General features: G+C 71.5%; 43 protein-coding genes, 5 tRNA genes and 4 pseudogenes (1 of these 52 running past the window's edge). 28 read left to right on the forward strand and 24 right to left on the reverse strand.

Translation table 11 applies throughout. The features are described 5' to 3' along the window. Positions 1–385: 385 nt before the first annotated feature. From ACGFH9_RS18825 to ACGFH9_RS18835, 3 genes are all read right to left on the reverse strand, one after another. The gene (locus ACGFH9_RS18825; protein ID WP_393220754.1) at positions 386–1,015 is read right to left on the reverse strand and encodes a polysaccharide deacetylase family protein; all 630 of its coding nucleotides are present in this window, start codon (positions 1,013–1,015) and stop codon (positions 386–388) included. Positions 1,016–1,275: 260 nt separating this feature from the next. After that, a complete protein-coding gene (locus tag ACGFH9_RS18830) occupies positions 1,276–2,454 on the reverse strand; it encodes a cytochrome P450 (RefSeq protein ID WP_393220757.1) in 1,179 nt (392 codons plus the stop codon). Positions 2,455–2,463: 9 nt separating this feature from the next. After that, the gene (locus tag ACGFH9_RS18835; protein ID WP_393220760.1) at positions 2,464–3,132 is read right to left on the reverse strand and encodes a class I SAM-dependent methyltransferase; all 669 of its coding nucleotides are present in this window, start codon (positions 3,130–3,132) and stop codon (positions 2,464–2,466) included. A 186-nt stretch (positions 3,133–3,318) separates the two neighbouring features. Between ACGFH9_RS18835 and ACGFH9_RS18840 the strand changes: the two genes are divergently transcribed. Then, positions 3,319–4,167 (forward strand): hypothetical protein, encoded by an 849-nt coding sequence (locus tag ACGFH9_RS18840; RefSeq protein WP_393221023.1) that lies wholly within the window; start codon positions 3,319–3,321, stop codon positions 4,165–4,167. Between the two features lie 46 nt (positions 4,168–4,213). Here the strand turns inward: ACGFH9_RS18840 and ACGFH9_RS18845 are convergent, their stop codons facing one another. Next, positions 4,214–7,135 (reverse strand): M36 family metallopeptidase, encoded by a 2,922-nt coding sequence (locus tag ACGFH9_RS18845; protein WP_393220762.1) that lies wholly within the window; start codon positions 7,133–7,135, stop codon positions 4,214–4,216. 342 nt (positions 7,136–7,477) lie between these two features. Here ACGFH9_RS18845 and ACGFH9_RS18850 point away from each other — a divergent pair, with 342 nt between their 5' ends. Beyond that, positions 7,478–8,146 carry a fatty acid desaturase gene (locus ACGFH9_RS18850; RefSeq protein WP_393220765.1) on the forward strand — a complete coding sequence of 223 codons (669 nt, stop codon included), beginning with the start codon at positions 7,478–7,480 and terminating at the stop codon, positions 8,144–8,146. 72 nt (positions 8,147–8,218) lie between these two features. Here ACGFH9_RS18850 and ACGFH9_RS18855 read toward each other — a convergent pair whose 3' ends face one another. Beyond that, entirely contained in the window at positions 8,219–8,800 is a 582-nt protein-coding gene (locus ACGFH9_RS18855) for a TIGR03086 family metal-binding protein (protein WP_393220768.1), read from the reverse strand. A gap of 82 nt (positions 8,801–8,882) precedes the next feature. After that, positions 8,883–9,485 (reverse strand): TetR/AcrR family transcriptional regulator, encoded by a 603-nt coding sequence (locus tag ACGFH9_RS18860; protein ID WP_393220771.1) that lies wholly within the window; start codon positions 9,483–9,485, stop codon positions 8,883–8,885. 431 nt (positions 9,486–9,916) lie between these two features. On the opposite strand from ACGFH9_RS18860, the gene ACGFH9_RS18865 reads away from it, so the two are divergent. The 3 genes from ACGFH9_RS18865 to ACGFH9_RS18875 all read left to right on the forward strand — a co-directional run bounded on the left by ACGFH9_RS18865 (position 9,917) and on the right by ACGFH9_RS18875 (position 10,185). Continuing rightward, a tRNA-Gly gene (locus ACGFH9_RS18865) sits at positions 9,917–9,989 on the forward strand. Positions 9,990–10,023: 34 nt separating this feature from the next. After that, positions 10,024–10,094 (forward strand) — tRNA-Cys (locus ACGFH9_RS18870). A gap of 16 nt (positions 10,095–10,110) precedes the next feature. After that, a tRNA-Val gene (locus tag ACGFH9_RS18875) sits at positions 10,111–10,185 on the forward strand. 68 nt (positions 10,186–10,253) lie between these two features. On the opposite strand, the gene ACGFH9_RS18880 is transcribed toward ACGFH9_RS18875, so the two are convergent. The 5 genes from ACGFH9_RS18880 to ACGFH9_RS18900 all read right to left on the reverse strand — a co-directional run bounded on the left by ACGFH9_RS18880 (position 10,254) and on the right by ACGFH9_RS18900 (position 18,283). Then, complete coding sequence (locus ACGFH9_RS18880) at positions 10,254–13,010, reverse strand: FtsX-like permease family protein (RefSeq protein ID WP_393220774.1); 2,757 nt, start codon at positions 13,008–13,010, stop codon at positions 10,254–10,256. Beyond that, a complete protein-coding gene (locus ACGFH9_RS18885; RefSeq protein WP_393220776.1) occupies positions 13,007–16,174 on the reverse strand; it encodes an FtsX-like permease family protein in 3,168 nt (1,055 codons plus the stop codon). Before ACGFH9_RS18885 ends, ACGFH9_RS18880 begins: the two co-directional genes overlap by 4 nt. A 7-nt stretch (positions 16,175–16,181) precedes the next feature. After that, positions 16,182–16,904: an ABC transporter ATP-binding protein gene (locus ACGFH9_RS18890; RefSeq protein ID WP_393220778.1), complete on the reverse strand. Its 723-nt coding sequence runs from the start codon at positions 16,902–16,904 to the stop codon at positions 16,182–16,184. Continuing rightward, positions 16,901–17,833 carry an ABC transporter ATP-binding protein gene (locus tag ACGFH9_RS18895; RefSeq protein WP_393220781.1) on the reverse strand — a complete coding sequence of 311 codons (933 nt, stop codon included), beginning with the start codon at positions 17,831–17,833 and terminating at the stop codon, positions 16,901–16,903. The genes ACGFH9_RS18890 and ACGFH9_RS18895 overlap by 4 nt, the downstream gene beginning before the upstream one ends. Positions 17,834–18,037: 204 nt before the next feature. Beyond that, complete coding sequence (locus tag ACGFH9_RS18900) at positions 18,038–18,283, reverse strand: DUF6458 family protein (protein ID WP_393220784.1); 246 nt, start codon at positions 18,281–18,283, stop codon at positions 18,038–18,040. Positions 18,284–18,433: 150 nt separating this feature from the next. On the opposite strand from ACGFH9_RS18900, the gene ACGFH9_RS18905 reads away from it, so the two are divergent. After that, positions 18,434–18,506 (forward strand) — tRNA-Gly (locus tag ACGFH9_RS18905). A 46-nt stretch (positions 18,507–18,552) separates the two neighbouring features. Next, a tRNA-Val gene (locus tag ACGFH9_RS18910) sits at positions 18,553–18,624 on the forward strand. Between the two features lie 148 nt (positions 18,625–18,772). Here the strand turns inward: ACGFH9_RS18910 and ACGFH9_RS18915 are convergent. Further along, complete coding sequence (locus tag ACGFH9_RS18915) at positions 18,773–19,474, reverse strand: IclR family transcriptional regulator (protein WP_393220786.1); 702 nt, start codon at positions 19,472–19,474, stop codon at positions 18,773–18,775. A 358-nt stretch (positions 19,475–19,832) separates the two neighbouring features. Here ACGFH9_RS18915 and ACGFH9_RS18920 point away from each other — a divergent pair, with 358 nt between their 5' ends. From ACGFH9_RS18920 to ACGFH9_RS18975, 12 genes and pseudogenes are all read left to right on the forward strand, one after another. Continuing rightward, positions 19,833–23,018: a sugar-binding protein gene (locus tag ACGFH9_RS18920; protein WP_393220789.1), complete on the forward strand. Its 3,186-nt coding sequence runs from the start codon at positions 19,833–19,835 to the stop codon at positions 23,016–23,018. Further along, complete coding sequence (locus ACGFH9_RS18925) at positions 23,015–23,911, forward strand: NAD-dependent epimerase/dehydratase family protein (RefSeq protein WP_393220792.1); 897 nt, start codon at positions 23,015–23,017, stop codon at positions 23,909–23,911. Before ACGFH9_RS18920 ends, ACGFH9_RS18925 begins: the two co-directional genes overlap by 4 nt. Then, positions 23,908–25,221: an ABC transporter substrate-binding protein gene (locus tag ACGFH9_RS18930; protein WP_393220795.1), complete on the forward strand. Its 1,314-nt coding sequence runs from the start codon at positions 23,908–23,910 to the stop codon at positions 25,219–25,221. The genes ACGFH9_RS18925 and ACGFH9_RS18930 overlap by 4 nt, the downstream gene beginning before the upstream one ends. A 6-nt stretch (positions 25,222–25,227) precedes the next feature. Continuing rightward, on the forward strand, positions 25,228–26,175 hold the full coding sequence (locus ACGFH9_RS18935; protein WP_393220797.1) for a carbohydrate ABC transporter permease: 948 nt from the start codon (positions 25,228–25,230) through the stop codon (positions 26,173–26,175). Continuing rightward, positions 26,172–27,011: a carbohydrate ABC transporter permease gene (locus ACGFH9_RS18940; RefSeq protein WP_393220800.1), complete on the forward strand. Its 840-nt coding sequence runs from the start codon at positions 26,172–26,174 to the stop codon at positions 27,009–27,011. Before ACGFH9_RS18935 ends, ACGFH9_RS18940 begins: the two co-directional genes overlap by 4 nt. Before the next feature lie 21 nt (positions 27,012–27,032). Beyond that, positions 27,033–29,255 (forward strand): FAD-dependent oxidoreductase, encoded by a 2,223-nt coding sequence (locus ACGFH9_RS18945; protein WP_393220803.1) that lies wholly within the window; start codon positions 27,033–27,035, stop codon positions 29,253–29,255. 55 nt (positions 29,256–29,310) lie between these two features. Next, positions 29,311–30,576 (forward strand): enolase C-terminal domain-like protein, encoded by a 1,266-nt coding sequence (locus ACGFH9_RS18950; RefSeq protein WP_393220806.1) that lies wholly within the window; start codon positions 29,311–29,313, stop codon positions 30,574–30,576. Next, on the forward strand, positions 30,573–31,718 hold the full coding sequence (gene dgoD, locus ACGFH9_RS18955; RefSeq protein ID WP_393220808.1) for a galactonate dehydratase: 1,146 nt from the start codon (positions 30,573–30,575) through the stop codon (positions 31,716–31,718). Before ACGFH9_RS18950 ends, dgoD begins: the two co-directional genes overlap by 4 nt. A 43-nt stretch (positions 31,719–31,761) precedes the next feature. Next, a complete protein-coding gene (locus tag ACGFH9_RS18960) occupies positions 31,762–32,733 on the forward strand; it encodes an acetylxylan esterase (RefSeq protein ID WP_393220811.1) in 972 nt (323 codons plus the stop codon). Between the two features lie 111 nt (positions 32,734–32,844). Further along, positions 32,845–33,126: pseudogene (locus tag ACGFH9_RS18965) on the forward strand (TOPRIM nucleotidyl transferase/hydrolase domain-containing protein); the annotation flags it as partial. 138 nt (positions 33,127–33,264) lie between these two features. Continuing rightward, positions 33,265–33,633: pseudogene (locus ACGFH9_RS18970) on the forward strand (hypothetical protein); the annotation flags it as partial. Then, positions 33,617–33,724, forward strand: a pseudogene (locus ACGFH9_RS18975) (DNA-binding response regulator); the annotation flags it as partial. The pseudogenes ACGFH9_RS18970 and ACGFH9_RS18975, both read left to right, overlap by 17 nt. Before the next feature lie 313 nt (positions 33,725–34,037). On the opposite strand, the gene ACGFH9_RS18980 reads toward ACGFH9_RS18975, so the two are convergent. From ACGFH9_RS18980 to ACGFH9_RS18990, 3 genes are all read right to left on the reverse strand, one after another. Further along, positions 34,038–34,883: a universal stress protein gene (locus ACGFH9_RS18980; RefSeq protein WP_393220814.1), complete on the reverse strand. Its 846-nt coding sequence runs from the start codon at positions 34,881–34,883 to the stop codon at positions 34,038–34,040. Positions 34,884–34,894: 11 nt separating this feature from the next. Then, entirely contained in the window at positions 34,895–37,288 is a 2,394-nt protein-coding gene (locus ACGFH9_RS18985; RefSeq protein WP_393220816.1) for a phosphoketolase, read from the reverse strand. 67 nt (positions 37,289–37,355) lie between these two features. Beyond that, the gene (locus tag ACGFH9_RS18990; RefSeq protein ID WP_393220819.1) at positions 37,356–38,216 is read right to left on the reverse strand and encodes a universal stress protein; all 861 of its coding nucleotides are present in this window, start codon (positions 38,214–38,216) and stop codon (positions 37,356–37,358) included. A 193-nt stretch (positions 38,217–38,409) separates the two neighbouring features. Between ACGFH9_RS18990 and ACGFH9_RS18995 the strand changes: the two genes are divergently transcribed. From ACGFH9_RS18995 to ACGFH9_RS19025, 7 genes are all read left to right on the forward strand, one after another. Continuing rightward, on the forward strand, positions 38,410–38,646 hold the full coding sequence (locus tag ACGFH9_RS18995) for an HTH domain-containing protein (protein WP_074318164.1): 237 nt from the start codon (positions 38,410–38,412) through the stop codon (positions 38,644–38,646). After that, complete coding sequence (locus ACGFH9_RS19000) at positions 38,646–39,224, forward strand: Clp protease N-terminal domain-containing protein (RefSeq protein ID WP_393220822.1); 579 nt, start codon at positions 38,646–38,648, stop codon at positions 39,222–39,224. The genes ACGFH9_RS18995 and ACGFH9_RS19000 overlap by 1 nt, the downstream gene beginning before the upstream one ends. 93 nt (positions 39,225–39,317) lie before the next feature. After that, positions 39,318–40,322, forward strand: coding sequence for a diacylglycerol/lipid kinase family protein (locus ACGFH9_RS19005; protein WP_393220824.1), 1,005 nt, complete (start codon positions 39,318–39,320; stop codon positions 40,320–40,322). Next, the gene (locus ACGFH9_RS19010) at positions 40,315–41,316 is read left to right on the forward strand and encodes a YihY/virulence factor BrkB family protein (protein ID WP_393220826.1); all 1,002 of its coding nucleotides are present in this window, start codon (positions 40,315–40,317) and stop codon (positions 41,314–41,316) included. The genes ACGFH9_RS19005 and ACGFH9_RS19010 overlap by 8 nt, the downstream gene beginning before the upstream one ends. A 70-nt stretch (positions 41,317–41,386) precedes the next feature. Next, positions 41,387–42,877 carry a phosphatase PAP2 family protein gene (locus ACGFH9_RS19015; protein WP_393220829.1) on the forward strand — a complete coding sequence of 497 codons (1,491 nt, stop codon included), beginning with the start codon at positions 41,387–41,389 and terminating at the stop codon, positions 42,875–42,877. A gap of 9 nt (positions 42,878–42,886) precedes the next feature. Further along, positions 42,887–43,687 (forward strand): endonuclease/exonuclease/phosphatase family protein, encoded by an 801-nt coding sequence (locus tag ACGFH9_RS19020; protein ID WP_393220831.1) that lies wholly within the window; start codon positions 42,887–42,889, stop codon positions 43,685–43,687. A gap of 48 nt (positions 43,688–43,735) precedes the next feature. Further along, entirely contained in the window at positions 43,736–44,443 is a 708-nt protein-coding gene (locus tag ACGFH9_RS19025; protein ID WP_393220833.1) for a hypothetical protein, read from the forward strand. A 132-nt stretch (positions 44,444–44,575) separates the two neighbouring features. Here ACGFH9_RS19025 and ACGFH9_RS19030 read toward each other — a convergent pair whose 3' ends face one another. Continuing rightward, the gene (locus ACGFH9_RS19030; protein WP_393220835.1) at positions 44,576–45,415 is read right to left on the reverse strand and encodes an alpha/beta fold hydrolase; all 840 of its coding nucleotides are present in this window, start codon (positions 45,413–45,415) and stop codon (positions 44,576–44,578) included. Next, a complete protein-coding gene (locus tag ACGFH9_RS19035; protein ID WP_393220838.1) occupies positions 45,412–46,374 on the reverse strand; it encodes a TIGR03557 family F420-dependent LLM class oxidoreductase in 963 nt (320 codons plus the stop codon). The genes ACGFH9_RS19030 and ACGFH9_RS19035 overlap by 4 nt, the downstream gene beginning before the upstream one ends. A gap of 377 nt (positions 46,375–46,751) precedes the next feature. Here ACGFH9_RS19035 and ACGFH9_RS19040 point away from each other — a divergent pair, with 377 nt between their 5' ends. Continuing rightward, positions 46,752–48,113, forward strand: coding sequence for a cellulase family glycosylhydrolase (locus tag ACGFH9_RS19040; RefSeq protein ID WP_393220841.1), 1,362 nt, complete (start codon positions 46,752–46,754; stop codon positions 48,111–48,113). A gap of 61 nt (positions 48,114–48,174) precedes the next feature. Here the strand turns inward: ACGFH9_RS19040 and ACGFH9_RS19045 are convergent, their stop codons facing one another. The 7 genes and pseudogenes from ACGFH9_RS19045 to ACGFH9_RS19075 all read right to left on the reverse strand — a co-directional run bounded on the left by ACGFH9_RS19045 (position 48,175) and on the right by ACGFH9_RS19075 (position 55,492). Further along, a complete protein-coding gene (locus tag ACGFH9_RS19045) occupies positions 48,175–48,498 on the reverse strand; it encodes a DMT family transporter (RefSeq protein ID WP_393220844.1) in 324 nt (107 codons plus the stop codon). A gap of 71 nt (positions 48,499–48,569) precedes the next feature. Further along, positions 48,570–49,674, reverse strand: a pseudogene (locus ACGFH9_RS19050) (RNA polymerase sigma factor). A gap of 3 nt (positions 49,675–49,677) precedes the next feature. After that, complete coding sequence (locus ACGFH9_RS19055) at positions 49,678–50,079, reverse strand: YciI family protein (RefSeq protein WP_355233779.1); 402 nt, start codon at positions 50,077–50,079, stop codon at positions 49,678–49,680. Between the two features lie 96 nt (positions 50,080–50,175). After that, the gene (locus tag ACGFH9_RS19060) at positions 50,176–52,311 is read right to left on the reverse strand and encodes an alpha-galactosidase (RefSeq protein ID WP_393220847.1); all 2,136 of its coding nucleotides are present in this window, start codon (positions 52,309–52,311) and stop codon (positions 50,176–50,178) included. Further along, positions 52,308–53,189, reverse strand: a complete 882-nt coding sequence (locus tag ACGFH9_RS19065) for a carbohydrate ABC transporter permease (RefSeq protein ID WP_393220850.1) — start codon at positions 53,187–53,189, stop codon at positions 52,308–52,310. Before ACGFH9_RS19065 ends, ACGFH9_RS19060 begins: the two co-directional genes overlap by 4 nt. After that, positions 53,186–54,142, reverse strand: coding sequence for a carbohydrate ABC transporter permease (locus ACGFH9_RS19070; protein ID WP_393220853.1), 957 nt, complete (start codon positions 54,140–54,142; stop codon positions 53,186–53,188). Before ACGFH9_RS19070 ends, ACGFH9_RS19065 begins: the two co-directional genes overlap by 4 nt. Positions 54,143–54,163: 21 nt before the next feature. Beyond that, positions 54,164–55,492: an ABC transporter substrate-binding protein gene (locus tag ACGFH9_RS19075; protein ID WP_393220856.1), complete on the reverse strand. Its 1,329-nt coding sequence runs from the start codon at positions 55,490–55,492 to the stop codon at positions 54,164–54,166. 284 nt (positions 55,493–55,776) lie between these two features. On the opposite strand from ACGFH9_RS19075, the gene ACGFH9_RS19080 reads away from it, so the two are divergent. Then, positions 55,777–57,671 carry the 5' portion of a beta-galactosidase gene (locus ACGFH9_RS19080; protein WP_393220859.1) on the forward strand. 97 nt of this gene lie beyond the right edge of the window, so 1,895 of the gene's 1,992 nt are visible here — the first part of the coding sequence; its start codon is at positions 55,777–55,779; its stop codon lies beyond the right edge, outside the window.

The raw sequence follows: 57,671 nt of genomic DNA on the forward strand, positions 1-57,671 counted from the left end.
GCTCAATGGAGCGGGCGGCTCCGATCCGGCCGGACCACGGGCCCGCGAGCGACGGTTCACCAGCGGCCGAAACGGCCGGTCCTCTCGGCCTCCGCGGGCCGGCCAGGGGCTTTGACACACGGCCTAAGCCGTATCGGCAGGTATCCCCGCGCATGGGTGGTTGCAGACAAACGACACCCGACGCACCCGCGTACCGCGCACAACCCGGGTGCTGGTCATCGACACCATGACTCGTCCACAGGTTGAACTGTCCTTCATCGTCCCGGCGCAGAACACCAGACCCGACAGCTCGTACTTCCTGGCGTTGCCGTTGCTGAACCCCCGTAGCTTGCGCTCCCCGCCCGAACGGCACCCACCGGCACTGACTTTCGTCAGGTCTCCCGGCTCAGCGGATGTAGTCCTCCAGCAGCGCTGGGGTGAGTCCGGCACGGTGGATGGCCTTCAACGCGGCGAGGAGGTCGTCCATCAGCGCCGGCCGGAAGTGCATCAGCAGCACGTCGCCGGGTCGGATCACCTTCTCCGGGGTCTGGTAGCGCACCTTGCCCTCGTTGACGGTCTCGGACCAGTGCAGGACAGCCTTCGCGCCGCAGTCCTGTGCGGCCCGCAGCGTGGTGCTGTCGCGTTCACCGTACGGGGGGCGGAACAGGGTCGCCCGCTTGCCGAACAGCGTCTCCAGCCTGTCTGCGGCGCCGCAGATCTCGTGCTTCTGGAAGGCATACGACCGTCCGGACAGCGAGGTGTGCGTGATGGTGTGGTTCTCGACTATCCCGCCGGCCGCCTCGATCCGCCGGAAGTAGTCGGGGTGCTCCCCCGCTGCCGGTGAGTTGAGGAACATCGTGACCGGGATGTGCGCTTCCCGGATGAAGTCGGGCACCGCGGGCGGTCGAGCCAGCTCGCCGTCGTCGATGGTGATGAAGGCGACCCTCTGGTCGGTCGGCAGGCTGTGCCAGAACGGGAGCGCCCCGGTCGCGGTCATTACCACCTGCGGCGGCGGCGCCTCCGGAAAGGTCGGCACCTGGGACACGTACCAGGCCAGGCTCCCGTGGGCGGGCCTGGTCGTCGTCGGCGCGGCCGACGGGGATGGCGGGGCCGACGGTGTGCGTGTCGGGACCGAGGGGCTCGATGGGGCCGCGGTGGTCTGTGGGGGGTCCGCGACGGGTTCGGCTGAGCAGGAACTCAGCGCCAGTAGGGTCAGAAGTGTTGCGAGGAAACGGCTCCGACGAACAGGGATGGCTGACACGCCCGGAACCGTACCGAGCCGATGTCAGGATCCGGTCAGCTCGGTGACACCGGTGTGAGCTGCACGACGAAGGCGTCCGGCATCCGGAAGGTGAGGTTGTCCGGGCACCAGGGCGGACGGACCACCGTCACCCCGTCGAGCAGTGACGTCGCCTCGGCCACCACGACGGCGGCCTCCATCCGGGCCAGCACGTCACCGACGCAGCGGTGCGGCCCCGCCCCGAACGCCAGGTGCCGCCGCGATCCACGCTGCCCCGGAAGGAACTCGTCCGGCGAGCCGACGACCGCCGGGTCCCGGCCGGCGCGAGCCAGCCACAGCACGATGCTGGTGCCCGCCGGCACGGCCGTGTCGCCGAGTGTGCCTGCGGCCGCCGCCACGCGCCGCCAGGTGACGATCGGCGGTTCGAGGCGGAGACCCTCCTCCACGACGTCGGTCACCGTGACGTCACCGGAGCGCAGCCCGGCGCGTACCGCGGGTTCGCCGGCCAGCCGGTGCAGCAGCAGGGTGAGGAACTGCGAGGTGGTCTCCTGGCCGGCGACCAGCAGGAAGAAGAGTGCGCCGACCACCACGTCGGGAGGGTGCCCGGCCGCGCGCAGCTCGGCGGCCAGGCCGCCGCCGGTGGTCGCGAACTCCCGGAGTACGCGGTGGAAGCGGCCCACCTCGGCGGCGAGCGCCACCTGCCGGTCGGCGTCCAGGGGCGCCCAGAACAGCTCCAGCGCCGCCCGGGCGAACTCCTTCACCGCGCCGACCGGGGCGTCCGGCAGGTCGACCAGCCGGGCCAGCACCAGCAGGGGCAGGTCGGCGGCGAGGTCCGCGTACAGGTCGACAGGTGCGCCGGCATCGAGCGCGGCGCGCAGCCGGGCCACCCGTTCCCGGACCAGCGCCGCCAGCCACGGGCGCTGCGCGGCCACCCGCGTCGGGTGCAGTGCCTCCGCGACGATGGCCCGGATCCGCGGGTGGCTGGCGGTGGAGTTGTTCGCCAGGGTCGGCGGCAGCCGGAACCGGTGCCCGGCGAGCACCCGCAGCGCGGTCACCGGCATCGGGGTCACCGCGTCCAGGGCGTTGTCCGGTCGGTAGCGCTCCGGATCGGCGAGGACCTGGCGGACCAGCGCGTGCCGGGTGACGACGAGGTGGCGTACGCCGACGTGGTCGGTCACCTCGGCGACGTCCGGCCAGGGTGCCTCGACCTCGGACGTCCAGCCGGAGAAGAGCACGCCGACACGCTAGCCGGCGGCTCCTGGCAGGCCGGGGCGCAGCTGCCAGACGGTGGTGCGCTTCACCCGGACGCTCTCCAGAGCCTCCGGCACCGGCACGTCGTAACTGGCCAGCTCGTCGAAACGCTCCCGGGGCAGGAACGCCCGGCCGGGGTCACCGACCAGCGCCGGCGCTCCGGCCCGGGTGGCGCGCAGCAGGAACCGCAGCACCCGTCGTGCCATCGCGTCGCTGTAGAAGACGTCCCCGGCGAGCACCACCTCGGCGTCGCCCGCGTCGCCGTCGAGGATGTCGCCGAACTCGGCGTCGACGCGTACCCCGTTGGCCTCGGCATTGAGCGCGACGGCCGCGACCGCCAGTTCGTCGACCTCGACCGCCCGCACGGACGCCGCGCCGGCCCGGGCGGCGGCGATGGCCACCAGGCCGGAGCCGGAGGCGAGGTCGAGCACCCGCCGGCCGGCGACCAGCTCCGGGTGGTCGGTGACGTAGCGGGCGAGCGCCTGACCGCCGGCCCAGGCGAAGGCCCAGAACGGCGGCGGCCGGTCGCTGGAGAACTGGCCCTCGGTCAGCTCCCAGAGCCCGATCGGCTCGTCCGCCTGGTGCAGGCGCACCTCGGGGACGAAGGGGACCGGGGCCAGCCGGGCGTGCAGCCGGACGAACGTGCTGGAGAGCTCGGACACCTGCCCGATTGTTCCAGCGACCCGACGCCCGGCGTGTCGCGGGGGAGTGGTCACCGGTTCACCACTGTCGGTGAAAACACGCCCTCTGCTTGCCGTTCGGTGCGAACACACCCGTCTGTCGGCGGCGGTGTCCCGCTCCTAGCGTTGCGAGGTGGAGACGACCGAACGGAGGCGGCGGTGGTGGTGATGGTGTGGCGGTACGCGCTGCGGCTCGGGGCGTTGGTCGCCGGCGTTGCCGGGGTGACGCTGAGCCTGGCGGCACCGGCGCAGGCGGCGTTCGCCACCGAGATGAGCGGCCTGCCGGACCGGTTCACGGCCGGCGAGCAGGTGCGCACGATCTCCGCGGTGGTCTCGCAGACCGACCGGCGTGGCGGGTGCGCGAAGGTGCGCTGGTCGATGGTGCTCCGGGTGCAGGGCATCCGGCTCGACCAGGTGAAGATGGACCGGGTGGAGGAGAACGGCGACTTCCCGGTGGAGGTCCGGACCGAGGGTGACGTGGCCCGGTTGACCGACCGGCAACTTGACCCCGGCACCCTCTGCCCGGGCCGTACGGTGACCGCCCGCTACCGGGTGGCCTTCGACGGGGACGTCACCGAGGGGCGGGTCACCCTCGCCGCCGAGGCGTACGACGCCAACCTGCGCCTGCTGGCCCGACAGACCGCCACCCGCTCGGTGGTGGGTTCGGCTGCCACCGCATCCCGTACGCCGACGCCGAGCCCGACTCCGACGAAGCCGAGCGATCCGCCGAGCGAACCGGCCCAGGAGGAGAGCACCCCCGCGGACGAAACGATCGCGGACCAGCCCGTCGACGCGGCGCCGCCGCCGGCTGGCCGTCCGGTCTCGCAGACCGGCGGGTTCGGCGTGGTGCAGGCGGCGTTCCTGCTCGGTGGGTTGCTGCTCTCGCTCGGGGTGGGCCTGCTGCTGCGACTGCGTCACCTGACCAGGGCCGCGAAGAACGAGGCCGAGGACCCGCCGGTGGACCGGCTGTGGGAGCGGCCCGCGTCGACCGGGCGCTGGCACCCGGCACGCCGCTGACCGGAGGGTTGCCGGGGCCGGCGGTCTCCCGCCGGCCCCGACGGTGTCACTTCGTGAACGCCTGGAACTCGGCGATCCTGACCTGCGTCCGGGCCGGGCTGGCCGTGGCGCAGTCCGTCGTCGTGGCCGGGTCGTCGTCCTGCTCGCCGGCGTACTGCGGGCCGCCGGTGCACTGGCTGGCCAGCACCTCCAGCCGCAGGTGGGTGGCGGGGGTGGCGGGCACCGCGAACGTCCGGAGGTTGATGTCGCGGCTGTACGCCCGGTACGCCCCGCCGGGGAACGCGTCGGACGCGCTGGTGTAGACGCGCCGCCAGCGCGCCGGGTCGGCGCAGTCGGTGGTGGTCGCGTCGCAGGCGGACACCGCGAACGAGCGCAGCGCGGTGAGCGCGTTCTGACTGCCGGTGTCGGCGTCGCCGACGATCGCGGGGCGCAACATCGCGCTGACGTTCACGCGCTTGACCACCTGCGGGGCGTCACCGGCCAGCGCCACCGTGAGCTGCCGGCCGGCCACCCCGTCCAGCGAGGCCCAGTTCGTCGCCTCGGTGTCGTCGGCCACCCGGTCCAGGTTGACCCCGTCGCCGCTGATCGTGGCACCGGAGGCTGTGGACGCGAGGTTGCGGCTCAACCGCAGGTCCACGAAGCCGCTCTTGCCCGCCTCGGCGACCGCGCTGAGCCGCTGGTGCCCGAAGCCGGGCGCGACGGCCAGCAGGTCGTACGTGCCGGCGACCATCTCCACCGTGTCCGGGATCGGCGTCGCCGGGTCGGTGTCCGCGATCGGTACGGCCCGTGCCTCGTACGCGCCGACGTACACCCGGATCGGCGCGTCGGCGCTGTCTCCGCGCGGGCGCAGGGTGAGCGTCGCGTTGCCGCCCCGCGGGGAGGCGAAGCTCGGTGTCGGGTCGGTGTCCGCGGCGCCGTTGGTGACGGCGTCCCGGCCCATCCCGGAGCGGGCGAACTCGGCCCAGATCAGGTCCTGGTTGGCGCCCCCGAAGCGCAGCAGGTCGGCGGTGAGCATGTTGTCCCGCATGTCCAGCATGCTGACCTGGCTGGCAGCCTGGAGCAGGAACGAGTCGAAGACCAGTTGCGACCAGCGCCGGTTGCCCGGGCACTTGTCGGCGGGCACGGTGCCCTGCGCGCACTCCCGCTGTCGCTGCAGGGTGCCCAGGCCGTACCGCTTGACCAGCGCGGCGCGTACCCGGTAGTTGGTGGCGCCCCAGATCTCGCCGTCGGCGTGCACGGCCGGCCCGGCCGTGTTGTAGCCGATGTCGGAGTAGTTCAGCGGACTGCGGCTCAGGTCGTAGTTGCGGATGCCGCTGACCAGGTTGCCGGTGACGTAGCCGCCGGTGACGAACGGCGTCTCGCCGGGGGCCCGCAGCCCGTTCTGGAAGAGGTACTCGGCGGCCATCAGGTCGCCCCACGACTCGCCCATCGACCCGCCCTGGTGGCCGCTGATCCCGGTGTCCGGGCCGGCGATCATCCGGTTGGTGATGGCGTGGGTGTATTCGTGGCCGATCACCGTCATGTCGTAGTCGCCGTCCACGCACGGCGGGTACGGCCCGCCGGCCTGCGGCTGCCACAGGTACATGTTGGTGGTCGGCGGTAGCCCGTCGCGCGGGGTGCCCTGGTTGGCGTTGTTCCGGTTGCCGGTCAGCGCGCCCTGCTGGGCGCGGCCCTGCTCGGCGTCACCGCCCAACCCGGACGGGGTGAGGTTGACCGCCTGGAGGTTCCACGCCGACTCGGTGAAGCCCAGTTGGTACGCCCAGTCGTGCATGCGGTTGTGCATGACGAAGAGGTTGGCGATCGCCGCGTCCGCGTCGTTGCGCTGCGCGGACGTGAACACCTCCGGGTTGCACCTGGCCTGGTGCCACTGGTCGGTGAACGGGTACTCGTAGCGGCGTTCCGCGCTGGGCGTGGCCGGGACGACCGGGGTGTTGTTGCCCCACGAGAGCACCGTGTTGGCCGAGTTGCCGCGTGAGGTGAAGGTGGGCGTGCCGGTGGCCGCGTCGATGTCCCACGGCTGCCCGGTGGCCGGGTCACGGAAGGCGGCCTGGCAGCCGGGTGCCGGGTCGCCGCACCAGCGGACCCGGGGGTCCTGGCCGACGGCGAGATCCCGGGGTGGGGTGGCCGGGAAGACCGCCCAGCTCGGGTTGTCCGAGTCGAAGTCGACGAGGTCCTCGCGGACCAGCACCTTGCCCGTGCTGCCGTCCACGTAGCTGGTGAACGCCGCCGGGCGCTCGGCGTCCGCGCCGATCATGGTCACCTCGTAGGCGGCCCGGGGCCCGTCCAGCGGGGTGGGTACGGCCACGGCCCGCACGGTGTGGCTGGCCACCGTCGACGGGCTCAGCCCGGCGTCGGCGAGCGCGTCCGCGTACGCCTGCTCGGCCGTACGGGTGGCCGGCGTGGGCACGCTGGTGTCGCGGGCCAGCGAGGAGTTGACGGCGAGCACCGAGCTGCCCTGGACCGCGATGGTGACCAGGCCGTCAGGCCCGGCCGGCAGGTCGCCGAAGCGCTGCCGCAGGGTCACCACCGTGCCGCTGCCGATCGGCCTGACGAGCACCCGGTCCAGGCCGGCGACCGTCGCGGCGTCCATGCCGTACAGGTCGCGGTTGGCGGTCAGGTAGGCGCGCGCGGCGGCCTCCGGGTCGGAGGGCAGACCGGTGACGAGCGGGGTACGACCGGGACCGAGCGCCTGCGGCGTGCCGAGCCGGTTCCACCGCACGTCGGGGTCGGCGGCGCGGGCCAGCCCACGCTGGCGGGCGTCGGGTGCCGCCGTACCGATGCGGTTGTCGAGGTCGGCGGGCTGGTGCCCCTCGGCGAACGGCCCGGACGAGCGCTCGGTGGACGCGGCGGGTTCGGCGTTGCTCGTGCCGGTGGGCAGCAGCGCGGCGACTGTCGCCGTCGTCGCCAGGACGGCGATGAGCCGGCGTCGACGCCGGCTCATCGGGGGTGACCACTGCGGTTGTGGCACGGAACCTCCTCGTGGGAGCGGGATGGCCGGCGGCTGCCGACCCTCGCGTGCGCGGTAACGCATGTGCATCTGTGGATATCAGCCGCTCGAAGGCACGGCAAGGTCCACGACCGCCGACGCGCCGTCCGATCGAGATAAGTCGACTTTACAAAAGCTGCTCTTTTGTAAAAGAGCATGACGGCTGTCACTGTCGATGCCAGGACGCGAGACCCGGAGGTCCGCCATGGCTGTCGATGCCGATCCGACCGAGGCCGTCGTCTGGCGGGATGCTCGCAAACCCCTCTGGCTGCTGGCGCCTGGGCGTGGTGGCTCACCCCCGTCGTCGTCTTCGGCCTGATCCCGGTGATCGACCTGCTGCTCGGCGACGACCGGCGCAACCCTCCCGAGGAGGTGGTGCCCCGACTGGCCGCCGACGGTTACTACCGCTGGCTGACCCATCTCTATCTGCCGGCGCAGTACGCGGCCCTGGTGGTGTGCTGCGCGGTGTGGACCCGTGACGGTCTCTCCGTCGCGGGCGCAGCCGGCCCGGTCGCCACCGTGGGAGTGGTCGACGGCATCGCCATCAACACCGCCCACGAGCTGGGCCACAAGCGCGAGCGGGTCGAGCGGTGGCTGTCCAAGGTGGCCCTGGCGCCGGCCGCCTACGGGCACCTCCACGTCGAGCACAACCGCGGTCACCACGTACGGGTCGCCACCCCGGAGGATCCGGCCAGTTCGCGGCTGGGGGAGAGCTTCTGGGCGTTCTGGCCGCGTACCGTCCTCGGCAGCCTGCGATCGGCCTGGCGGTTGGAGACCGGCCGGTTCCGCGTCCGGGGTTCTCCCTGCTGGAGGTCGTCAACTACCTGGAGCACTACGGGCTGGCCCGGCAGCGCACAGCGTCCGGGCGCTACGAGAAGGTCAACGCCCGGCACAGCTGGAACAGCGACCGCATCGACAGCTCACCGCAGTTGCCCGCCGGTTACGCGACGATGGTGGTGGTGGCGCTGCTCCCGCCACTGTGGCGACGGGTGATGGACCACCGGGTGCTCGCCCACTACGGCGGCGATCGGGCACTGGCCAACACGCGGCCCCGGCGGTGAAAGCTCAGTCGCCCGGTGCCCAGTCCGGGTCGCGGCCGAATGCGGCCAGCAGATGATCCTGCTCGTCGGCGTCGGCGGGCACCGGCGTGGCGTCACGAACCAGCTTGTCGCGCCGGTAGTCGTCGACCCGCCCGGAGAACCACCGGGCGCACACGTGCACCGCGTCCGGGTCCATCCGTGGGTCGGCGCCGATCGCCACCGCCAGGTCCCAGCCGTGTACCAGGTGTTCGGCGAGGAGCTGCTGGACGTACTCGGCGGCCGGAGTCGGACCGGCCGACAGGTGCACGGTGCGGTCGATCGTGCCGGGATGGGTGACGGCGATCTCGGCCTGCGCGGCGGCCTCCCGCGCCGTCGTGATCGGGTCGGCACCGAGCACGTCACCGTCGAAGCGGTCGCCGACCTCGTCGAGGGTGCGGCCGGCGAGCAGGGGAACGCTCCACCGGTCCTCGCCGACCACGTGGTTGACCAGGGTGCGCACGTCCCAGTCCGGGCAGGGTGTCTCCTCGGACCACTGGTCGGGCCCGATCTGGTCCACCCGGTCGACAAACTCGGCCAGGCTCCGGCGGTACGCGTCCAGCAGATCCATGCCGTCGATTGTTCACTTCGGCGCGCTGGTTCGAGCCGTTTTGCCCTGGCTGGGCGTCCGGTGCGTCGGCGGCGGCCGTCGCTCAGTCCAGGTCGGCCGGAGCCAAGCCCAGCTCCCGAGCCGTGACCAGGCGTACCCATTCCCCGAACTGCCGGCGGGAGATGACCCGCTCGTGCACCGCGAGCTGCACGGCGAGGCCGTCCATGACGGCGCTGATCCGCCAGGCGGCCCCGTCCGGGTCGGCGCACTGGAAGGTGCCGTCGGCGACCCCGGCGGAGATCACGGCGGCGAGGTCCTGCCGCCAGCGCAGGTCGAGCCGGCGGGACACCTTCTCCAACTCGGGGGTACGCAGCGACTCGGACCACCCGTCGATCCACATCGACCAGGAGGTCGCCCGCCCGGCCGGCGTGTAGAGCTTGAGAATCCGGCGGAGCTTCGTCAGCGGCGGGGCGGAGGAGCGGGTGACCGCGTCCAGGCGGGCCAGGTCCTGCTCGACGGCGTACGCGAAGGCCTGCGCGAGCAACCGCTCTTTCGTGGCGAAGTGGTAGAACACAAGTGCCTGGCTCACCCCGGCGGCCTGTGCCACGTCGGCCGTCCGGGTGTTGGCCAGGCCACGTTCCACGATCACGTCGCAGGCCGTGCGCAGCAGGGCATCCAGGCGGATCTCGGCCGCACGTCTCGTCACGACCGTTACCGTAGCCCATCCACCCGAACACGAACAGTTACCGCCACCGTCCGATTCGTGGGGCAAGAGTCGGAAGTTGGACAATTCCGGGGGGTGTCATGGCTCGTTTGCCTAGCGGCATTCGTCGAGGTCGGCGGCTCAATCTCCAGGCGCGTCGACCCCTGGGTGAGGGTGCCTCACATGCATCGATATCGACCGCTGGATGATGCCGGAGTGTGACGAGCGAAAGTCAATTGAGAAATCGGGCCAGCTTACTAGGAAGCCCGCGCCCGGTGCCCCCGACCTCCCGGTCGGTGGCTTCTGCGGCGTCTCGGACTGCCCGCCCGGTGCCAGGCCGGACGGAGGGGACGCGCCGACACGGACCCCGAGTTGGCAGTCGATCGCCAGCTCGGCTAAAGTTCCCATCCGTCACCCGGGAAAGCCGGGGACGTGCGGACGTAGCGCAGCTGGTAGCGCATCACCTTGCCAAGGTGAGGGTCGCGGGTTCGAATCCCGTCGTCCGCTCGGAGCTGCCGCCACGCATGACGGGGGCAACCTCGGTGGGGTGGCCGAGAGGCGAGGCAACGGCCTGCAAAGCCGTGTACGCGGGTTCAAATCCCGTCCCCACCTCGGCAATAAAGAGTACGGGCGATTGGCGCAGTGGGAGCGCGCTTCCTTGACACGGAAGAGGTCACTGGTTCAAACCCAGTATCGCCCACCAGGTGTAGAAGCGATTCGTCGAGGCCCGTTACCGGACGTCCGGTAACGGGCCTCGACGATCTTGCCTACCTACTCGCCGGCGCGGAGCACCTCGCTCAGCCGGTCGCGCCGCCGCAGCGCCGACTCGACAGGCACGATCAGGGCGGCCGCCGCCAGCAACGCCACGCTCACCAGGCCGAGCAGCCACCACGGCAGGACCGCCGCCGGGTCGGCGGCCTGACCGGTGATCAGCCGCAGGTCGAGCGGGCCGATCGTCAGGCGTGTGAGCAGGACCCCGAGGAGCGGTCCGCACACCGCGGCGACCACCGCCGGCGGCAATACTTCTCCGGCCGCCACCCAGCGGGCGTCGCGTGGTCGCAGGCCGAGGGTCCGCAGCCGGGTCAGGGTCTGCCACCGCTCCGACGCGCTCGCGGCGGCGGCGAGCGCGAGGCCGAGCAGCCCCAGCGCCAGCAGCACCGCGGCGGCCGTCCACGCCAGCCGTAGCAGCCCCGCGGTCAGCGGCGCGACCCGCTGCGCCCGGAGGGCGTCCGCGCGCAGCACGACGTCGGCGGCCACGCCGCTTGCCGACAACGCCCGCGCCGCACCGGGGCCGGTCACCCAGACGGTGTTCGGGACGGCGGGCAGCCCGGCGGCGGCGAGGGCCTCGGCGTCCACGATGACGACGTCACCGGCACCGTCGACGGACGGCGCGGTACCGACTGCGGCGAGACGGATCGCCGGGGCGTCGTCCCGGGACAGCTGCAACCGCATCCCGGTCCGCAGGTCGCCGTTGCCCGACCGGACCAGCGCCGGGACGTCCCCGCCGCCAGGACCGGGCACCGTGAGCCGGGCCAGTGCCGGCGCGTCCGGCAGCGGGGTGCTGGCCAGCAGACGCTGGAACGCGTCGGCATCCACGACGACCAGGCGTGGGGTGAACAGCGTCGACTCGGCGAAGACGTGCGCCGAGTCGGTCACCTGCGCGACGACCACCTGCTCCACCCCGGGTGCGGCGGCGACGCGTTCGGCGACGCCGGCCGTGGCGGCCTCGGCGCCGACGTCGAGGCGGGCGTCCGCGCCGACGGTGCTCCACGCGCCGTCGGCCAGGCCCCGGCTGACCGTGGACCCGAGGATGAGCGCGAACGACGCGAGCGCCGTGGTACTCACCAGCACCAGCAGCGGCAGCGCGCGACCGGCCGTGGTGGTCGCCCGAGCGGCACCGAACACGGCCAGCGGGCGGCGCGAGCGCAGGGCCCGTCGTAGCGCCAACCGTGCCCCGACGGGCAGCAGGCGAAGCAGGACGAGCGCACCGACGAGCACGCCCAGGGAGAGGGCGCTGATCGGCAGGACAAGGTCGCCCGTCAGCTCGCCGGTACCGCTGCTGTCGGAGGCGACCGGCAGGAGACCGCCCTGGTGCAGCGTGACGAAGGCGGCGACTGCGGCGATCAGGACCGCGGCCTCCACGGCGAAGCGGCGCAGCTCGCCGGTGGCCCGGACCCAGCGCCGAGCCGCCGGGTTGGCGGGTTGACGCCGGTCCCGGCTGGCGCGGGCGGCGGCGAGGATGCCGAACGCTGGCGCGGCCACGGCCCCGGCCAGGACCACGGGAACAGCCCAGGGCCAGGAGACGTCCGGTGTCGCCACACGGGCGAGCGCGAGCCCGACCGCGGCGGCGGACAGGGAGACCGCGGTGGACTCCATGGCCAGTTCCGCACCGAGGTCGGGTAACGCCGCCCCACGCTGTCGGGCGACGCTCAGCGCCGGGCCACGGCGGGCGACCAGCAGGGCGGCGGCGAGCAGCAGGAGCAGCACCGTGGCCGTCAGCACGCCGGTGAGCAGGACGGCGGCCTGTGCCCAGGCGGCGCTGATCCGCCCACGGGCGTCGCGCAGTGCGGTGTCGAGCTGGGACTCCCACTTGAGGGAGTCGTCACGGGCGCCCGACGAGCCGGAGGTCGCCTTGAGTTCGACCACCCGGCTGGCGAGCGTCGCGGTGGTGTCCCAGGTGAGCGCGTCGGGTTCGGGGGTGAACTGGACGGTGCGCCGCAGTTGGTCCTGGTCGACGGCGAGTCGGGCGTCCGGCAACGACTCGCGCGACAACAGGCCGGCGAACCGGGTGATCCCCATGCCGTCGATGCCGGGCACGGGACGCAGGAGCGCCGGGGCGAGCAGCCAGGCGGGGTCGGCGCTGTCCGCGGGTCGGTAGATTCCGCTGATCCGGACGTCCTTCCCGCGACCGCGGCCGTCCACGAGCGGGATCCGATCACCGGGGCCGAGGTCGAGCGCGGCGGCGTCCACTTCGGAGAGTCCGACCTGCACCGGCCAGGGCGGTCCGTTGTAGGGGGCTTCGACGAACTCGCCAGGGACGGCGGGGCCGGGCGCGCTCCCGGCGACCCAGGTCACGTCCGGGCCGCCGGAGTCACCGGCCAGGTAGGTGAACTGGAAGGTACGCGGCGCGTTGCCCTCGGTGACGTTGAGGATCGGACCGCTGACGACGGCGATGGGCGGCAGCAGTGCCGCGTCGAGGTCGGGCCCGAGCGCCTGTGTCGCCCGTACGCGGAAATTGTCGACGTCCTCGGCGAGGCCCGCAGTCCGGACCCGACCGCCGGTCGGGCCGTCGTCGCGTTCCCAGGCGGCGTGTGCGAGGACGTTCGAGTCCTGGCCGGCGCGGCGGACCGTGTCCCGGACGGCCTCGTCGGCGGCGGTGCGGAGCAGCACCGGCACGGCCCCGGCGAGCAGCGCGACGGCCGCGATGACGGCGGCGGTGAGCAGCAGCGGTCCGGCGTCGGCCCGGCCACGGCCACTGATGCTGGGCCAGTGCGGCGCGAGCCACCGGCGGGTCAGCCGCCGGCTCACGGCGCCACCCGCAGGTGCGCGGCGTCCGCCCGGCGGACCTGGACGGTGACCACGACCGCGACCGCCAGCAGACATCCGGCCAGCAGCACGGCGAGCAGTGCGGCCTCGGCCGACCACGGCCAGTGTGACTGGGCGACCGGGACGGGTGCGGCGCCGGTGTCGGAGCGGACGAGCAGGGGAGCGACAACGCGGGTGGCGAGCGCGCCGACGACCGTGCCCGCCGCGAGCAGGGGCAGCAGTACGCCGGCGTGCTGGCCGAGCAGCACGGTCCGGATTCCCCGCCGGGACATCCCCAGGCCGCGCAGCCGAGCCACCTCGACGGCGCGGGCCTGCAGATCGCAGGTGACGTGCAGGACGACTCCGGCGAGCAGCAGCAGAGCCGCGGCCGGGACGATGAGCCGGAGCGCGCCCGGCAGCCCGGCCCGCAGCGGGCCGCCGGTGAGGCGGGCGGTCTCCGCGTCGCGGGTCGCGACGGTGCCCAGGTGCAGGGCGGTGGTCCGCTCGGCGGCGTCGGGACCGGCGGGGTTACCGACCCACCAGGCGTCGACCGGGAACGCCAGATCGCCGACGACGACACGTGCGCGGGACAGCGTGTCCAGGTTGGCCAGGACGGCGACGGCGCCGGGAGCGGACGGCACGGTCGGCACGACCTCGGTGACGACGATCGGGACGGGCGTGATGCCGACCATGACGCTGAGCTGGCTGCCGTTGTCGGCGCCGACCTCGTCGGCGAAGCGGGCGGAGACGGCGACGGGCACCGGGCCGGGGTCCGTGAAGGCGCTGGCGACGAGGGTTCGGGCGGCGTCCTCGGCGCCCCCGAGTTCGACGGTCGCGGCCATCCGCAGCGCGGTTCCCGTGGGCGTGGTGGAGAGCGTGACTGTCGGGTTGCCCACCTTGCTCGGGGTCGGCGGCGCGGACGTGGCGGTCCAGGGCGATGCGTCGGTGGTCCTCTCCGTCGAGCCGGGTGCGGGCACGGTGAGCGTGACGGCTACGGCTGCGGGTTCGCCGACCGTGTCGGCGGTGACCGGCAGGGCGACCGCGACGAGGCGTAACCCGTCAGCCGTCGCGCAGGCGGGCAGTCGAACCTCCCGACCGTCCAGCGGTACGACGGGACCGGTGCAGGACGTGCGGAGGCCTGTCGCGTCCTGCAACAGCAGCCGGGGCGTCACGGCGAGCGGGACGTCACCGACCGTCGTACCGCTCAGGACGAGTGGCGCCCCGGCGGCAACGGCGATGCCGGTGACCCGGGTACGTGGCGCCAGCGTGGCGGCGACGTCCGCCCATCCCCGGTCGCCGTCCACCCGCCCGCGCAGCAGTGCCTCGGCGCGGGTGGTGTCGACGGCGACCAGGCGCGGCGCCTCGCCGTCGGTGCCGAGCCACTGACCGACGGTCGTGCCGCGGTCGAGCGCCGGACTCACCGCCCCCGCGGTGGCCGCGCTGACCAGCCCGCCGTCTCCGGCCGCCGGCGCGGTACCGAGGGTGAGTGCGAGATCGGTGCCGACGGAGAGCGCGGCCTGGTCGCGCTGCGACTGGTGCCACGTCGTGTCGAAGGCGAGGCCGAAGGTCGCGGCAGCGCAGGCCAGCCCGACGAGCAGCCCGGCGGCGACCGCCTGGGGCCGGCGGGCGGCCTCGGCGACCGCCAGCGGCAGCGCCAGCCCGCGGGCGCGGTACGCCAGCCGGTCGACGCCGCGCAGTGCGGGCAGTACCACCCGGAGCGCCAGGGCGGCACCTGCGGTGAGCAGCAGCGCCGGCGCGAGCACCCGGACCGCGTCGGCGCGTGGACTGGCGGCGCTGGGCTGCGCGTACAGCTGCCACCAACCGATGGCGGCGAACACCGTGAGCATCAGGTCTGCGCCGGACCGGGCCAGCAGTTCGCGGCGGGTGCCCCGGTCGCCTGCCGTCGGGACGGGCCGGATCGCCAGGACGGTGAGCACGGCGGCGAGCACCAGCGCGCCGCCGACGACCGCGAGGACCTGCACGCCGATGATGGCCGGCCGGACGGTGAGGCCGGCGTGGTCCAGCGGCGGCAGGTGGGTCAGGCCGGCGTGCAGAGCCGACGAGGCCGGTATCGCCAGCGCGGCGGCGACGGCGGCGAGGAGCCCGGCCTCGAGTGTCGCGGTGGCGGCGAGTTGACGACCGCTGGTGCCCACGGCGGACCGCAGGGCGGTCTCGTCGGCCCGTATGCCCGCCGTCAGCCGGCCGGCGAGGACGAGTGCCGTCGCGGCCAGGAAACCGCCGAGGACGGCGATGGCGAGCACGACGGCTGCGGTGACGTGCCGCTGGTCGTCGGCGGCCCGCAGGGTCAGCGGCAGGTCGGAGGCGACACGTGCGAGCGTGACCCGGTCGCCGAGGGTGCCGGCCAGCCGTCGGTCGGCCTCGCGGACGCCCCCGGCCACGGTCTCCAGGTCACGGCGGTCCGTGTGGGACAGGTCCGGATGAGCGGTGATCTCCATCCGGTCGACGGTGGCGCCGGTGGTGAGCAGGTCGGCGAGGTCCATCAGGAAGGGGCCGTAGGCGTTTACCGGCTGGAGGAAGCGGCCGTCCCGGTAGCCGGTGGCGGAGCCGGCCGCGGCGAGGGGGTCACGGTCCCAGCCGCGCCCCGGCAGCGGGCGTACGACCCCGACGACTGTCACGTCGATGGCCGGGACGGGCGGGTGGGCCAACTCGGCACCGAGGTGCACCCGGCTACCGGGGGTGAGGTCGAGCAGTCGGGCCGTGAACTCCAGCAGCACCGCGTCGCCGGGGTGCTGTGGCCAGCGTCCGGTGACCAGTTCGGCGCGGGCCGGCAGGTCGTCCACCCCCGACAGGTACGCCTGCGCTCCGACGGTGGTGCCCGGGGCGAGCGCGGGCGGCAGGGCCCGCAGCACCGTGGACGCCCGTGCGGTCGTCGTCACCGGTAACGGTGCGAGCGCGGAGGTCACCACGCTGCGGGTGTCGGCGGCCACGGCCGGTACGTCCGGGCCCTCGACGGCGCCGGTGTAGACGGTCGCGTCGACGGCGGCGGGGGCGGCGCGGGCCATGGCGACCTCCAGCGCCCGCTCGGCGGTGCGGGTGACCAGGAGGGTGCAGGTGCCGAGCAGGGTGGCGCCGATCGTGACGACTCCGAGGAGGGCTGCCAGCAGCGGCCACTGCGCGCGGGCGCGCCGGCTGACCAGCCTCAGCATCGTCGCGTCACCCGGCGGTCGGTGCGGACGTGGACGGTTGCCCGGTCGCCTGGTCGTCGAGGTGCCCGTCCTGGATGCGGATGACCCGGTCGGCCAGGGCCATCATCACCGCGTCGTGGGTCGACACCAGCACGGTGACGCCTTCGGACTCCGCGACCCCACGCAGCAGGGCCATCACCGACAGGCCTGTCTCGGCATCCAGTTGCCCGGTGGGCTCGTCGGCGAGCAGGAGCCGGGGCGAGGCGGCCAGCGCGCGGGCGATCGCCACCCGCTGCTGTTGGCCGCCGGACAGTTCGGTCGGGCGCTGCTGGGCGTGGTCGGCCAGGCCGACCAGTTCCAGCAGCAACGCGACCCGGCGCTCGCGCTCGGCCGGGGCGACGCGGGCCAGCCGCAGCGGCGCGGCGACGTTCTCGGTGGCGGACAGCACCGGGATCAGACTGAAGCTCTGGAAGACGTACGACACCTTCTCCCGTCGCAGCCGGGACAGGCCATCCTCGTCGAGCGCGGTGACGTCGGTCCCGTCGATGTGCACGGTGCCGGCGTCCGGGCGGTCCAGGCCGCCGATGACGTTGAGCAGGGTGGTCTTGCCCGAGCCGGACCGGCCGACGAGCGCCACCATGGAACCGGCAGTCACGTCGAACGACACGCCGCGCAGAGCGTGGACGACGGTCGGCCCGCTGCGGAAGCGTCGGTGCAGGTCGCGCACGCGCAGCAGCGGCTCGGTGCTCATTCGCCGCTTCGCGAGTCGGAGTGGATCGTGATGTGGTCGGGTTCCAGGGCCAGCCGGACCCGTCGGGTCAGCGCCAGCGCCTGGCGGAACTCGCGGGGCACCTGAACGCGTCCGGCCCGGTCCATCACGGCGTACTCCTCGGCGATCATGTGCGTGTCGCCCTCCGCGTCGGTGGTGGTGCGGCGTAACACCTCGCTGCTGGTGCGACCGTCCCGGATCGCGACGGTCCGTTCGACCTGGCTGCTGACCTCCGGATCGTGGGTCACCACGATGACGGTGACGCCGTACCGCCGGTTGACGTCCCGCAGCACACCGAAGACCTCCGCGGAGGTGGCCGCGTCCAACTCGCCGGTCGGTTCGTCGGCGAGCAGGACCCGCGGTTGGTTGGCCAGCGCCACGGCGATCGCGACCCGCATCTGCTGTCCTCCGGAGAGTTGTCCGGGGCGCCGCTCGGCGCAGTCGGCGACACCGAGGCTGTCCAGCAGTTCGGCCGCGCGCTCCCGGCGTTCCTTCTTCGCGGTGCGGGCCGCCGTCATCGGCAGGTCCACCATCTCCCGTGCGGTCAGGTAGGGGATCAGGTTGCTCGCCGTCTGCTGGCGCACGAAGCCGACGGTACGCCGTCGGTAGTCGACCCGGTCGGCGCGGGACATCGACAGCAGATTCCACTTTGCGACCCGGACCCGGCCGGCGGTGGGGGCGTCGATGCCGGCCAGGATGGAGAGCAGCGTCGACTTGCCCGATCCCGAGGCGCCGACGACGGCGATCAGCTCACCGCTCTCGACGGCCAGGTCCAGTCCCTGCAGGGCCTGCACCTCGATCGAACCGGTCTGGTAGATCCGGACCAGGTTCTCGCAGACGATGAGCGCGTCCCGGCCGAACTCGGGCGCCCGGGCGGACGGCTGCGGAAGGGAGAACGGGGTGCTGGACATTGCCAGCAGTTTCGCAATCGGCGGCGTCGTTGACCATGCCCCCGGGCGGCTTTTCTGCGGTGGCGGCGAGGAATCTTCGCCGAAGGGCTGCGTACCCACGAAGTGGAGGGCGAGCAGGCCGGCGAGTCTGTCGGTGGCCTCCACCTGCGAAACGGGGCGGGCCGGCATCCTCGGGGAGGTCGCCGGCCCGTACTTCGGATCGCGTCACAGCGGCGGGGCGATGTCCCGCCGCTCCTCGACCCGGCGGTACTCGACCGGCTGCTCGGTGGTGGTCACGACGGCGGTACGGCGACGCTGGAAGATCAACGCCGTCATGATCAGCCCGAGCACGCCGGCGCCTATCAGGATCCAGCCGACCACGTCGAGGTTGATGCCGCCGACGCTCGCGTCGAGCGCGAAGGTGAGAATCGCGCCGAGCGCGATCAGGAAGATGCTGGTGCCGATACCCACGACAGCCTCCTCAGGGGGGTGTGGTGTGCTGTCGAGGTTCATCAGTACCCCGCCGTCGAGCAGCGCAATCGCCGTCGTCCGAGGGTGCCGCGTCCCCCGATCTTGGCATCGGGTAGAGTTCCCTCCGTCGCCGGCGCTTGTCGGCGGCGTGCGGACGTAGCGCAGCTGGTAGCGCATCACCTTGCCAAGGTGAGGGTCGCGGGTTCGAATCCCGTCGTCCGCTCGCGATCCGTCTCGACGGGCCCAGCGGCCAGGTCGAGCGGCAACACGGGCGATTGGCGCAGTGGGAGCGCGCTTCCCTGACACGGAAGAGGTCACTGGTTCAAACCCAGTATCGCCCACCGGATACAAGCAGGTCGGCTGGCCCGTTACCGGATCTCCGGTAGCGGGTTTCTTGTTTCCTGCCCCGCACGCCAGGAGCCGATCGCGGCGAGCAGCGGCCCCGGGTCGGGCGTTCGCCGCCGGCGGGTGCCGAGGATCAGGTCCGTCTCAGCCGTGCTTCTCTATTTTCTCTGCCGCGTGCCGGAGTGCGCTGACGAGTTCAGGGATGTGCGCGTCGGGGAAGCGGCCGGACATGCCGATCGCGGCGTACGGCGCCGAGCCGACGGTGACGGCGACGGTGCGCTCGGTCTTGCCGGCGCGCAGGGCGAAGCCGGCTTCGCGGATCTCCGCCAGGTCGGTGAGGACCTGCTCGACCGGGGTCTCGTTCGCGCTGGTCTCCCACATGGCGCGGACGTTCTCGTCGTCCTGGGAGGCCAGCAGCGCCATCCCGAGCCCGGAGCGGGTGACCGGGAAGAGGCCGATCCGGCCGAGGGCCGTGCTGGTGTCCATGCCCGGGTCGGCGTGGTACAGGTACGACATGTGGTCGCGCCAGAGCACACCCATGGCCACGGTGTGACCGTGGACGTGCAGCTCGCCGAGCGGCCCGATCGCGCGGCGGATCAGGCCCGACCCGAAGAGGCTCTGCGCAGCCAGGGCATGGATTCCCGGGCCGGGACGATAGCGGCGCCGCTCGTCCTGTTCGATCAGCCGGATGTGCGCGAGGGTCTTGAGCAGCCGGTTTGCGCGAGAAGGTTCCAGCCCGAGCCGTCGTGCGACTTCGCGTGAGCCCAGGGCCTCAGCGGAACTGGCCAGCAACTGCAGGCAGTCGAGCCCATCCTGGAGCGATTTGTTCGGCTGAGACGGCAGCATGTTGCATTTATAGCATCACTCCGTTGCGGAGCGCTACGGGCTCGTGTCGCTCAGGTTTCATCGACATGTCTTGACGGTGCTATTACTGCACCATTACGCTCGCCGCACTTGACCAACGATCCCGCCTGGTCGCCGCAGTCGACCCTGCTCGAGCAGGCGCGATGAGAGCCGCCCGGGTCGGTTTCCTCCATCACGGGGTGGGTCCGGCGGGCTGCCGCCAGGGACGGAAAGGCGCCACATGCTGCGAACCGTGGCGAGCCGGTCGGCTCGCCACGCGCCCAAGTCACGGGACGACGATGCGCCAACGAGCGGACCGTGGCTGAGCCGAGAGGTGACGAACTTGATACGACCCTCGAATGTGCACCGCCACAGGTGGCGGACGCACGTCGCGGCCGGACTGGCCGTCTTCATCGGTCTACCCATGATCGGCGTCGCGCCTCCAGCGTTCGCCGACGCCGCTGCGGCCTCCGCGGTGCTCTCGGCGACCCCGCAGTGGAACGGCATGGCCGGCAATCCCGGCGACGCCTCCGGCCAGATCTCCACGGCTGCCACGGAGCGGGGCGGCCGCCCCTGCTGGACCACGACGACGACGCCGATCACCAACGACTTCCTGTACTTCCGGGTCGACGCCGCCCGACAGCCGGCCACCACCGGGTACGCGTTCGTCAAGGTCAGCTACTTCGACGCCGGCCCCGGACACTTCACGATCCAGTACGACGGCACGGGGCAGAACCGGGCCGGCGACGCCGTCCCGCTGACCGGCGGGAACGTCTGGCGTTCCTACGTCTTCCAGTTGGCCGACGCCGAGTTCAAGGGCGATCTGCCGTCCGGCGCCGACTTCCGCATCGCCTCCTGGGACAGCCGGCTCGGGCGGTCGGCCACCGATCTGTGCGTCTCCGACGTCTCGGTCAGCTTCAGCACCGCCGAGGCGGTGCGCATCACCGCGACGAACCTGGTCTTCAGCGGATCCGAGCCGCGGACCATCCCGGTGACCTCCAGCGCGGCCAGCGTGAGCTGGGCGGTCGCCGACGAGCAGGGGGTGCCGGCGGCCAGCGGCACGGCCGCGGTGTCCGGTGGCACCGCGACGGTCAACCTCGCCACGGTCAAGCCCGGCTACTACACCCTCGGCGTCACGGCCGAGGTGGGTGGACTCCCGGTCACCCGGTACACGCCGGTGGCGCTGCTGGACGCGCTTCCCGCCGACGCCCGGAGACCCGGGGCGCCGTGGGGAGTCGGGACCCACTTCTCCCAGAGCGACCCGCCCAGTCTCATTCCCACGATGGCGAAGGTCGGTTACACCCACGTCCGCGACGCCCTGTCCTGGCAGCACGTGGAGAAGGCCGCCGGCACCTACACCATGCCCACCTACGGTGCCCCGTTCCTCAACGGGCTGGCCGCCAACGGCATGGAGCCTCTGCTGGTCGCGGCGTTCGCCAATCCGCTCTACGACGGCGGGAAGACGCCGAGCACGCCGGAGGGCCACGCCGCCTTCGCCGCCTACGCCTCAGCGATGCTCACCCTCTCCGGCACCAACAAGGTCGAGGTGTACAACGAGTTCGACGGCGGCTTCAACAACGGCCTGTGCGGTCGTACCCCGCAGTGCTACCTGCCCCTGTTGCGGGCGACCTACGCCAAGGTGAAGGCCGACCACCCGCAGGCCGAGGTCGTCGCGCCGGCCGGCGGCGGACCCGCGTGGTGGGAGGAGCTGTTCCAGATCGGCGGCCTGCAGTACATGGACCGCTTCAGCGCGCACCTCTACGGCTTCCCGGCACCGCCGGAGGTCCGCGGCGTGACCATGATCCCGACGTTCAGAGACCTGATCCGCCGCTACAACAACGGTCGCGACATGCCGATCGACATCACCGAGAACGGATACCCGACCCACACCAGCGGTGGCGTCAGCGAACTGCAGCAGGGCGACTACCTGGTCCGCACGGCCAGCCTGGCAGTGGCCAACGGGGCCAGCCGCTACTACTGGTACGACTTCCTCAACGATGGCACGACCACGTCGAACCAGGAGTACAACTTCGGCGTGATGCGCCGTCCCGGGTACCTGGGGATGAACGCCTACGCCCCGAAGCCGGCGCTGGTCACGCAGTCGGTGCTGATCCGCCAGCTCGCCGGTCTGGGCTTCCGTGCCGCCGACAACCTGGGCTCGGGTGTCTACTCGTACGAGTTCGCCGGCGGGGCCGGCAAGACGCCGGTCCGGGTGATGTGGGCGACCACACCGACCCAGGTGGAGCTGAGCACCACCACTCCCGTCACGGTCACCAACGCCTACGGCCGGTCGAACACCCTGGAACCCCTACAGGGCAAGGTGACGCTGGACCTGACCGAGCACCCGGTCTTCGCCAAGGGCAAGCCGACGGCCCTCGCGGTGAGCAACCCGAAGGTGTACTCCGTCTCGGTGCCGGACACGGTCGCCGTCGGCGACGACATCCCGGTGACGCTGAAGGTGGACCGGACCCACGGTGGTGGAGGCACGTGGACCAACTTCCAGATCGAGGACAGCACCTACGCGGTGTACGCGCCGGCCGGGCAGGTGGGAACGAAGACCGTCACCGTTCCTGGTAGCACGGTGAAGGGGCCGCGAACGGTACACGTGCGGGCCGGGTCCGGGGGATCGGCGTCGATGGTGCTGCGTGATGACGCGATGATCACCGATCCGGTCGTGGCGACCGTCGATCCGATCGTGACGTCGGTCGGGCCGCTCGGCGGGTCGCTGCGGGTCAAGATCACCAACAACAAGTCGGCGACGGCTCTGGACGTCTCCCAGATCGTGTGGACGGTGGGGACGCAGAGCGGCACGGTGACCGGCGTCGCCCCGGTACCGCCGAACTCCGTCACCTCTGTCGACATACCGGTCGCGGGGATCGTCCCGTGGAAGTCCTACGACATGTCGGTGCGCGTCGACACGGCACAGTTGGGCGCGTTCCGGGCCGATGGGACCGTCGGCTTCAACCCGATCGAGGCCGACGGACAGAACGCCGTCGTACCCGTGAATCTGGCGACCGACGGCGCGGTCGACTACCGGCGGGTTCCCTACGGCGGCGCGTCGGACCTGTCGGGCACCGTCAAGCTCACCCGCACCGCGGACGCCCTGTGGTTGACCGCCGACGTGACCGACAACGTCCACGCCCAGACGAAGACGGCCGGCAGCATGTGGGACGGCGACTCCATCCAACTGGCGATCAGCCCCGACCTTCCGGGACGGTCGACCGCCCGGGTCGAGATCGGCGCGGCGCTGCTGGGCACCGGTCCGGCCGTGTACACCTTCACGCCGCCGCCCGGCGGAGTGGCCGGAGCGACGCCCGGCGCGACGGCGGCGGTCGTCCGGACCGGGACCACCACCTCCTACCGCGTGTCGGTGCCCTGGGCCGCGCTCGGACTCACCGGTCCGCCCACCGCACCGGTCGCCCTGTCCTTCGTGGTCAACGACGACGACGACGGCATCGGCCGGGCCGGCTGGATCCAGTGGGGTGGCGGCATCGTCCTGGCCAAGAACACCGCGGAGATGCGGCCGGTGCAGGTGATGGCGCCGTGAGCTGGCCCCGGCGGGTCCTGGTCACCGGTGCGGCCGGACGGCTGGGCCGGGCCGCCCTGACGCTCTTCGCCGACCAGCTCATCCCCACCACCGGTCTCGACCTGCACGATCCGGGCGACACCCGGGCGGACCGGATGGTGACCGGATCCGCCGGGGACCCGACCGTGGTACGCGACGCCCTCGCGGGGGTCGACGCCGTCTTCCACTGCGCGGCGATCCCCGCGCCCACCCTCGGCACACCGCACGAGGTGTTCACCACCAACACCCAGGCGACGTTCACCGTGCTGGAGGAGGCGGCTCAGCGGGGCGTCGGCCGGGCCGTGATCGCCAGCAGCCTGTCGGTGACCGGCCTGCCCTGGTCGCCGCACCCGCAGACACCGGCCTACCTGCCCATCGACGAGGATCTGCCGCTGCAGGTGGCCGACCCGTACGCGCTGTCGAAGCAGACCGACGAGGCGATCGGCGCCATGATGGCCCGCCGGCACGGGATGACAGTCGTCGCACTGCGCCTGCCGCTGCTCGGCGGTCCCGGCGACCAGTTCGACACCTACGCCCGCAACTACGTCGAACACCCGTCGTGGGGGGCCAAGGAACTGTGGGCGTACCTGGACACCCGCGACGCCGCCCGCGCCGGCCTGTTGGCCCTCATCGCCCGCGTCAGGGGATTCCACGCGGTGTTCGTCGCCGCCCCGGACACCCTGAGCGCCACCGACACGGAGGCGCTGCTCGACGAACACCTACCCGGGGTGCCCCGGCGGGCGCGACAAACCGGCCGGAGCGTCGCCATCGACACCGGTCGGGCCACGCGGCTGCTCGGCTTCACCCCCGAGCACCTCTATCCACTGTCCCCACCCGGACAGCCACCATCCCCAGACCAGGAAGTGACGCCATGACACGAACGATCAGCCGCCGGCGCCTGCTCGCGGGCGCGGCCGGACTGGGCTCCGCCGCCCTCCTCGCGGCCTGCGGCAAGGGCGGCGATTCCGGTGACGCCGGCACGGTGACCCTCAACGTGTGGGGCGGTGTCCCCGCGGAGAGCGGACCCGACGCCCTGTTCGCCGCGTTCACCGCGAAGCACCCGAACATCAAGGTCAAGTACACCCGCTTCGTCAACGACGATCAGGGCAACCTCAAGCTCGACACCGCGCTGCAGGGCGGTCTCGACATCGACGTGGTCGTGTCGTACGCGCGCTCGGCCCTGGCCAAACGCGTCGAGGCGGGTCTGCTCACCGACCTCACCGACCGACTCGCCGGTGACCCGGTGTTGAAGGTTCTCGCCCCCGGCGCGAATCCGGCCAGCAACTACTTCTTCGACGGTAAGGCGTACTCCGTTCCGGCCAGCCGCAGCGTCGAGACGGTGCTGGCGAACAAGAGCCTGCTCGACAAGGCCGGCATCACCGTCCCGGCGGACTGGACGACCGCCGACTTCCGCACGATCGCCAGGCAGCTGTCCGGCAACGGCGTGTACGGGTGTCTCATCCCGCCGGACCTCGCCCGCCAGCAGCTCGGCCCGGACTTCACCTACAAGGCCGGCGGCCGCGAGTCCAACTTCGACCACCCGGCGTTCCGGGAGAACTTCCAACTCCGGCTGGACATGATGGCCGAGAAGTCCGCCGTCCCGATGACCGAGATCGTCGCGCAGAAGTGGGACGCGTTCGCCCAGACCCCGTTCCTCACGGGGAAGGTGGCGATGTGGATCTCCCAGCCGTTCGTCATGCGCTACATCAAGGACACCAAGGAGTATCCGCACGACTTCAAGACCGTTCTGCTGCCGATGCCGGCGCCGCAGAAGGGCGCGCAGTTCTGGAACACCGGTGCCTACGGCGACAACGTGGCCATCACCAAGAAGTCCAAGCACCAGGACGCCGCCTTCACGCTCCTGCAGTTCTGGCTCGGCGAAGGCGCGGCACACATGGTGCCCGGCGGCCGGCTCCCATCGCTGCCCGGGGGCGACACCGCCAAACTGGCCGCCGATCTGGGCGGACCCGACGCCGCGAAGCTGTTCGACGAGCAGTCGCTGGTCACCAACCTGCTGACCTCGGACGCGCGGATCCCCGTGGACGCCATCCAGACGGCGCACGCGGAGATCTCCACGATCATGAACGGGCTCAACCAGCGGGTCCTGCTCGGGAACATCAGCATCGACCAGTGGGCCCGGACCGCCAAGGAACAGTGCGACGCCGCGATCAAAAAGGCGGCCTAGAGACACATGCAGACTCTGGTTGGGTCGGCCCGGTCACCGGTACCGCCCGTCGTACGGGAGAAGAAGCGCCGGCCCGCCGGGGTCCGTTCCTGGTTGCCGTGGCTGTTCATCGGCCCCAATCTCGTCGGACTGGTCGCCTTCACCCTCGGTCCGATGCTGGCCGGGCTGGGCATCGCGTTCACTCGCTGGAACGTGCTGTCCGGCCTGGGCGGAATCGAGTGGGTGGGCCTGGACAACTTCGCGGACCTGTTCGCCGACCCCAAGTTCTGGAAAGCCCTGGGCCGCACCGTGTTCTTCGCCGGCCTCGGCGTTCCGCTGTCGATCGCCTTCGGCCTGCTGCTCGCACTGGCCCTCAACCGGCCGCTGGTCGGCCGGGCCGCGCTGCGGGTCGTGTTCTTCGTACCCAGCATGGTCAACACGGTCGCCATCGGTATGGTCTGGCTGCTCGTGCTCAACCCCAGCGCCGGGCTGCTCAACCAGGCCCTGCGGTTCCTGGGCCTGTCCGAGCCGCCGACCTGGCTGGTGTCCGAGGACTGGGCTCTGCCGGCGCTCGTGCTCATCCAGGTGTGGGCCGGCATGGGCTACCAAGCGGTGATCTACCTGGCCGCTCTGCAGGAACTGCCCCAGGACCTGCACGAGGCGGCGATGATCGACGGCGCTGGCGCATGGCGCCGGTTCCGCGCGATCACGTGGCCGAGCCTCATGCCGACCACGGTCTTCCTGGCGATCACGTCGTTCATCGGCACGTCGCAGGGGTTCGGGTTGATCGCCTTCCTGACCGGCGGCGGCCCGGGGGAGTCCACCACCGTGCTGGCCTACTACATGTACCAGTCCGGATTCCAGGCCTACAAGTTCGGCTACGCCGCGGCGATAGGCGTCGTCACGTTCGCCGCGGTACTGCTGCTGACGCTGCTGCTGTGGCGGTTCCAGAAGGGACGGGGGCTCTACACATGACCCGCAGCCGTACTGACCGAACCCTGCGCACCTGGGTGCTGAGCGTCGTCATGTGGGCGATCGCGGTGCTCTTCGCCCTCCCGCTGCTGTGGATGATCTCGGCTTCGCTCAAACGCAACATCGACGTGTTCACGCTTCCGGTGACGTGGATTCCCGACCCGGTCCGGTGGGTCAACTACGCCGAGGTGTGGGCCGGCGACCCGCCCCTGCTGCGCTACTTCGGCAACTCCCTGATCGTGGCCACCGTTGCCGTCGCCGGCGAGCTGTTCACGTCCTCCCTCGCCGGGTACGCCTTCGCCCGCATGCGGTTCAAGGGTCGCGACCGCCTCTTCCTGCTCTACATCGCGACCTCGATCGTGCCGACCCAGTTGCTGCTCGTGCCCCGGTTCATGTTCTTCCAGGCCGTCGGCCTGTACGACACCCTGTGGGCGCTGATCCTGCCGAGCATGTTCACCGTCTTCGGCACCTTCCTGATGCGTCAGCACTTCTCCGCCGTACCCGGGGAACTCGCCGAGGCCGCACGCATCGACGGTGCCGGCGAGTGGTCGATCTACTGGCGGATCTACCTCCCGATGGCGAAGCCCGTCCTCGCGGCACTGGCGATTCTCGGCTTCGTCTGGTCCTGGAACAGCTACGAGACGCCGCTGATCATGCTCTCCACCGACGAGAACTACACGCTTCCCGTCGGCCTGACCCGTTTCGTCGACGGCGACGGCGGCCTCGCCGGTGGGCTGTCGATGGCCGCGGCCACCTCCTCGGTCGTACCGATGATCATCGTGTTCCTCGTGTTCCAGCGCCAGTTCCTGTCCGCACTGAGCCGCACCGGGCTCAAGTGACACCGCCGGAGGCTCACGACAATGCGTGTTGAACACGCCGGACACGACATCACGGTGGTCGGCGGTGGTCTGGCGGGTGTGTGCGCAGCCATCGCCGCCGCCCGCCTCGGCCGGACGGTCGCGCTGATCAACAACCGGCCGGTGCTGGGCGGCAACTCCAGCAGCGAGGTGCGGGTCTGGGTGGTGGGTGCCACGAGCCACGGCGACAACCACTACGCCCGCGAAGGCGGGATCATGGGCGAGCTGTTCGTCGAGAACCAGTACCGCAACCCGCAGGGCAACCCGTACGTGTGGGACACGGTCGTGCTCGACGCCGTGCGGGCGGAACCGAACATCTCCCTGTATCTCAACACCGACGTCCGTGACGTCGACGCGAGTGGGCCGCCCGAGGCGCGGCAGATCCACACCGTCACCGGGTGGATGATGGGCTCGGAACGGCTCATCCACTTCTCGTCGCCGATCTTCCTCGACTGCACCGGCGACGGCCTGATCGGACACCTGGCCGGCGCCGAGTACCGCATCGGCCGCGAGGCCAGCGGCCAGTACGGCGAACCCTGGGCGCCCGCCGAGGCCGACGACATCACCCTCGGCAGCACCCTGCTCTTCTACACCAAGGACGCCGGTGAGCCGGTCACCTACGTGGCGCCGTCGTTCGCCAAGGACATCACGCAGACCAGCATCCCGCAGCAGCGCCTCATCCGGGCCGGCGACAACGGCACCGCGTACTGGTGGATCGAGTACGGCGGTGAGTTGGACACCGTCCACGACAACGACGTCATCCGGGACGAACTGTGGTCGGTCATCTACGGCATCTGGGACCACATCAAGAACTCGGGACGGTTCGACGCGGACACGATGACGCTGGAATGGGTCGGGGCCGTTCCCGGCAAGCGGGAGTACCGCAGGTTCATCGGCGACTACGTGCTGACCCAGAACGACATCATGGGCCAGACGGAGTTTCCCGACCAGGTCGCCTTCGGCGGTTGGTCCATCGACATGCATCCGCCGCAGGGCATGTACGCGACGGAGGCCGCCTCCAAGCACCTGCACCCGGACGGCGTCTACCCCATCCCCTACCGGTGCCTGTACTCGGTGAACACGACGAACCTGCTGTTCGCCGGGCGCAACGTCTCGGCCAGTCACATCGCGTTCGGGTCGACCCGGGTGATGGCCACCTGCGGGACGCTGGGCCAGGCGGCGGGAGCCGCAGCCGCCCTGTGTCTCGACGGAAAGGTGGCCCCACGTGAACTCGACACGGGTCACCTCCAGCAGACCCTGTTGCGCTCCGACGCGTCGCTCATGGGCGTGGCCGCGGCCGACCCGACCGATCAGGCCCGCACGGCGCTGGTGACGGCGTCCTCGACGCTGGACGGGATCGACGTGACCGAACCGGGTGCGCAGTGGCCGCTGACCGCCGACGCCGGCATCGTGCTGCCGGTCGATCCCGCCCTGGCGGGGCCGGAACTCCTCGTCGACGCGGCCGAGGCCACGACGCTCGTGGTCGACCTCTACGACCCCGGCCTCGGACAGAACTACGTACCGGGCACGCTTGTCGACAGCGTGCAGGTCGCGGTCGGGGCGGGCGCCCGGCAGTGGGTCCGCCTTCCGCTGGACTGGACGCCGCCCACCGCGCGCAACGCCTTCCTGCGGGTACGCGCCAACCGCGCCGTGACCCTGCACGTCGCGGACACGACAGTCCCCGGCGTTCTGTCCCTGTCCCACGTGCCGCCGGCGACGGACCTGAAGGAGCGGCAGCCGGTGCTCGAGTGGAAGAGCAGAGCCCTGCGCCGCCGGACCTTCTGCCTACGCACCGGTCCGACGGCGGCCTACTCGGCCGACAAGGTGGTCGACGGGTACCTGCGCCCCTTCGCCGGACCGCACCTGTGGATGTCGCGGCCCCTCGCCACGGACGGCGAGCCGTGGTTGCAGTTGGGCTGGGCGGAGCCGGTGACGGTGAGCCAGGTCGAGATCATCGCCAATGACGACGTCAACGAGGACCTGATCAATCTGCCCCATCACCGGATGCCGTTCACGCTCATGCCGACGCTCGTGCGCGACTACCGAATCGAGGCCCGCGTCGCCGGGGCCGGCTGGCAACCGCTCGTGTCGGTGGTCGACAACCGGCAGCGGCACCGCACGCACGGTCTCGCGGCCCCGATCGTGACCGACCGGATCAGGGTTGTCGTCACCGCCACCAACGGCACCGGTTCAGCCCAGCTGATCGCCGTGCGGGCCTACGCCTGACGGGCCGCCGTCGCAGTCCACCGAAGCAACGATCCTCGAACAGGAGACCACGATCGTGCCCCTCAATCCCATGCCGGAGACGCAGGCGCCCTGGCCCGGCCGTGACCGGCTGCGCATCACCGGCGTCCGGTCGATCGTCACCGCCCCGGAGGGCGTGCCGCTCGTCGTCGTCCGGGTCGACACCACCGATCCCGGCCTGTACGGGCTCGGATGCGCGACATTCACCCAGCGGTTCCACGCCGTCGCCGCCACCGTCGACAGTCATGTCGCGCCGCTGCTCGTCGGCCGCCATCCGGCCGACATCGAGGACATCTTCCGGATGATCCATTTTTCGTCGTACTGGCGCAGCGGCCCGGTCACCAACAACGCCCTGTCCGGCGTCGACCAGGCGCTGTGGGACATCGCCGGCAAACGGGCCGGCATGCCCGTCTACGAGTTGCTCGGCGGGCGGGTCCGAGCGGCGGCCGACACGTACCTGCACGCCGGCGGGGCCACCGTCGACGACACCCTGGAGCAGGCCCGCATCCTGCTCGCCCGGGGCTACCGGCACGTCCGGCTGCAGGTCGGCAGTCCCGGGGTGGGCACCTACGGCGCTCCGGCCACGCCCGGCGAGTACACCGGGACACCGCACCCCGGCGGGTGGGACGTGCACCGTTACCTGCGTGACACTCCGGACCTGTTCGCGCAGGCCCGCGCAGCTCTCGGGCCCGAGCCGCACCTGATGCACGACGTCCATTCCCGGCTGACCGTCAAGCAGGCTGTCGGACTGGTCCGCCAGCTCGAGGAGTACCGCTTGTTCTTCCTGGAGGATCCCATCGCCCCGGAGTTCTACGACCGGCTCGGCGAGGTCCGCGCGGCCGCACCCATGCCCATCGCCGTCGGGGAACAGGTGGCGTCGGTGGCCGACGCGGCCCGGCTCGTGACGGGTGGCGGTGTCGATCTGCTGCGTCTGCACATCTCCTCGATCGGTGGCCTGAGCCCAGCGCGCAAGCTCGTCGCCCTGTGCGAACTGCACGGTGTGGGCACCGCCTGGCATGCGCCAGCCGACGTGTCCCCGGTCGGCGCGGCGGCGAACGTCGCGCTCGACGTGACCAGCGCGGCCTTCGTCGTCCAGGAGGGCCACGAGTACGCGCCGGCCGTCCACGAGGTGTTCCCGGGCACGCTCGCACCCCGCAACGGCTTCCTCTATCCGTCGGACGCAGCCGGGTGGGGCATCGACCTCGACGAGGCGGAGGCGGCCAAGTACCCGCCCGTGGAGCACCTCCACGAACGGTGGTCGGCCCAGGTACGGCACCTCGACGGCGGGATCGTGGCCCCGTGAAGATCGACCGTGTCGAGACCTTCCTCGTGGCGCCCCGCTGGCTCTTTCTGAAGATCACCACCGATGACGGTGTCGTCGGCTGGGGCGAACCGGTCGTGGAAGGCCGCGCCGAGACCGTCCGGGCCGCGATCGGTGAGTTGTCCGACCTGCTCATCGGCAGCGATCCGATGCGCATCGAGGACCACTGGCAGGTCCTCACCCGCGGTGGCTTCTACCGCGGCGGCCCGGTGCTGTCCAGCGCCGTCGCCGGCATCGACCAGGCGCTGTGGGACATCGCCGGGAAGGTCCGGGGCGCACCCGTCCACGAACTGCTCGGCGGCCCGGTGCGCGACCGCGTCCGGATGTACGGCTGGGCGTACGGCGACACCGCCGAACAGGTCGCCGAATCCGCGGCGACGGCGATCGCCGCTGGATACACAGCCGTCAAGATCGCACCACCGGGCGCGATGGCGTTCCTGGACACCCCCGCGGGCGTGAAATCCGTCGTCGAGCTCCTGGCCAAGGTCCGCGACGCGATCGGCCCCGACAACGACGTGGCGATCGACCTGCACGGCCGGGCCTCGATCGCCGCCAGCCGTCGCCTCCTGCCACTGCTGGAGCCGTACGTGCCGCTGTTCGTCGAGGAACCGCTGCGGCCGGAGTATTCCAGCGACATCGCCCGGATCGTCACGGCGACCGCACTGCCGATCGCCACCGGCGAGCGGCTCTACACGCGGCGCGAGTTCCGGGACGTCCTGGACGCCGGCGTGGCCGTCGTCCAACCCGACCTCTCGCACGCCGGAGGCATCTCCGAGGTCCGGCGCATCGCCGCGGTCGCCGAGATGTACGACTCCGTCCTGGCCCCGCACTGCCCGCTCGGCCCGATCGCCCTGGCCGCATGCCTGCAGATCGACCTGGCCATTCCGAACTTCCTCATTCAGGAACAGGCCCTCGGCATCCACTACAACAACGGCCAGGACGGCCTGAACTATCTCGTCGACGCCGACGTCCTGCGGTTGCGCGACGGGCACGTGGAGCGACTCGGCGGACCCGGCCTCGGCATCGACGTCGACGAGAACGCGGTGCGCGAGGCGGCGGCACGAGGCCACCGGTTCCGTTCCCCCATCTGGCGCGGCCCGGACGGCGCGTTCACCGAGTGGTGACGACCCATCCGACCTCCGACCACCCCGCAACCGTGGAGATGCCATGGCACTGTTCGACCTGCCCGAAGACCGTCTGCGCAGCTACCGGCCCGCTGTCGCGGAGCCGGAAGACTTCGACAGCTTCTGGACCGCGACACTCCAGGACGCGCGCGCCCATCAGCTGAATCTCACCGTCACGCCTGTCGACAACGGCCTCGCACTGATCGACACCCTTGACGTCACCTTCGCCGGCTACGACGGCAACCCGGTCAAGGCCTGGCTGCACCTGCCCGTCACCCGCAGCGGTCCACTGCCCGCCGTGGTGGAGTACGTCGGATACGGCGGAGGCCGCGGCCTGCCGCATGAGAGACCTCTGTGGGCCATGGCCGGGTACGCCCACTTCATCATGGACACCCGAGGTCAGGGCGCGAAGGGCCCCAGGGGGGACACACCCGATCCCGACCCCACTGGTGACCCCGCGATCGCGGGCTTCACCACCCGAGGCATCGCCAGTCCGGACACCTACTACTACCGCCGGGTCTTCACCGACGGGGTCCGTGCCATCGACGCCGTACGGGAGCTGTCCGAGGTGGACCCGAGCAGAGTGGCCGTCACCGGAACCAGCCAGGGCGGGGGAATCGCCACCGCCGTGGCCGGCCTCGCGTCAGGTCTTGTGGCCGCCATGCCCGACGTTCCGTTCCTCGCCGACTTTTCCCGTGCGTTGACCATCACCGACGCCTCGCCGTACGCCGAGATCACCAGCTATCTCAAGGTCCGCCGAGACGAACGGGACCAGGTGATGCGGACGCTCTCGTACTTCGACACGGTCAACCACGCCAAGCGGGCCAGCGCCTCGGCGCTGTACTCCGTCGGGCTGATGGACCAGGCCTGCCCGCCCTCGACCGTGTTCGCCTCGTACAACCACTACGCGGGACCGAAGGAGATCCGCGTCTACCCGTTCAACGGCCACGAGGGGGGCCAGGCTTTCCACGAGATCGAGAAGCTGAGGTTTGCCGCCAAGCCACTCAGCGGGTGAGCGGGGCACAGCCGACCCGGCGGTGACCGTCGGGTGCCCGGGTCATTCGACGCCGGCCCGCCATCGGGAATCCGGTGGCGGGGCGGACCACCCGTTGCGAGACTCGGTCCGGTGCACGAGCTGGACCGCTTCCGAGCCGCCGTACACCTGTGGGCGGCCGGCGGTCCCGCCGCGGCGACGGCCGCCGCCGAGGCCCGGGAGTCGGCGGCCGGCCTGCGCAGCGTCGTCCTCGTCGAGGGGGTCAGCGACCAGCGCGCGGTCGAGGCCCTGGCGGAACGACGGCAGCGCGATCTTGGCGGCGAAGGTGTCTGCGTGGTGCCGCTCGGCGGTGCGATGAGCGTCGGTCGGTACCTGCGGCTGCTCGGACCGCAGGGCCTCGCCGTTCCGGTACGCGGGCTGTGCGACGAGGCCGAGGAGAGTTTCTTCCGCCGTGGACTGGAGCAGGCCGGCCTCGGCACCGCTTCGGACCGGCCGGCGCTGGAGGCGCTCGGCTTCGGTGTGTGCGTGGCCGACCTAAAGGAGGAATTGATCCGCGCGCTCGGCAGCACCCTCTACGACGCGACCGGTCGGGCCGTGACCAGCTACCAGGCTCACGCCGAGCCGGGCACGCCCGACGGCGCGCTCTGGTGGGAGCCCGAGTGGTCGGTGCCGGCGCTGTCGAAGACCATCTACGACAACGCGTCCCGCGTCACCGACCAGGTCTTCTTCGGCACCGACGGGGTCACCAACCTCGTCGAGAAGTGGCGTACCAGAACCGACTACCTCGGTGACGCCACGAAGGTGACCCCGCCGACGGGTGGCACGGTCACCACCACCAAGACCGATGTCCAGGGCCGGGCCGTCGAGCTGCGGCAGCAGACCGACCGGACCCAGGTCACGCCGGACCGAGCAGGAGCGGCAGATCCTGGAGTACGTGGCCGAAGGGCTGACCAAAATGGGCCTGGAACGCCGCAGCCAAGCGGCGGTCCAGGCAACCCGCCTGCTCGGCAAGACCCCTGAGCCAACCCGCTTCCCGCGATCTTGCACATTCTGCGCCGACAAAATCGACCTTGCCGCTCATATCGTCAACCGGAACTGCAAGATCGGGGAGAGTCGACTCGCCGGTCAGTCGCGCAGCGGCACTGCCACGGCGCAGCTCGGTGCCGTGTGGGTCGGCGGGGCGGATCGTGATTATGCCGTTGACGCGTACGGCCGCGGTCGCGCGGCGTGTTGCCCCTTGATCGTGGGGTCTCGGTGGCGGCGCGCAGGGGCCAGAGGTCCCGTCGTCCGGGCCGGCCGGCCGGCCCGGACGACGGCCGACCGTCTCAGCGTTCCCGGACCACGGCGACCGGACAGCCGGCGTGCTGGATGACCTGCTGGCTGACCGAGCCGAGCAGCATCCCGGCCAACCCACCCCGGCCCCGGCTGCCGACCACCACCAACTGGGCGGACCGGCTCGCCTCGATCAGCGTCGCCGCTGGGGCGCCCCCGACGGGGTCGACCGTGAGGTCCAGTTCGGGGAACGTCCGTCGCCACGGTTCCACCGCCTCCTCGACGGCCGCCCGCTCGTCGGGTTTTCCGGCCGCCCCATTCGGGCCGGGCGTCCAGGCGTGCAGCACCCGCAGCGGTACCCGTCGCTGGGCGGCCCGTTCGGCGGCGAAGCCGAGCGCCACCAGTGACGGCTCCGAACCGTCCACGCCGACCGTCACCGGGTCGGCCGGGCCGTGTGCCGGGCCGTCGCGGACGATGACGACGGGACAGCGCGCGTGGGCGGTGACCGCCACCGCCGTCGATCCGGCCAGCAGCCCGCCGAACCCGCCGTGGCCCCGGCTGCCGAGCACCAGCATCCCGGCCTCGGCCGAGCGTTCCTGCAGTACCAGGGCGGGGGGCCCGTCGTACACCTGGCCGGTGACCGTCAGGCCGGGATGCGCGGCGGCGGCGTCCGCGGCGGCCTTGCGCACCAGGTCGTCGGCCTGACGGCGGGCGGTGTCGTCCGGCCAGATGCCGGGTGCCACGCCTGGGCCGACCCAACTGGCCACGGTCAGCCATTCGAAGACGTACGCCAGCCGCACCGGCTGGCCGCTGTGCTCGGCCTCGTCCAGCGCCCAGTCCAGGGCCACCGACGCGTCGGTCGAGCCGTCGTAGCCGACCAGGATCTCCGCGTCCCGCACGTCGTCCTCCTTCAGGGGTTGGTCGGGTCGGTCTCGCGGACCCACCGCCACTCGGCGACCTGCGGGTCGTCCTCGCCGTACCGGCGGGTGTAGTCGCGGGCCGCCTGCCGGGCGTCGACCATCCGCTGGCGCAGGTGCGCGGCGCGTGCGCCGAGCCCGGGCACCCGGTCGATGACGTCGATGACCAGGTGGAACCGGTCCAGGTCGTTGAGCATCACCATGTCGAACGGTGTGGTGGTGGTGCCCTCCTCCTTGTAGCCGCGTACGTGCAGGTTGTCGTGGTTCGAGCGGCGGTAGGTCAGGCGGTGGATCAGCCACGGGTAGCCGTGGTAGGCGAAGATGACCGGTCGGTCCGCGGTGAAGATGGTGTCGAACTCGTTGTCGGGCAGGCCGTGCGGGTGTTCGGTGTCGGGTTGCAGGCGCATCAGGTCGACGACGTTGACCAGCCGCACCCTCAGCTCCGGCAGGTGTTCGCGCAGCAGGTCGGCGGCGGCCAGGGTCTCCAGGGTGGGTACGTCGCCGCAGCAGGCGAGGACGACGTCGGGCTCGCTCTCGTCGTCGTTGCTGGCCCACTCCCAGATGCCGAGGCCTCGGCGGGTGTGCTGGATCGCCTCCTCGACGGTGAGCCAGTTCGGCGCCGGCTGCTTCCCGGCCACGACCACGTTGATGTAGTGCCGGCTGCGCAGGCAGTGGTCCATGGTGGCCAGCAGGGTGTTGGCGTCCGGCGGCAGGTAGACGCGTACCACCTCGGCCTTCTTGTTGACCACGTGGTCGATGAAGCCGGGGTCCTGGTGGGAGAAGCCGTTGTGGTCCTGGCGCCAGACGTGGCTGGACAGCAGGTAGTTCAGCGAGGCGATCGGCTGTCGCCAGGGAATGGCTCTGGTCACCTTGAGCCACTTGGCGTGTTGGTTGAGCATCGAGTCGACGATGTGGATGAACGCCTCGTAGCTCGTGAACACGCCGTGCCGGCCAGTCAGCAGGTACCCCTCCAGCCAGCCCTGGCACAGATGCTCGGACAGCACCTCCATGACCCGGCCGTCGGGGGAGAGGTGGTCGTCGCCGGGGACCGTGGCGGCCATCCAGGCGCGGTCGGTCACCTCGAAGGCGGCACCCAACCGGTTGGACGCGACCTCGTCCGGGCCGAACAGCCGGAACGTCTGCGGGTTGGCCGCGATCACGTCGCGGATCCACGGCCCGAGCACCCCTGTCGCACCGGCCATCGGCTGACCCGGCTCGGGGACGTCCACGCCGTAGTCGCGGAAGTCGGGCAGGGCCAGGTCGCGCAGCACCATTCCGCCGTTGGTCACCGGATTGGCGCTCATCCGCCGGTCGCCGCGCGGCGGCAGCGTGCGCAGTTCGTCGACCGGCGCGCCGGTGGCGTCGAACAGCTCCTCCGGCCGGTAGCTGCGCAGCCAACGCTCCAGTTCGGCGAGGTGCGCCGGGTTGTCGCGTACGCCGGAGAGGGGCACCTGGTGGGCGCGGTAGGTGCCCTCCACCTCGGTGCCGTCGACCTCACGCGGGCCCGTCCAGCCCTTCGGCGTCCGCAAGATGATCACCGGCCAGCGGGGACGCTCGACGACGCCGCCGGAGCGGGCCCGGCGTTGGATCGCCGCGATGTCGTCCATCGCCCGGTCCATGGTGGCCGCGAGGGCGCGGTGCACCACGCCCGGGTCGTCACCGGCGACCACGTAGGGCTCGTAACCCGATCCCCGCATGAGGTCGAGCAGGTCCGCCTCGGGTATCCGGGCCAGCACGGTCGGGTTGGCGATCTTGTAGCCGTTGAGGTGCAGGATGGGCAGCACCGCACCGTCGCGCGCCGGGTTGAGGAAGACGTTGGAGAGCCAGCTGCCGGCCAGCGGGCCGGTCTCCGCCTCACCGTCGCCCACCACGCAGGCGACCACGAGATCCGGGTGGTCGAACGCGGCGCCGTAGGCGTGGCTCAGGGCGTACCCCAGCTCGCCGCCCTCGTGGATCGAACCCGGCACGTCCGCCGCGACGTGGCTGGGGATGCCGCCGGGGAACGAGAACTGCCGGAACAGCCGGGACATCCCGGCCTCGTCGCGTGCGACGTCGTGGTAGCGCTCCGACCAGGTGCCCTCCAGCCACGTGTTGGCCACGATCGCCGGGCCGCCGTGCCCGGGACCGGTGACCAGCATGGCGTTCAGGTCGCGGGCGACGATCACCCGGTTCAGGTGGGCGTAGATCAGGTTGAGCCCGGGACTGGTGCCCCAGTGCCCGAGCAGCCGGGGTTTGATGTCGCCGAGGGTCAGCGGCTCGCGCAGCAGAGGGTTGTCCAGCAGGTAGATCTGCCCGACGGTGAGGTAGTTCGCGGCGCGCCAGTAGGCGTCCAGTCGGCGCAGCTCGTCGTCGGTGAGCGCGCGCTGCACGTCGAGAGCGGTGTCCATGATGCTGCCTCTCGCGGGTAGGGGGTGGGTGTCCGGAGTCCAGCCTCGCCGTTGCGGACGCGGCCGGTCAGGGTCGTTGGTCCCGGGTCGGGCGGGCGGCGGGCCCGGTGAGCGGCATCTCGGCGAGACCGCGTACGACGACCACCGGGGCGGGGGAGTGGTAGAGCAGGGACTGGGCGACCGCGCCGAGCATGGCGCGTCCCGGTTCGTCGCCGCGGGCGGCGACCAGCGCCACCTGGGCCGACCGTGAGGTGTCGATGAGGACCTGGGCGGGGTCGCCCCGCACGACCCGGCACTCGGTGGGCACCCCGGTGTTCCGGTCGATGTGGCGGGCCAGCGCCTCGCCGAGCTGCTCGGCGAGCGCGTCGGTGTCCTCGTCGTTCTCCACCACCCGCAGGGCCACGAGGCGCGCTTCGCGTTTGGCGGCACACTCCACGGCCCACCGTAGGGCGAGGTGGGAGCTGGGCGAGCCGTCCACCCCGGCCAGGACCGGGCCCTGCGGCGGCGGTTCGCGGCGGACCACCAGAAGCGGGCAGTCGGCCCGCGCGGCCAACTGCACGGCGGGCGTATCCGCCGGGACGCACTGACCACTGCCGGCCATTCCGCTGTCGCCGACCGCCAGCAGGAAGGCCGTCTCGGAGCGGCGGATGAGGGTGGGCAGCATGGCGCTCTCGACGATCTCGGCGCGCACGGTCAGACCCGGTTCGACCTGGTGGGCGAGCTGGGCCGCACGGGTGATCAGACTCTCGGCCGCGTCGCGGGGCGCGGCGACGCTCTCCGCCGCGAAGGCCGCGTGCCAGTCGAAGGTGTGCACCAGGTGCAGGGGCCGACCGTGACCGGCGGCCTCCTGGGCGGCCTGCTCGACGACCGGGAGGTCACCGTCCGAGCCGAGGCCCACCAGCACCTCCGCGCCGGCCGATGCCGCCATCCGATACCACCTCCCGGGCGTCGCGCCCGGCACGACCGCGCTGTTCCTCCACCGAGGGTAGTCGCGTGGTCGCGGTGCGCGGGTCCGATCGGCCCGGGCCGCCGAAGGGTCCAACCCTCATGGAGTACGCGGACCCGAGGAGTTCTGTCAACAAATGTTGACAGCAGTGGCGTTGTCAACGTATGTTGACGACATGAGTCAGGCGACGGAACTCGCGGCGGCAGCCGGCAGCACCGACCCCCGGGTCGGGCTGCGTGCCGTCCGCGCGCTGCGCCGGCTGCTCGAGCGACTCGAGGTGGTCCAGGTGGACAACGCCCGTCGACAGGGCTGGTCCTGGCAGGAGATCGCCGACGCGCTCGAGGTCAGCCGGCAGGCGGTGCACAAGAAACACGCTGGGCGACCAGCGGTCAACCAATCCTGGGAGGCGTGATGTTCGAACGGTTCACCGACCGGGCGCGAGGCGTGGTCCGGCGGGCACTCGAGGAGGCGCGGGCCGAGGGCCGGCGGCCGATCGGCACCGAACACCTGCTGCTCGCCCTGCTCAGCGACGAGGACGGCCTCGCCGGCCGCGTGCTGGCCGACGCCGGGGTACGCGCCGACGACCTGCGCGAGCGGGTCCGCCGGCACACCACGGGCGGGGGCGCCGGCCTCGGCGACGCGGACGCGGCGGCGCTGCGGGAGATCGGCATCGACCTGGCCGCGATCGTGGCCCGCATCGAGCAGTCCTTCGGCCCCGACGCGCTGCGCGAGGCGGTACCGGCGCCCCGCCGTCGCTGGGGGCGTCGCCGCTACCTGGGCGGGCCGTTCTCGCCCCGGTCGAAGAAGGCCCTGGAGCTGTCGCTGCGCGAGGCGCTGCGGCTGCGCCACAAGCACATCGGCACCGAGCACATCCTGCTCGGGGTGCTGCGCGAGGGTCAGGGGCTGGGCGCGCTGGTGCTCACCGAGGCGGGGGTCGACCTCGACGATCTGCGCCGCCGGGTGGAGACCGCGCTGCGAACGGCGGCATGACGGTCGCGTACGCGTTGAAACCTGTCTGTGGCACTTCCGACGCCGGCGGCTCGCCGGGTCGCTGACGGCGGCCCGGTGCTGCACACTGACGCCGTGGATGCTGGACAGGACAGGCGCCCCTCGGGTGGCGACGGCGGGCTGCGCTCGGCAGTGGTGGTCAACCCGGCGAAGGTCGCCGATCTCGACGAGCTGCGCCGCACCGTGAACGACGCTCTGGCCGCCGCCGGGTGGCCCGAGCCGCAGTGGTTCGAGACGACCGTCGACGACCCGGGCCGGGGCCAGACCGAGCAGGCCGTCAAGGCCGGCGTCGACGTGGTCTTCGCCTGCGGCGGCGACGGCACCGTGATGTCCTGCGTCAGCGCGCTCGTCGGCACCGACGTGGCCCTCGCCGTGCTGCCGCAGGGCACCGGCAACCTGCTCGCCGCCAACCTCGGTCTCTCCACCGACCTCGCGGCGGGGCTCCAGGTCGCCGTCGAACGCGGTCGGCGGCTGCTCGACGTCGGCGCGGTGGAGGACCAGTACTTCACCGTGATGGCCGGCATGGGCTTCGACGCCAAGATGCTCGAGGCCACCAACGAGACCGCCAAGGCCCGCATCGGCTGGCCGGCGTACGTCGTGGGTGCCGTGAAGCACCTGCGCGACCGGCCGATGCGGGTGCAGATCCGCATCGACGACCGTCCGCCGGTGCGTCGCCGGGTGCGATCGGTGCTGATCGCCAACGTCGGCCGGCTGCAGGGCGGCGTACACCTGCTCACCGAGGCCGAGCCGGACGACGGCTGGCTCGACGTCGCCGTCCTCACCCCGCGTAACCTGCGCCACTGGCTCGCGCTCGGCTGGGCCGTGGTCCGCCGCAGCGGCCAGGTGCCGCAGATGGAGGTCTTCCGCGGCCGGACGGTGGTGGTCACCAGCAACCGCCCGCAGCCGCGGGAGCTCGACGGTGACCTCATCGCCACCGGTCGGGAGCTACGTGCCGAGATCCGGCCGCAGGCGTTGTGGCTCTGCGTCCCGCAGCCCGAGGACCACCCCGACCTGGCCGTGGACGCGCAGGGCGCCGGAGAGCGGGGCGAGCAGCTGATCGAGGAAGCGCGCCGTGAGTAGCACCCGTATCGTTCCAGAGACCCGGATGATGGCCGACGAGGAGCTGTCGGCCGACGACGCCTGGCGCACACTGCGCCGCAAGGGCGGCTGGCACCTGCTGCGCGACGCGTTCATCCGGTTCCGCTACGGCGACGGGTTCAGCCACTCCCGCGCGTTCGCGTTGCAGCTCTGCCTCGCCGTCGTGCCGTTCCTCATCGCGCTGACCGGTCTGATCAGCGAGCTGGGCGTCGAGGAGGGCGGCCGGGTCGTCGCCGACACCGTGCTGGCCCTCACCCCCGGCCAGAGCGCCGAGGTCGTCGGCGAACTGCTCGGCGAGGGCGAACGCGTCGAGGACGCGGGGGAGTTGGCCCTCACCCTCGGTCTGCTCACCGGCCTGGTCGCGCTGACCACCACGATGGCCCAGATCGAGCGCGGGGCCAACCGCATCTACGGCGTCGAGCGGGACCGCCCGGCCCTGTGGAAATACCTGCGGGCGGCCGTCCTGGCGGTCACCGCCGGTCTGCCCGCGCTGGCCGGCTTCCTGATCCTCGTCGGCGGCGGGGCGATGGGCGACTCGGTACGCGAGCACTACGAGTGGGGTGAGCTGGCCAACGTCGTCTGGAACGTGATCCGGTTCCCGTTGAGCCTCGGCCTGACCGTGCTCGCCGTGGCGGTGCTGTTCCGGCACGCGCCGCGTCGCAACCAACCGGGGCTGTCCTGGCTGTTCTTCGGAGCGGGCATCGCCACGGCCCTGTGGTGGCTGGCCAGCCTACTGCTCGCCGCGTACGTCAAGTTCAGCGACGGCTTCGGCCAGACCTACGGCGCGTTGACCGGCATGATGGCGCTGCTGCTCTGGGCCAACCTGACCGGTATGGCGCTCTTCGGCGGGCTGGCCTTCGCCGCTCAGTTGGAGGCGCTGCGCATCGGCGTGCAGGAGCCGGCGCGGCCCGACCTGTGGGAACCCGAGGCCGACCGGGCCGAGCTGTTCGACACCGGGGACATGTCGGCGCTCTGAGCGCGTTCGGGTGTACGTCGCACGCGGATCGGGTACCTCGCCTCGCCAGGTACGACAAGGGAGGTGCGGGGTGACCGCGGTCAAAGAGGTGGCTCGGCGTCCGATCGGTCACTTCGCCGAACGGAGCATCGCCGGGCTGGTCGCCGTCATCGGCGCCGGTGCGGCGTTCGGATTGTTGCTGTTGCTCGTCCGGGTGCGGTGGAGCCCGTTGCAGGACGCCGACCACGCGGTCGCCGAGTGGTTCAACTCGCTCGTCGCCCCACACCACGCGCTGGTCACCGTGCTCCAGGCGGTGACCGACCTGGGCGGCCGGCCGATCCTCATCTGGCTGGTCGCGATCCCCGCGATCGGTCTGCTGATCCGGCGGCAGCCCCGGCTGGCCGTCTACCTGATCGTCACGGGCGTGGGCGGGCTGATCCTCGACCCGTCGCTCAAGACGCTCGTCGGTCGGCTGCGCCCGGTGGTGGACGTCCCGGTCGCCAGCGCTCCCGGCAACAGCTTCCCGAGCGGGCACGCGCTCGGCTCGATCGTCGCGTACGGGGCGCTGCTGCTGGTGTTCCTGCCGGCGATGGCACCCCGCTGGCGCAAGCCCGCGATCGTCGGTGTCAGCGCGCTGGTGGTCCTGATCGGGCTGACCCGGATCGCGCTGGGCGTGCACTTCGTCTCCGACGTGCTGGCGGCCTGGCTGCTCGGGGCCGCCTGGCTGGGCGTCACCGCGTACGCCTTCCGGCTGTGGCGGCGTGAGCGCGGCAAGCCGGTGCCGCCGCTGACCGAGGGCCTGGAGCCGGAGGCGGGGCACGACATCGCCATCGCCCCGGCCGAGGAGCGCGTGCTGGCCCACCCCCGCTCGGCGGTGGCCGAACTGCTGGTCGGCTGGGTGCTCGTGTTCGGCGCGCTGTACGGCTTCGGCACGTACGTCAGCTTCCACGCCAAGGGCACCTTCTTCGACACCCTGGACACGGAGGTGCCCCGCTGGTTCGCCGACCGGCACACCGACGTGTTGACCGATGTGAGCTGGTGGTGGAGCAAGTTCGGTGACACCCACGCCATCCTGCTCATCTCGCTGGTGTTCTGCCCGCTGGTGCTCGCGGTGTGGCGGCGGTGGCGGCCCGTGCTGTTCGTGGTGCTGGCGATGGTCGGTGAGCTGACCCTGTTCCTCGCCGCGGCGCGGGCGGTCGACCGGCCCCGCCCGCCGGTGGAGAACCTGGACGGGCAGATGCCCACCTCCTCGTTCCCGTCCGGGCACATCGCGGCGACGATCTGCGTCTGGCTGGCGATCACCCTCATCGTGTTCCCGCGTACCGACCGCTGGTGGCGGTGGATCTTCGTGGCGCTGGCCGTGATCATGCCGGCCGGGGTGGCCACCTCCCGGATGTACCGGGGGATGCACCACCCGACCGACTTCATGGGCGCGATCCTGCTCTCCGCGCTCTGGATCGGCCTGCTCTACCTCGTGATCCGCCCCAACGCCGACCTGGCGGAGGGCAACCAACCGGCCATCGAGTCGGAGGACGTGGACACCCTCGACGACGAGCTGGCCCGCGCCGGCCGACCCGACTGAGGTACCGCGATGCTGCGGGTGATGACCTGGAACATCCGCACCGGCGGACGGGATCGTGGCGGCCCCGACCGGCTGGACCGGGTGGTCCAGGTCGTCGACCAGCAGATGCCGGACGTGCTGGCCCTACAGGAGCTGCGCGGCTTCGACCAGGCCGGGCTGATGGCCAGCGTGGCGGATCGGGTCGGGATGACACCCCACCTGGCCCGGTCCTGCTTCGGGCAGCCGGTGGCGGTCCTGGTCCGGCCGCCGTACCGGGTCGTCGGCGCGGGGACGCTGCGTCGGCCGTTCCACCACGCCGCCGCCCGCGTCGTGGTGTCCACCTCTGCCGGGCCGCTCACCGTGCTCGCCACCCACCTCTGGCCGTACTCCGGGGGACGCCGACGGATGGAGGTCGACTGGCTGGTCGCTGCCCTGCGCCGCGCCCCCGGGCCGTTGACGCTGCTCGCCGGTGACCTCAACTCGCTCGATCCGACTGTCGACCACGCCGCTCGTCTCGCCGGCCTGCCCGCCCTCTACCGGAAACGGCACCTGCGCAGACGCGGTGACGCCGTGGACACCCGGGCGGTCGCCCGGCTGCTCGCCGCCGACCTGGTCGACCTGTGGCCGTCCGCCAACGCCGGCGCGCCGGAGGCCGCAGGCCTGACCGTCCCCACCCGCTTCGGGGGCGCGGAGTTCGCGGGGATGCGGCTGGACTACCTGTTCGGCAGCCGTGCGGTGGCCGAGCGGGCGCGGGACTGCCGGGTGATCCGTGACGCGGCCACGGACACCGCCTCCGACCACTATCCACTCCTGGTCACCCTCGATCTGTGACCAGAAGGGGCACTCGGCGAATGGCGCCGCCGGGCTACCGTGCGCACAGTGACCGACCGCCCCGCCATCCGCTCGTCGCTGCCCGGGCCGCCGGCCGAGCCGCCGGAGACGCTTGCGGGCCGAGGCCCGGCGGCCGGGCGCACGACCGAGCCGGCCGCCGTCGAGTTCCCGCTCGTCGCGGCCCTCGCGCGCGGTGTCGCGCTGGTCCTGGTGCTGCCGGTACGCCTGCTCTGGGAGTTGTTCGCGGCTGCCGGTCGGCTGGTGCACCGGCACCGGCACCTGCTCAGCCCGGCGGGACGATTCCTGCGCGACTGGCTGGTGGCCCCGCTGGTCTGGGCCCTGCACCGACTGCTGTGGCGTCCGCTGCTCTGGTGCGCCCACCACCTGCTGTGGCGTCCGCCGCGCTGGATGGCCCGCAATCTCGTGTGGTGGCTCGTCGTCCGGTTCGTCCGGCTGGTCGTCGCCGCGCTGGTGGGGGCGTGGCGGGCCGCCGGCTGGCTGCTGCGGTGGGTCTACCGACTGCTGCTGCCCCCGGTCGGGCCCGGGCTGCGCTGGCTGTGGCGGCACACCGTCCGTCCACTGCTGTCGGGCATCCGCTGGGTCCTGTCGGTGACTGTGGTGCCGGTGGCGCGCGGCCTGCGATCGGTCTGGCGGGCCACCGTCACGCCGGCGGCCCGCTGGACCCGCCGCGCGGTGCTCGACCCGGCCCGGGTGGTCTCCCGCGAGGTGCTCGGCGCACTGGGGCTGCGCCGCTGACCACGGCTCACAACACCAGGTTGATCAGGATGGTCAGCACCACCGAGGCCACGATCGAGAAGAGGATCATCAGGAGGCAGCCGAGGCCACCACCGAGCGGGCGGATCTCCGTGTTACCGAAGCGCATGCGGTTCACCTGTTCGTGAGTGCGGGTTGCGGGCTGAGCAGATGGCGGATCGCCTCCGCGACGGCCGTCGGCGCGGTGGTGACCACGTTGTGCGCCGCACCCGGTACGACTGCGTGGTCGCCGTCGGGCACGAGCCGGGCCGCCTGCTCACGCCACCGCGCCGGTACGACCGGGTCACGACCCCCGGTCACCACGAGCGTCGGCGCGGCGATCCGCACGAGGTCGGCCTCGATCGCGTTGCGCACGGAGTGCGACAGGGTCGCGAAGACCCGCCAGGGCCGGGCGTCCCAGATGTCCCGGACCAGGATCGGCGCCTGCAACGGGGCCTCGCGCATGGTGTCCACCAGCCACCTGCCGAGCAGGGCTCGTCGGGACCGGGCCACCGGGTCGCTGGTCGGCCCGGCCAGGACCAGCGCGCGTACCGCCTCCGGGTGGGTCGCCGCGAGCGCGGCAGCGACCTCCGCGCCGAACGAGTGGCCCACCAGGCAGACCGGCGGCAGTCGGTACGCGGCCAGCCAGGCGGCCAGGTGGTCGGCGTGCCGGACCACGTCGTACGCGCCCCGGGGGTGTTCGGTCAGACCGAAGCCGGGCAGGTCCGGCACGTACACCGGGTGGGTGGCGGCGAGCGCGACGGCCAGCGGGGTGAGATAACGGTGCGAGACGGCCAGGCCGTGCACCAGCACCACGGGCGGCGCCCCGGTGCCCGGATCGGCACCGCGGCGCGTGTGGGTGCGCAGTCCGTCGACGAGCCGCCAGTCGCTGGTGAGACCGGCGGCCGGCCGGGGAGCGGCCAGGGCGAGCCGCAGCTCGGCCACCCCGAACCGGCCGGACGCCGTCAACCTCACAGCTCTCGGAGCCGGGGCAACAGCTGATCCTGCGCCCAGTCCAGGAACATCGGCTGGTTCTCCCCGCCGACCTGGATGATCGCCACGTGTGTGAAGCCGGCGTCGACGAACTTGCGGAACGCCTCGACGTGCGCTTCCACGTCCGGGCCGCAGGAGATGCCCTCGGCGACGTCCTCCTCCCGGACGAACTGGGTGGCGGCGGCGACGGACTCCGGCCCCGGCAGTTCGGCGTTGACCTTCCAGCCCATGCCGAACCAGCGGAACTGGTCGTGCACGATCTTGCGGCACTCGGCCTCGTCCGGGCCGTAGCAGATCGCCACCTGCCCGTAGCGGGGCTGACCGGCGCCGCCGGCGTCGTCGTACATCTCGATGATGTGCCGGTCGGGCTCGGTGGAGACGAGGCCGTTGCCGTACTCGGCGGCGAGCGTGGCCGACTGCCGGCCGGAGGCGGCGATCGCCATCGGGACGGGCCGCTCGGGGCGGTCCCAGACGTAGGCGTCGGGGACGTCGAAATGGTTGCCGGAGAAGGTCAACGTCTCGCCGTTGAGGAGCGGGCGGATGATCTGCAACGCCTCCTCGAACATCTCGTGGCGCTGCTGCACGTGGGGCCAACCGCCGACCACGTGCTCGTTGAGGTTCTCCCCGGCGCCCAGGCCGAGGGTGAACCGCCCGTCCGAGAGCGCTCCGATGGTGCTGGCCTTCTGGGCGACCACGGCCGGGTGGTAACGGCGGATCGGGCAGGTCACGAAGGACATCAGCTCCGCGCGGGAGGTGGCGTGCGCCACCGCGCCGAGCACGGACCAGGCGTACGGGGAGTGGCCCTGGGAGTCCAGCCACGGGTAGTAGTGGTCAGAGATCACCAATTGGTCGAAGCCGGCTGCCTCGGCCCGCACCGCGTGGTCCACGAGTTGCTTCGGACCGGCCTGCTCGCACATCAGGGTGTAGCCGACGCTCACCATCCCGGTATCTCCTTCTCGCTGACGGTTCGTCCCGGGATACCCAGGTCAGCAACGGTCAACCCTCCCGTCCCGTTCTCCTCGGGTGATGCTTGACGGATGCTCCGGACCCGCCTACGGTCCTCTTAACCGGTTAAGACCCTCGGTGTGGCGCACATCCTGTGGTGGGGATGACCGCCCCGTGACGGCCTGCGTTCGCGCGGGCCGTCACGGCTGTCCGCCCCTTCGAGGCGTCTACTGAACCGGTTGCGAGGACCGATCCATCGCCCTAGGCTGATGCGCGCCGCCGGGAGCCGGGCGGCGGCTGCCGGGCTGCAGCCGCCTTCCCCTGTCGCATCCCCACCCCTGCCGGGCATCGGGGGTCCTCCCTGAGGAAGGCCATGAAGACTCGACTCTCCGCCGTCGGCGCCGCGCTGCTCGCGCTGCTCCTCGCCGTGCTGGCGTTCGGCCAACCGGCGCATGCCGCAGCCGGCTTCTCCGTCGCGGGCGGCAAGCTGTACGACGCCAACGGCGCCGAATTCGTCATGCGCGGCGTCAACCACGCGCACACCTGGTACCCGCAGCAGACCAGTTCGTTCGCCGACGTCAAGGCGCTCGGCGCGAACACCGTGCGGGTGGTGCTCGCCAGCGGTGACCGCTGGACCCGTAACACCAACGCCGACGTCGCCAACGTCATCTCACTGTGCAGGGCCAACCGGTTGATCTGTGTGCTGGAGGTCCACGACACCACTGGGTACGGCGAGCAGAGCGGCGCGATCACCCTGGACCGTGCCGTCGACTACTGGCTCAGCCTCAAGGACGTGCTGGTCGGCCAGGAGCGGTACGTCATCGTGAACGTCGGCAACGAGCCGTACGGCAACCAGAACTACGCCTCGTGGGCCACCGACAGCGCCAACGCGATCAAGCGGCTGCGGGCCGGCGGCCTGACCCACACGATCATGGTGGACGCCCCGAACTGGGGCCAGGACTGGTCGTTCACGATGCGCGACAACGCCGCGTCGGTCTTCGCCGCCGATCCAGCCCGCAACACGCTCTTCTCCATCCACATGTACGGCGTCTTCGACACCGCTGCCGAGATCACCGACTACCTGGGCCGATTCCGTACGGCGGGGCTGCCCATCGTGGTCGGTGAGTTCGGCTTCAACCACTCCGACGGCGACCCGGACGAGGACACCATCCTCGCGTACAGCCAGGCCAACGGGATCGGTTGGCTCGGTTGGTCGTGGAGCGGCAACGGCGGTGGCGTCGAGTATCTCGACATGGCCAGCGCGTTCAACCCGGCCAGCCTGACCAACTGGGGGCAGCGGGTCTTCAACGGCGTCAACGGCATCCGGCAGACCTCCCGCGAGGCCACCGTCTTCGGCGGCACCCCACCTCCGACCACCCCACCTCCGACCACCCCACCTCCGACCACCCCACCGCCGACGACGCAGCCGCCCGTCGGTGGCTGCACGGCGACCCACACCGTCACCAACCAGTGGCAGGGCGGCTTCCAGGCAGAGGTACGCGTGACCGCCGGCGCGTCGGCGATCACCGGGTGGACCACCCGGTGGACCCTCGCCAACGGCCAGAGCGTCACGCAGTCCTGGAACGCGACGGTGACCAGCGGCGGCTCCACGGTGACCGCGCGGAACGTCGACTACAACGGCCGACTGGCCGCCGGCGCGAGCGCCAGCTTCGGCTTCCTCGGCGCGTGGACCGTAACCAACCCGACACCGCAGGTGAGCTGCACCGCGAGCTGAGCACGTCAGGCGACCGACGCCAGGTGGCCGGGTCCGTACCGGACCCGGCCATCGCGTCCGATCAGTGCTGCTCGCCGGTCAGGTTCACGATGACCACGCCGGCGATGATCAGGGCGATGCCCACGAGCTTGACCAGCCCGACCGACTCGCCCAGGAACACCGCGCCGATCGCCACGATGGCCGCGGTGCCCAGACCCGACCAGAGGGCGTACGCGACACCGACCGGTATCTCCTTGACCGCCTGGGCGAGCAGGAGGAACGCCAGCGCGTAGCCGGTGAGGCAGCCCAGTGTCGGCCAGATGCGGCTGAACCCGGCGGTGCTCTTGATCAGGCTGGTGGCGACCACCTCGGCGAGAATGGCGATTCCCAGCAACACGTACGCCATCAGTCCTCGCCGTCCTCGGTGGTCGGTGACACCGTCGGTGCCAGGCTAACGCCGCGGTGAACCGGTCGGCTTCAGGGCGCGTCGAGCCGGTGCGCCGCCTCGGTGGGTGCTGGTCCGCCCCGGGGCTCGGCGGCGAGGCGGGCGGCACGCATGGTGAGGTAACGCTGTTCGGGAAGGCTGCTGGTGCGGCCGGCGGCGTCCCGGTAGTCCGCGACTGCCCGCTCCCGGTCGCCGGCCATCTCGTGCAGGTGCGCGCGGACGGCGGGCAGCCGATGGTGTCCGACCAGTCGGGGATCGTCGGCCAACGCGTCGAGGGCGCTCAGGCCGGCTGCGGGTCCGTGTGCCATGGCGATCGCGACGGCCCGGTTGAGCGCCACCACCGGCGTGCCGGCCAGCCGATCGAGCACGTCGTACAGCGCCAGGATCTGGGGCCAGTCGGTCGCCTCGGTGCTGGGGGCCTCGTCGTGCAGCGGCGATGGCGGCCTGCACCTGGTAGGGGCCGACCGGGCCGCGCGGCAGCGCCCGCGTGACCAGTGCGATGCCTTCGGCGACGGCCGCCGCGTCCCAGCGGCCGCGGTCCTGTTCGGCCAGCGAGATCAGCTCACCGGAGAACCCGGTCCGCGCCGGACTGCGGGCCGCGGTGAGCAGTAGCAACGCGAGCAGTCCGGTGGTCTCGCTGTCGTCGGGCAGGTACGAGTGCAGCGCCCGGGTCAGCCGGATCGCCTCGGGCACCAGGAACGCGCGGGCGATCTCGGCCGTACTCAGTCCGCCGACCGCGCGCAGGGTCAACGCGACCGCCGAGGCGGGAGCGAGTGCCGGGTGGCAGCAGAGGAAGAGCAGGACCAGGCCGTCGTCCCGCTCGGCGGTCAACTCCTCGTCCGGGGCCGGCGCGTACCGCCGGCCGTCCGGGTCCTGGCGGGTGACCAGGTCCTCGCGGCGACGCCGGGCCTGCTCCCCGCGGATCAGTTCGATCATCCGGCGGTAGCCGACCTGGATCAGCCAGCCGCGTGGGTTGGTCGGCAGCCCGTCGGCCGGCCACTGGGTGACGGCGGCGAGCAGCGCCTCCTGTACGGCGTCCTCGGCGGTGGCGAAGTCGCCGAACCGGCGGGCGAGCACGCCGAGGACCTGCGGCGCCAACTCGCGCAGCAGGTCCTCGGTGCGAAGGTCGGTGGGCAGCGCTCAGAGCTCCTGCGACGGGGCGGACATCACCGGGTGCACCTCGATCGGCATGTTCAGCGGCCGACCGCCGGGGCCGGGCGCGGTGGAGATGTGCGCGGCCAGCTCCACCGCCCGCTGCGGGCTGTCGACGTCGACGATCCAGTAGCCGGCGAGGAACTCCTTCGTCTCGGCGAACGGCCCCTCGGTGACGACCGGCGCGCCGCCCTCGCCGGCGCGTACGATCCGCGCCTGCTGCGGGCCGCCGAGGCCCTGCGCGTCGACCCACTCGCCGGCGGCGGTGAGTTTCTCGTTGACCTCACCCATGAACGCGACGTGCGCGCGGACCTCGTCCTGGGTCCAGGTGTCGATGCCCGGGAAGTCGGTCCCGCTGGCGCTGAACTGCATCAACAGCATGTACTTCATCGTCTCGCTCCTCACCGCTGCGCACCATCGTCGGTGCTCTCACCCTGAGGTAGAAGCCGACCACACCGTTCTCGACACCCCGGAGGAAAGAAACTTCTAGCCGACCTCGTCGACCTCCAGGACCAGGCTCTGCTCCGGGTGCAGCGCGGGCAGTTGTACGCCCACCCGGGCCAGCGCCGCACCGCTGAGCGTGACGCCGGACGCCAGCCAGGGCGGCGCGGACCGCTCGATGGTCGCCGGGGCCGGCACGCCCGCCACCGGCCGTACCCGGTAACGGAGCGCCGGGTCGAGGCCGGGCAGCCGTACCGCGCCGGGGGTCTCCGCCACTGACGTGGTCAGCCGGGCCACCGCGTACACCGCTCGGGTCCTGTCCTGGTCGATGACGCCGTGCGCCCAGACGGCCGGGTCCGGGTGGTCGACCCGGACCACCCGCCCGGCGTGCAGCAGCGGGCGCAGCCGCTTGTGCAACGCCACCCAGGCGGTCAGCTCGGTCTGTTCGTCGGCGCTGATCGAGGCGATGTCCCACTCGATGCCGTGGTGACCGAACAGCGCGGTGGCCGCCCGGAAACCCAGGTCGTGTACGCGGTGGGTGGTGTGCGAGCGCTGCGGGCCGACGTGTGTGCCGACGAGTTCCGGTGGCAGCAGCAGTCCGGTCCAGCGCTGGATGCTGAGGCGTTCCAGCGCGTCGTTGCAGTCGCTGGCCCAGACCCGGTCGGTGCGGGCCAGGATGGCCAGGTCCACGCGGGCCCCGCCGGACGAGCAGCTCTCGATCTCCACGCCGGGATGGCGTCGGCGCAGCTCGTCGAGGAGGCGGTAGACCGCGAGGGTCTGCCCGTGTACGCCGGGCCGGCCGTCGTGCCCCGCCTCGGTGAGGTCCCGGTTGTGGTCCCACTTGAGGTAGCTGATGGCGGGATGCTCGGTGAGCAGCGCGTCGAGGCGTTCCAGCACGTGGTCGTACGCCTCGGGGCGGCCCAGGTCGAGCACCTGCTGGTTGCGCCACGCGGGCGGCAGCCGCCCCGGCACGGTCAGCAGCCAGTCGGCGTGCGCGCGGAACAGGTCGGAGTCGGGGTTGACCATCTCCGGCTCGACCCACAGGCCGAACTGAAGCCCCTGACCGGTCACGTGGTCGATGAGCGGTTGCAGGCCGTCGGGCCACACGCCCTCGTCGACGTACCAGTCGCCGAGCCCGGCGGTGTCGTCGCGTCGGCCGCGGAACCAGCCGTCGTCCAGTACGAACCGTTCCACGCCGATCTGCGCGGCGCGGTCGGCCAGGGCCCGCAGCCGGTCCAGGTCGTGGTCGAAGTAGACCGCCTCCCACACGTTGAGGGTCACCGGGCGGGGGGAGCGCGGATGTCCGGGCCGGGCCCGCAGGTGCGAGTGGAGGACGTGACTGAGCCCGTCCAACCCCTCGTCGGACCAGACGGCGTAGAGCAGCGGAGTGTCGTACGCCTCGCCGGGAGCGAGCCGGATCTCGCCGGGGGCCAGCAGTTCCCCGCCACCGAGGGCGGACTCACCGGTGGGTCGGCGTTCGGCGACGGTGACGTGGTCGCCGCTCCACGCGGTGTGCACAGCCCAGACCTCGCCGTGGCCGAAGCCGAACCCGGCGGTGCCGGCCACCAGCAGCAGTGTGGCGTCGTGCCCGGTACGACCGTGCCGCCCCTCGCGGACCCACGCGCCGTGCTGCCACGGGTGCCGCTGCGGGGAGCGTTCCCGGCACCAGCGGCCGGTCAGGTCGAGCAGCTCGGTGGCGACCGCCGGCACCGGGAGCACCGGCGTCAACTCCCGCAGCTCGTACGCGCCGTCGCCGTCGTTGCGGAGCCGGTGCCGGATGGTCAGCAGGCCGTGCGGGTCGAGCGTGATCTCGATGGTCAGGGCCAGCCCGGCGGCCGGGTCCGACGCCCGCACGGTGAGCAGCGCCGGAGCGTCGGCGGGCTCGTCGACGTCGATTCCGTCGAGCCGGAAGGCGGTGGACCAGTCCCGTCCGTCGCGGTGCCCGGCCAGGCCCGGTCGACCGCTCCAGCCGGCGCTCGCCTCCGGCAGCAGCGACAGCGCGGGTGGCTCGTCGAAACTGCTCGGCACCACCGGCGGCACGGTCGCTGCCACGAGCTGGCGCAGGGCGTCGTCGTCCAGGTCGCCGATGTCACCACCCCAGTGCGCCACCCGGGGCAGCCCCGGGCCGCGCGCGTCGAGCACCAGGCTGGTCCGTGCGCGGCGCAGGTGCAGGATCGTCATCCTTTGGAGGCTCCCAAGGTCAGGCCCCGGACGAAGTGTCGCTGGAGCATAAAGAAGATCACCAGGGTGGGGATCGCGACGAGCACGCTGCCCGCCGAGACCAGGTTGTTGTCGGTGAAGAACTGGCCGCGCAGGTTGTTGAGCGAGCTGGTCACCGGGAACTTGTCGCCGGTGCGCATGAGGACGGTGGCCCAGAAGAACTCGTTGTAGATCCAGGTCACCTCCAGGGTGGCCAGCGCGGCCAGGGCCGGCCGACACAGCGGCATGGTGAGCTGCCAGTACTGCCGCCAGACGCTCGCCCCGTCGACCATCGCCGCCTCGTAGAGGTCGTGGGGCAGCGCCTTCATGTAGTTGCTGAGCACGAAGACGCAGAACCCGCACTGGAAGGCGACGTTGATCAGGATCAGGCCCCAGTAGCTGTCGTAGAGCAGCTCCGAGTCGCTCATGAACTCCGGCAGCGGCACCTCGGTGAAGAGCCGGAACAGTGGGATGAGCAACGCCTGTTGCGGCAGCAGGTTGGCGGCGGTGAAGATGCCGAGCAGGACGAGGTTGATCTTCCAACTGAATCGGGCGATGACGAACGCCACGCAGGAGGCGAGATAGAGCGTCAGCAGCACCGCCGGCACCGTGATGTAGACGGAGTTGAGGAAGTGCTTGCCGAACTCCGCCTGGTCCCAGGCCGTGACGTAGTTGTCGATGGTCCAGCCGCCGAACGAGACGTAGCCGTGTGCGGCGGTGTACTGGTACGAGCGGAACGAGGTGAGCACCGCCCAGGCGATCGGGAAGAGCCAGCTCAGGGCCACGGCGATGAGGAAGCCGTGCAGCAGCATCCGCAGCGGGGTCAGTCTGCGTCGGCGGATCGGGGTGTCGACGCTCATTCCCGGTTCTCCCTTATCACGGTCGCCAGGTAGATGGTGATGAAGACGAGCGAGACGACCAGCATGATCGTCGCCAGTGCCGAGCCGAAGCCGATCCGGCTCGCCTCACCCACCACGTTCTGGGTGACCAGCGCGGAGATCAACTCCAGGCCGTTGCGGCCCTTGTTGACGACCCAGACCAGGTCGAACGCCCGCAGCGACTCGATCACGGTCACCACCAGCACGATGATGTTGATCGGTCGCAGCACCGGGAAGACGACCCGGAAGAACGTCCGGACCTCCGAGGCGCCGTCGACCGCGGCGGCCTCGCGCAGCGACGGGTCGACGCCCTTCAGCCCGGCCAGGTAGAGCAGCATGATGTAGCCGACGTGCCGCCAACCGGAGGCGAGCATGACCGCCCAGATGTTGACGTTCGAGTCGCCGTACCAGTCGGTGTCGGTGCCGAGGACGGCGTTGATCAGACCCTGGTCACGGGAGTAGAGCAGCTGCCAGACGAAGCCGATCAGCGCCAGCGAGAGCACCACCGGCAGGTACAGCGCGGTCTGGTAGAAGCGGCTGCCGCGCAGCTCCTTGTCGAGCAGGACGGCCAGGAACATGCCGAACGGGGTCGCGACCACGAACAGCACGGCCAGCCACAGCAGGTTGTGCTGGACCGCCGGCACGAACGGCGGGTAGATGTTCACCACGTCGCTGTAGTTGCGCCCGCCGACGAACTCGATCTCGTTCAGAGGGCCGATGCCGTCCCAGTCGGTGCCGGACAGCACCACGGTCGCCAGCGCCGGCAGCCAGACGAGCGCGGTGACGAGCAGCAGTGGGACGACCACCATCAGCGTGACGACCACGCGGTCGGTGGGGGACAGGAGCCGTAGCCGCCGGCGACGACCACCCGTGGAGGTGGTCGCGGCCGGCGGCGGCACGGCGTGATCCGCTTGGATCAGGGGCAGGTCGGACACGATGTCCTCCCCCTTCCGCCGTCAGTCAGTGAAGATCGACTTTTTCTGGTTCTCGATGGACGTCGTCAGGCCGTCGATGTCCTTGGGGTTCTTGATGAACTGCTGGATCGCCGGGATCATCACCGTGGACGCGAAGTCCGGCCGGGTGTCCCGGTCGAGGAACTGCGCGATCTCGGTGGCCGACCCGACCAACTCGGCGGCCTTCTTCTGCAGGGCCGTGTAGCCGCCGACGTCCGCGCCACTGTTGGCGACGAGGACGGCCGGGTCGTTCTTGAGGTTGATGTCCGCGGCCGCCTTGCCACCGAAGTACTCCAGCAGCTTGCGGGCGTTGTCCTCGTTCTTGGGCTTGCGGGCCATCATGTACCCGTCGATCGGGGCGTCCAGGGCTTTCGCGCCGATGGCCGGGTCGATCTCGGGGAAGGTGAAGAAGTCGAGGTCGTCCTGCTCGTCGTTGCTGAACTGCTGACCGACGAAGAGGCCGAGCAGGTACATGCCGCTCTTCTTCTGCTGCAACGACTGCGCGGCCTCCTGCCAGGTGCGGCCGAGGCTGTCCGGCTGGTGCAGGGGGAGCAGGCCGGCCCAGGTGTCGAAGACCTTCTTGACCATGTCGGAGGTCCAGGCCTCCTTGCCGGCCATCAGGTCGACGTGGAACTGGTAGCCGTTGATGCGCAGGTTGAGGATGTCGAAGGTGCCCATCGCCGGCCAGCCGTCCTTGTCGGCGAACGCGATCGGGGTGAGGCCGTCCTTCTTCATCTGCGCACCGAGCGCGGTGAACTGGTCCAGGGTGGTGGGCACCTGGTAGCCGTGCTGCTGCCACACCGACTTGCGGTAGAAGACCGCCCACGGGTAGTACGTCGCCGGGACGAAGTACTGCTTGCCGTCGTCGCCGGTGGACGCCTTCTTGAAGGCGTCCGAGTAGCCGGAGAGCTTGCCCCACACGTCGCTGATGTCGCTGGCCAGGCCCTTCTGCGCGAAGAAGCGCATCCGGTAGCCGGCGAACCAGGTGAAGACGTCGTCCGGCTTGCCCTGTAGGTAGTTGTTGATGTTCTCCTGGAACGTGTTGTGGTCGACCGTGTTGGTCGCGACCTGCACGCCGGACGAGGTCTTGAACCCGTCGGTGACCTTGGCGAGGACGTCCTTGGGCTTCGGGTCGGACTGGTTCGATCCGAGCGTGACGTCCTTACTGGACCCACCGGAGCCGGAGTCGTCGCCGCAGCCGGCGAGCAGACCGGTGCTCAGCAGCGCGCCCGTGCCGGCCGCACCGGCCAGCAGCGACCGTCGGTTGATGCCGGCGACGGAGGGCGGTACGAGCCGAGCCAGATATTCGGCTTGCGATCGGGGACGGGACATCTGTGCCTCCTGCGGATGAAGAGGTGCTACGCCCTGGGGCCGTCAGGTGTGGTGAGGTGCGGTCCGGCCTGTTGAATACGCATCGTGATCCACCGAGAATCCACATTGGCGAACAGGATCGGCGAGTTGGGGCCTCAAGCTACCCCTCCATAGGCCGCTGTCAAGAGGTCTGTTCGCCTCTGATAACCCAGTCGTGATGCGCCCGTTACGAGGTAAACGTTGGAAAGCAAGTCGATGTTGGAACCTGTTGACATCGATGTGTGGCCGGTGCACCCTCACCTGTCATGCGGCGATGGCAGGGTGACGGCATTTACTTCGGTGGCGACTACAACCCCGAGCAGTGGCCCGAGCAGACCTGGTCGGAGGACGTCGAGCTGATGCGGCGGGCCGGGGTCAACCTGGTCTCCGTCGGCATCTTCTCCTGGGCGCTGCTGGAACCCCAGCCGGGTCGGTTCGAGTTCGGCTGGCTGGACCGTGTGCTCGACCTCCTGCACGACGGGGGCATCCAGGTCGACCTGGCCACCGCCACCGCCAGTCCGCCGCCATGGCTGGCCCGCGCGCACCCCGAGACGCTGCCCCGCCGGGCCGACGGCGCGATTCTCTGGCCCGGTGGACGGCAGGCGTACTGCCCCAGCTCCCCGGTGTTCCGCGAACGGTCCCTGGAGTTGGTACGCGCGGTCGCCGGCCGGTACGCCGAACACCCCGCCGTCGTCATGTGGCACGTCTCCAACGAGCTGGGCTGCCACAACGTGCATTGCTACTGCGACGTCAGCGCCGAGGCGTTCCGGGAGTGGCTGCGCGAGCGCTACGGCGACCTGGACCGGCTCAACGACGCCTGGGGCACCTCGTTCTGGAGCCAGCGCTACGGCGACTGGGCCGAGATCAACCCGCCGCGTACCGCGCCGACGTTCGCCAACCCCACGCAGCAGCTCGACTTCCTGCGCTTCTCCTCCGACGAGCAGCGCGCCCAACTCCGCGCCGAGCGTGCGGCGCTCACGGAACTGGTCCGTCAGCCGATCACCACCAACTTCATGATCGGCATGGACGTGAAGCATCTGGACTACCACTCCTGGGCCGACGACGTGGACCTCGTCTCCAACGACCACTACCTGACCGCCGCCGACCCGCAGGCCCACGTCGGGCTGGCGCTCGCCGCCGACCAGACCCGTGGCGTCGCCGGCGGCGAGCCCTGGCTGCTGATGGAACACTCGACGAGCGCGGTCAACTGGCAGCCACGCAACGTGGCGAAGCTCCCCGGCCAGCTCCGCCGCAACAGCCTGGCCGACGTCGCCCGGGGCGCCGACGGCGTGCTGTTCTTCCAGTGGCGCGCCTCCCGGGCCGGCGCCGAGAAGTTCCACTCCGCGCTGGTGCCGCACGCCGGCCCGGACACCAAGGTGTTCCGCGAGGTCTGCCAGCTCGGCGCGGACCTCAAGGCCCTTGCCGAGGTACGCGGCAGTCGGGTCGACGCCGACGTGGCGATCCTGTTCGACTGGGAGGCCTGGTGGGCGGTCGAGCTGGACTCCCACCCGAGCGTCGACGTCACGTACGCCAACCGCCTCAACGCTCTCTACGGGGCGCTGTGGCGGGCCGGCGTGACCACCGACATCGTCCATCCGTCGGCCGACCTCAGCGGCTACCGGCTGGTCCTCGTACCGACTCTGTACCTCGTCCGCGACAGCGACGTCGAGGCGCTGCACCGGTTCGTGGAGGCCGGTGGCACGGCGGCGATCACCTACTTCAGCGGCATCGTCGACGAGAACGACCACATCCGCCCCGGCGGCTACCCCGGAGCGTTCCGGGACCTGCTCGGCGTACGCACCGAGGAGTTCTTCCCCCTGCGCGAGGGCGAGCGGGTCGAACTCGACGACGGCAGCACCGCCGACGTGTGGGCCGAGTGGCTGCACCCCGACGACGCCGAGGTGCTGGCGTCGTACACCGACGGGCCCTTGCCGGGTGTGCCGGCGCTGACGCGACGGCCGGTCGGCACGGGCGCCGCCTGGTACGTCGGCACCCGGCTGGACGAGCCGGCCACCGATCGGCTGGTCGCCCGACTGCTCGACGAGGCCGGCGTCCGCCCGGCGGCGCAGGCGCCGACCGGGGTGGAGGTGGTACGTCGCCGCGACGGCGAGCGAAGCTGGCTGTTCGCGATCAACCACACCGACACCGAGGTACGCGTCGC

This window comes from Micromonospora sp. NPDC049102 (assembly GCF_043197485.1).
Classification (GTDB): domain Bacteria; phylum Actinomycetota; class Actinomycetes; order Mycobacteriales; family Micromonosporaceae; genus Micromonospora.

Excerpts from the sequence above, each read along its gene's own strand:
- ACGFH9_RS19045 (WP_393220844.1), bottom strand. The coding sequence starts at position 48,498 with ATGGCGTACGTGTTGCTGGGAATCGCCATTCTCGCCGAGGTGGTCGCC.
- ACGFH9_RS19075 (WP_393220856.1), bottom strand. The coding sequence starts at position 55,492 with ATGTCCCGTCCCCGATCGCAAGCCGAATATCTGGCTCGGCTCGTACCG.
- ACGFH9_RS18890 (WP_393220778.1), bottom strand. The coding sequence starts at position 16,904 with ATGAGCACCGAGCCGCTGCTGCGCGTGCGCGACCTGCACCGACGCTTC.
- ACGFH9_RS18895 (WP_393220781.1), bottom strand. The coding sequence starts at position 17,833 with ATGTCCAGCACCCCGTTCTCCCTTCCGCAGCCGTCCGCCCGGGCGCCC.
- ACGFH9_RS18930 (WP_393220795.1), top strand. The coding sequence starts at position 23,908 with ATGACACGAACGATCAGCCGCCGGCGCCTGCTCGCGGGCGCGGCCGGA.
- ACGFH9_RS18945 (WP_393220803.1), top strand. The coding sequence starts at position 27,033 with ATGCGTGTTGAACACGCCGGACACGACATCACGGTGGTCGGCGGTGGT.
- ACGFH9_RS19065 (WP_393220850.1), bottom strand. The coding sequence starts at position 53,189 with ATGAGCGTCGACACCCCGATCCGCCGACGCAGACTGACCCCGCTGCGG.
- ACGFH9_RS18885 (WP_393220776.1), bottom strand. The coding sequence starts at position 16,174 with ATGCTGAGGCTGGTCAGCCGGCGCGCCCGCGCGCAGTGGCCGCTGCTG.
- ACGFH9_RS19000 (WP_393220822.1), top strand. The coding sequence starts at position 38,646 with ATGTTCGAACGGTTCACCGACCGGGCGCGAGGCGTGGTCCGGCGGGCA.
- ACGFH9_RS19040 (WP_393220841.1), top strand. The coding sequence starts at position 46,752 with ATGAAGACTCGACTCTCCGCCGTCGGCGCCGCGCTGCTCGCGCTGCTC.
- ACGFH9_RS19055 (WP_355233779.1), bottom strand. The coding sequence starts at position 50,079 with ATGAAGTACATGCTGTTGATGCAGTTCAGCGCCAGCGGGACCGACTTC.
- ACGFH9_RS19020 (WP_393220831.1), top strand. The coding sequence starts at position 42,887 with ATGCTGCGGGTGATGACCTGGAACATCCGCACCGGCGGACGGGATCGT.
- ACGFH9_RS18960 (WP_393220811.1), top strand. The coding sequence starts at position 31,762 with ATGGCACTGTTCGACCTGCCCGAAGACCGTCTGCGCAGCTACCGGCCC.
- ACGFH9_RS18985 (WP_393220816.1), bottom strand. The coding sequence starts at position 37,288 with ATGGACACCGCTCTCGACGTGCAGCGCGCGCTCACCGACGACGAGCTG.
- ACGFH9_RS18915 (WP_393220786.1), bottom strand. The coding sequence starts at position 19,474 with ATGCTGCCGTCTCAGCCGAACAAATCGCTCCAGGATGGGCTCGACTGC.
- ACGFH9_RS18990 (WP_393220819.1), bottom strand. The coding sequence starts at position 38,216 with ATGGCGGCATCGGCCGGCGCGGAGGTGCTGGTGGGCCTCGGCTCGGAC.
- ACGFH9_RS18935 (WP_393220797.1), top strand. The coding sequence starts at position 25,228 with ATGCAGACTCTGGTTGGGTCGGCCCGGTCACCGGTACCGCCCGTCGTA.
- ACGFH9_RS18840 (WP_393221023.1), top strand. The coding sequence starts at position 3,319 with ATGGTGTGGCGGTACGCGCTGCGGCTCGGGGCGTTGGTCGCCGGCGTT.
- ACGFH9_RS18855 (WP_393220768.1), bottom strand. The coding sequence starts at position 8,800 with ATGGATCTGCTGGACGCGTACCGCCGGAGCCTGGCCGAGTTTGTCGAC.
- ACGFH9_RS18940 (WP_393220800.1), top strand. The coding sequence starts at position 26,172 with ATGACCCGCAGCCGTACTGACCGAACCCTGCGCACCTGGGTGCTGAGC.
- ACGFH9_RS19060 (WP_393220847.1), bottom strand. The coding sequence starts at position 52,311 with ATGACGATCCTGCACCTGCGCCGCGCACGGACCAGCCTGGTGCTCGAC.
- ACGFH9_RS18995 (WP_074318164.1), top strand. The coding sequence starts at position 38,410 with ATGAGTCAGGCGACGGAACTCGCGGCGGCAGCCGGCAGCACCGACCCC.
- ACGFH9_RS19035 (WP_393220838.1), bottom strand. The coding sequence starts at position 46,374 with ATGGTGAGCGTCGGCTACACCCTGATGTGCGAGCAGGCCGGTCCGAAG.